56 protein-coding genes and 2 riboswitches (1 of these 58 only partly in view) are annotated in these 55,076 nt (G+C 71.4%); of the genes, 29 read left to right on the top strand and 27 right to left on the bottom strand.

The features are described 5' to 3' along the window. The 6 genes from ACIRSS_RS17535 to ACIRSS_RS17510 all read left to right on the top strand — a co-directional run. Positions 1-1,944, top strand: the 3' portion of a protein-coding gene (locus tag ACIRSS_RS17535) for a patatin-like protein (RefSeq protein WP_400895936.1). Its footprint begins 1,200 nt before the window's first position; only the last 1,944 of its 3,144 coding nucleotides appear in the window; its start codon lies beyond the left edge, outside the window; it ends in the stop codon at positions 1,942-1,944. Between the two features lie 104 nt (positions 1,945-2,048). Next, positions 2,049-2,681, top strand: coding sequence for a diaminobutyrate acetyltransferase (ectA, locus tag ACIRSS_RS17530; protein WP_400895933.1), 633 nt, complete (start codon positions 2,049-2,051; stop codon positions 2,679-2,681). Between the two features lie 15 nt (positions 2,682-2,696). Next, on the top strand, positions 2,697-3,950 hold the full coding sequence (ectB, locus tag ACIRSS_RS17525) for a diaminobutyrate--2-oxoglutarate transaminase (RefSeq protein WP_400895931.1): 1,254 nt from the start codon (positions 2,697-2,699) through the stop codon (positions 3,948-3,950). A 12-nt stretch (positions 3,951-3,962) separates the two neighbouring features. Next, on the top strand, positions 3,963-4,355 hold the full coding sequence (locus tag ACIRSS_RS17520; RefSeq protein WP_372670134.1) for an ectoine synthase: 393 nt from the start codon (positions 3,963-3,965) through the stop codon (positions 4,353-4,355). A 30-nt stretch (positions 4,356-4,385) separates the two neighbouring features. Further along, on the top strand, positions 4,386-5,288 hold the full coding sequence (gene thpD / locus ACIRSS_RS17515) for an ectoine hydroxylase (RefSeq protein ID WP_400895928.1): 903 nt from the start codon (positions 4,386-4,388) through the stop codon (positions 5,286-5,288). Between the two features lie 407 nt (positions 5,289-5,695). Further along, a complete protein-coding gene (locus tag ACIRSS_RS17510; protein WP_400895926.1) occupies positions 5,696-8,440 on the top strand; it encodes a BTAD domain-containing putative transcriptional regulator in 2,745 nt (914 codons plus the stop codon). 287 nt (positions 8,441-8,727) lie between these two features. On the opposite strand, the gene ACIRSS_RS17505 is transcribed toward ACIRSS_RS17510, so the two are convergent. The 6 genes from ACIRSS_RS17505 to ACIRSS_RS17480 all read right to left on the bottom strand — a co-directional run bounded on the left by ACIRSS_RS17505 (position 8,728) and on the right by ACIRSS_RS17480 (position 13,520). After that, entirely contained in the window at positions 8,728-9,396 is a 669-nt protein-coding gene (locus ACIRSS_RS17505) for a DUF4190 domain-containing protein (protein WP_400895923.1), read from the bottom strand. Positions 9,397-9,702: 306 nt separating this feature from the next. Next, complete coding sequence (locus tag ACIRSS_RS17500; RefSeq protein ID WP_400895920.1) at positions 9,703-10,584, bottom strand: hypothetical protein; 882 nt, start codon at positions 10,582-10,584, stop codon at positions 9,703-9,705. Beyond that, positions 10,581-11,057, bottom strand: a complete 477-nt coding sequence (locus ACIRSS_RS17495; protein ID WP_400895917.1) for a DUF6932 family protein — start codon at positions 11,055-11,057, stop codon at positions 10,581-10,583. The genes ACIRSS_RS17500 and ACIRSS_RS17495 overlap by 4 nt, the downstream gene beginning before the upstream one ends. 57 nt (positions 11,058-11,114) lie before the next feature. Next, positions 11,115-11,516 (bottom strand): hypothetical protein, encoded by a 402-nt coding sequence (locus ACIRSS_RS17490; RefSeq protein ID WP_400895914.1) that lies wholly within the window; start codon positions 11,514-11,516, stop codon positions 11,115-11,117. Between the two features lie 4 nt (positions 11,517-11,520). Beyond that, positions 11,521-12,258, bottom strand: a complete 738-nt coding sequence (locus ACIRSS_RS17485) for an OmpA family protein (protein WP_400895911.1) — start codon at positions 12,256-12,258, stop codon at positions 11,521-11,523. A gap of 443 nt (positions 12,259-12,701) precedes the next feature. Continuing rightward, a complete protein-coding gene (locus ACIRSS_RS17480; RefSeq protein ID WP_400895908.1) occupies positions 12,702-13,520 on the bottom strand; it encodes an SGNH/GDSL hydrolase family protein in 819 nt (272 codons plus the stop codon). Positions 13,521-13,775: 255 nt separating this feature from the next. On the opposite strand from ACIRSS_RS17480, the gene ACIRSS_RS17475 reads away from it, so the two are divergent. Beyond that, the gene (locus ACIRSS_RS17475; RefSeq protein ID WP_400895906.1) at positions 13,776-14,438 is read left to right on the top strand and encodes a DUF3159 domain-containing protein; all 663 of its coding nucleotides are present in this window, start codon (positions 13,776-13,778) and stop codon (positions 14,436-14,438) included. Positions 14,439-14,483: 45 nt separating this feature from the next. On the opposite strand, the gene ACIRSS_RS17470 is transcribed toward ACIRSS_RS17475, so the two are convergent. After that, a complete protein-coding gene (locus ACIRSS_RS17470; protein WP_400895903.1) occupies positions 14,484-15,503 on the bottom strand; it encodes an N-acetylglucosamine kinase in 1,020 nt (339 codons plus the stop codon). Then, on the bottom strand, positions 15,500-16,546 hold the full coding sequence (locus tag ACIRSS_RS17465; protein ID WP_400895901.1) for an SIS domain-containing protein: 1,047 nt from the start codon (positions 16,544-16,546) through the stop codon (positions 15,500-15,502). Before ACIRSS_RS17465 ends, ACIRSS_RS17470 begins: the two co-directional genes overlap by 4 nt. A 148-nt stretch (positions 16,547-16,694) precedes the next feature. Between ACIRSS_RS17465 and ACIRSS_RS17460 the strand changes: the two genes are divergently transcribed. Further along, positions 16,695-17,450, top strand: a complete 756-nt coding sequence (locus tag ACIRSS_RS17460) for a GntR family transcriptional regulator (protein WP_086678867.1) — start codon at positions 16,695-16,697, stop codon at positions 17,448-17,450. Further along, positions 17,447-18,976, top strand: coding sequence for an MFS transporter (locus ACIRSS_RS17455; protein WP_400895898.1), 1,530 nt, complete (start codon positions 17,447-17,449; stop codon positions 18,974-18,976). The genes ACIRSS_RS17460 and ACIRSS_RS17455 overlap by 4 nt, the downstream gene beginning before the upstream one ends. Here the strand turns inward: ACIRSS_RS17455 and ACIRSS_RS17450 are convergent. Further along, positions 18,973-19,923 carry a threonine/serine dehydratase gene (locus ACIRSS_RS17450; RefSeq protein WP_400895895.1) on the bottom strand — a complete coding sequence of 317 codons (951 nt, stop codon included), beginning with the start codon at positions 19,921-19,923 and terminating at the stop codon, positions 18,973-18,975. The two genes, ACIRSS_RS17455 and ACIRSS_RS17450, sit on opposite strands and share 4 nt — an antisense overlap. A gap of 147 nt (positions 19,924-20,070) precedes the next feature. Here ACIRSS_RS17450 and ACIRSS_RS17445 point away from each other — a divergent pair, with 147 nt between their 5' ends. Further along, on the top strand, positions 20,071-20,808 hold the full coding sequence (locus ACIRSS_RS17445) for a hypothetical protein (protein ID WP_400895892.1): 738 nt from the start codon (positions 20,071-20,073) through the stop codon (positions 20,806-20,808). A 58-nt stretch (positions 20,809-20,866) separates the two neighbouring features. On the opposite strand, the gene ACIRSS_RS17440 is transcribed toward ACIRSS_RS17445, so the two are convergent. The 3 genes from ACIRSS_RS17440 to thiE all read right to left on the bottom strand — a co-directional run bounded on the left by ACIRSS_RS17440 (position 20,867) and on the right by thiE (position 24,552). After that, entirely contained in the window at positions 20,867-22,618 is a 1,752-nt protein-coding gene (locus ACIRSS_RS17440; RefSeq protein ID WP_400895889.1) for a hypothetical protein, read from the bottom strand. Continuing rightward, on the bottom strand, positions 22,509-23,705 hold the full coding sequence (locus ACIRSS_RS17435) for an OmpA family protein (RefSeq protein ID WP_400895886.1): 1,197 nt from the start codon (positions 23,703-23,705) through the stop codon (positions 22,509-22,511). The genes ACIRSS_RS17440 and ACIRSS_RS17435 overlap by 110 nt, the downstream gene beginning before the upstream one ends. A gap of 187 nt (positions 23,706-23,892) precedes the next feature. After that, a complete protein-coding gene (thiE, locus tag ACIRSS_RS17430) occupies positions 23,893-24,552 on the bottom strand; it encodes a thiamine phosphate synthase (RefSeq protein WP_400895883.1) in 660 nt (219 codons plus the stop codon). 31 nt (positions 24,553-24,583) lie between these two features. After that, positions 24,584-24,689: riboswitch (TPP riboswitch) on the top strand. Between thiE and thiO the strand changes: the two genes are divergently transcribed. The 4 genes from thiO (at position 24,683) to ACIRSS_RS17410 (ending at position 27,242) form a co-directional block, all read left to right on the top strand. Next, entirely contained in the window at positions 24,683-25,756 is a 1,074-nt protein-coding gene (gene thiO / locus ACIRSS_RS17425; protein ID WP_400895880.1) for a glycine oxidase ThiO, read from the top strand. (Overlaps the previous riboswitch by 7 nt.) After that, on the top strand, positions 25,756-25,956 hold the full coding sequence (gene thiS, locus ACIRSS_RS17420) for a sulfur carrier protein ThiS (RefSeq protein ID WP_400895877.1): 201 nt from the start codon (positions 25,756-25,758) through the stop codon (positions 25,954-25,956). Before thiO ends, thiS begins: the two co-directional genes overlap by 1 nt. 1 nt (position 25,957) lies before the next feature. Next, the gene (locus tag ACIRSS_RS17415) at positions 25,958-26,716 is read left to right on the top strand and encodes a thiazole synthase (protein ID WP_400895874.1); all 759 of its coding nucleotides are present in this window, start codon (positions 25,958-25,960) and stop codon (positions 26,714-26,716) included. Positions 26,717-26,813: 97 nt separating this feature from the next. Next, the gene (locus ACIRSS_RS17410; RefSeq protein WP_364452288.1) at positions 26,814-27,242 is read left to right on the top strand and encodes a MarR family transcriptional regulator; all 429 of its coding nucleotides are present in this window, start codon (positions 26,814-26,816) and stop codon (positions 27,240-27,242) included. 1 nt (position 27,243) lies between these two features. Here the strand turns inward: ACIRSS_RS17410 and ACIRSS_RS17405 are convergent, their stop codons facing one another. Further along, positions 27,244-27,603, bottom strand: coding sequence for a winged helix-turn-helix transcriptional regulator (locus ACIRSS_RS17405; RefSeq protein WP_400895871.1), 360 nt, complete (start codon positions 27,601-27,603; stop codon positions 27,244-27,246). A 92-nt stretch (positions 27,604-27,695) separates the two neighbouring features. Between ACIRSS_RS17405 and ACIRSS_RS17400 the strand changes: the two genes are divergently transcribed. Further along, the gene (locus ACIRSS_RS17400; protein ID WP_400895868.1) at positions 27,696-28,535 is read left to right on the top strand and encodes an SDR family oxidoreductase; all 840 of its coding nucleotides are present in this window, start codon (positions 27,696-27,698) and stop codon (positions 28,533-28,535) included. Here ACIRSS_RS17400 and ACIRSS_RS17395 read toward each other — a convergent pair. Beyond that, positions 28,532-29,335 (bottom strand): ion transporter, encoded by an 804-nt coding sequence (locus tag ACIRSS_RS17395; RefSeq protein WP_400895866.1) that lies wholly within the window; start codon positions 29,333-29,335, stop codon positions 28,532-28,534. The genes ACIRSS_RS17400 and ACIRSS_RS17395 overlap by 4 nt on opposite strands. A gap of 59 nt (positions 29,336-29,394) precedes the next feature. Beyond that, on the bottom strand, positions 29,395-30,213 hold the full coding sequence (thiD, locus tag ACIRSS_RS17390) for a bifunctional hydroxymethylpyrimidine kinase/phosphomethylpyrimidine kinase (protein ID WP_400895864.1): 819 nt from the start codon (positions 30,211-30,213) through the stop codon (positions 29,395-29,397). Positions 30,214-30,316: 103 nt separating this feature from the next. On the opposite strand from thiD (ACIRSS_RS17390), the gene ACIRSS_RS17385 reads away from it, so the two are divergent. Next, positions 30,317-31,327 carry a phosphatidylinositol-specific phospholipase C domain-containing protein gene (locus tag ACIRSS_RS17385; protein ID WP_400895861.1) on the top strand — a complete coding sequence of 337 codons (1,011 nt, stop codon included), beginning with the start codon at positions 30,317-30,319 and terminating at the stop codon, positions 31,325-31,327. On the opposite strand, the gene thiD (ACIRSS_RS17380) is transcribed toward ACIRSS_RS17385, so the two are convergent. From thiD (ACIRSS_RS17380) to ACIRSS_RS17370, 3 genes are all read right to left on the bottom strand, one after another. Next, positions 31,290-32,117 (bottom strand): bifunctional hydroxymethylpyrimidine kinase/phosphomethylpyrimidine kinase, encoded by an 828-nt coding sequence (gene thiD / locus ACIRSS_RS17380; RefSeq protein ID WP_400895858.1) that lies wholly within the window; start codon positions 32,115-32,117, stop codon positions 31,290-31,292. The genes ACIRSS_RS17385 and thiD (ACIRSS_RS17380) overlap by 38 nt on opposite strands. After that, positions 32,114-33,748 (bottom strand): phosphomethylpyrimidine synthase ThiC, encoded by a 1,635-nt coding sequence (thiC, locus tag ACIRSS_RS17375; protein WP_400895855.1) that lies wholly within the window; start codon positions 33,746-33,748, stop codon positions 32,114-32,116. Before thiC ends, thiD (ACIRSS_RS17380) begins: the two co-directional genes overlap by 4 nt. Next, positions 33,742-33,863: riboswitch (TPP riboswitch) on the bottom strand. Its footprint overlaps the gene before it by 7 nt. Positions 33,864-33,901: 38 nt before the next feature. Next, positions 33,902-34,813: a S1C family serine protease gene (locus tag ACIRSS_RS17370; protein ID WP_400895852.1), complete on the bottom strand. Its 912-nt coding sequence runs from the start codon at positions 34,811-34,813 to the stop codon at positions 33,902-33,904. Positions 34,814-35,015: 202 nt separating this feature from the next. On the opposite strand from ACIRSS_RS17370, the gene ACIRSS_RS17365 reads away from it, so the two are divergent. Then, the gene (locus ACIRSS_RS17365; RefSeq protein ID WP_400895849.1) at positions 35,016-37,181 is read left to right on the top strand and encodes a glycoside hydrolase family 15 protein; all 2,166 of its coding nucleotides are present in this window, start codon (positions 35,016-35,018) and stop codon (positions 37,179-37,181) included. 59 nt (positions 37,182-37,240) lie between these two features. Here ACIRSS_RS17365 and ACIRSS_RS17360 read toward each other — a convergent pair whose 3' ends face one another. Further along, positions 37,241-37,819: a peptide deformylase gene (locus tag ACIRSS_RS17360; RefSeq protein WP_400895846.1), complete on the bottom strand. Its 579-nt coding sequence runs from the start codon at positions 37,817-37,819 to the stop codon at positions 37,241-37,243. 155 nt (positions 37,820-37,974) lie between these two features. On the opposite strand from ACIRSS_RS17360, the gene ACIRSS_RS17355 reads away from it, so the two are divergent. Together ACIRSS_RS17355 and ACIRSS_RS17350 are read left to right on the top strand one after the other, a co-directional pair. Then, complete coding sequence (locus tag ACIRSS_RS17355; RefSeq protein ID WP_003101701.1) at positions 37,975-38,283, top strand: DUF3263 domain-containing protein; 309 nt, start codon at positions 37,975-37,977, stop codon at positions 38,281-38,283. After that, the gene (locus ACIRSS_RS17350) at positions 38,280-38,909 is read left to right on the top strand and encodes a LytR C-terminal domain-containing protein (protein WP_400895843.1); all 630 of its coding nucleotides are present in this window, start codon (positions 38,280-38,282) and stop codon (positions 38,907-38,909) included. Before ACIRSS_RS17355 ends, ACIRSS_RS17350 begins: the two co-directional genes overlap by 4 nt. 25 nt (positions 38,910-38,934) lie before the next feature. Here ACIRSS_RS17350 and ACIRSS_RS17345 read toward each other — a convergent pair whose 3' ends face one another. Continuing rightward, positions 38,935-41,205, bottom strand: a complete 2,271-nt coding sequence (locus ACIRSS_RS17345; RefSeq protein ID WP_400895840.1) for an AAA family ATPase — start codon at positions 41,203-41,205, stop codon at positions 38,935-38,937. A 5-nt stretch (positions 41,206-41,210) separates the two neighbouring features. Further along, positions 41,211-41,834 carry a nitroreductase family protein gene (locus tag ACIRSS_RS17340; RefSeq protein WP_400895837.1) on the bottom strand — a complete coding sequence of 208 codons (624 nt, stop codon included), beginning with the start codon at positions 41,832-41,834 and terminating at the stop codon, positions 41,211-41,213. Between the two features lie 28 nt (positions 41,835-41,862). On the opposite strand from ACIRSS_RS17340, the gene ACIRSS_RS17335 reads away from it, so the two are divergent. Continuing rightward, the gene (locus ACIRSS_RS17335; protein WP_400895835.1) at positions 41,863-42,507 is read left to right on the top strand and encodes a TetR family transcriptional regulator; all 645 of its coding nucleotides are present in this window, start codon (positions 41,863-41,865) and stop codon (positions 42,505-42,507) included. On the opposite strand, the gene pssA is transcribed toward ACIRSS_RS17335, so the two are convergent. Both pssA and ACIRSS_RS17325 read right to left on the bottom strand, forming a co-directional pair. Beyond that, positions 42,475-43,431, bottom strand: a complete 957-nt coding sequence (gene pssA, locus ACIRSS_RS17330) for a CDP-diacylglycerol--serine O-phosphatidyltransferase (protein ID WP_400895834.1) — start codon at positions 43,429-43,431, stop codon at positions 42,475-42,477. The two genes, ACIRSS_RS17335 and pssA, sit on opposite strands and share 33 nt — an antisense overlap. 3 nt (positions 43,432-43,434) lie before the next feature. Further along, on the bottom strand, positions 43,435-44,160 hold the full coding sequence (locus tag ACIRSS_RS17325; protein ID WP_400895832.1) for a phosphatidylserine decarboxylase: 726 nt from the start codon (positions 44,158-44,160) through the stop codon (positions 43,435-43,437). A 259-nt stretch (positions 44,161-44,419) separates the two neighbouring features. On the opposite strand from ACIRSS_RS17325, the gene ACIRSS_RS17320 reads away from it, so the two are divergent. After that, complete coding sequence (locus ACIRSS_RS17320; RefSeq protein WP_400895830.1) at positions 44,420-44,638, top strand: hypothetical protein; 219 nt, start codon at positions 44,420-44,422, stop codon at positions 44,636-44,638. Positions 44,639-44,678: 40 nt separating this feature from the next. On the opposite strand, the gene ACIRSS_RS17315 is transcribed toward ACIRSS_RS17320, so the two are convergent. Next, positions 44,679-44,963, bottom strand: coding sequence for a GlsB/YeaQ/YmgE family stress response membrane protein (locus ACIRSS_RS17315; protein WP_400895828.1), 285 nt, complete (start codon positions 44,961-44,963; stop codon positions 44,679-44,681). 72 nt (positions 44,964-45,035) lie between these two features. Here ACIRSS_RS17315 and ACIRSS_RS17310 point away from each other — a divergent pair, with 72 nt between their 5' ends. Both ACIRSS_RS17310 and ACIRSS_RS17305 read left to right on the top strand, forming a co-directional pair. Continuing rightward, complete coding sequence (locus ACIRSS_RS17310) at positions 45,036-45,602, top strand: helix-turn-helix domain-containing protein (RefSeq protein ID WP_400895826.1); 567 nt, start codon at positions 45,036-45,038, stop codon at positions 45,600-45,602. Beyond that, positions 45,599-46,852 carry an MFS transporter gene (locus tag ACIRSS_RS17305; protein ID WP_400895823.1) on the top strand — a complete coding sequence of 418 codons (1,254 nt, stop codon included), beginning with the start codon at positions 45,599-45,601 and terminating at the stop codon, positions 46,850-46,852. The genes ACIRSS_RS17310 and ACIRSS_RS17305 overlap by 4 nt, the downstream gene beginning before the upstream one ends. Here ACIRSS_RS17305 and glp read toward each other — a convergent pair. Continuing rightward, entirely contained in the window at positions 46,806-47,999 is a 1,194-nt protein-coding gene (gene glp, locus ACIRSS_RS17300; protein ID WP_400895820.1) for a gephyrin-like molybdotransferase Glp, read from the bottom strand. The two genes, ACIRSS_RS17305 and glp, sit on opposite strands and share 47 nt — an antisense overlap. 73 nt (positions 48,000-48,072) lie before the next feature. Here glp and ACIRSS_RS17295 point away from each other — a divergent pair, with 73 nt between their 5' ends. The 5 genes from ACIRSS_RS17295 (at position 48,073) to groL (ending at position 53,264) form a co-directional block, all read left to right on the top strand. Next, positions 48,073-48,750, top strand: a complete 678-nt coding sequence (locus ACIRSS_RS17295) for a TIGR00266 family protein (RefSeq protein WP_400895818.1) — start codon at positions 48,073-48,075, stop codon at positions 48,748-48,750. Beyond that, a complete protein-coding gene (locus ACIRSS_RS17290) occupies positions 48,750-49,373 on the top strand; it encodes an AIM24 family protein (RefSeq protein ID WP_400895815.1) in 624 nt (207 codons plus the stop codon). The genes ACIRSS_RS17295 and ACIRSS_RS17290 overlap by 1 nt, the downstream gene beginning before the upstream one ends. Positions 49,374-49,485: 112 nt before the next feature. Then, positions 49,486-49,692 carry a cold-shock protein gene (locus ACIRSS_RS17285; protein ID WP_086678989.1) on the top strand — a complete coding sequence of 69 codons (207 nt, stop codon included), beginning with the start codon at positions 49,486-49,488 and terminating at the stop codon, positions 49,690-49,692. Between the two features lie 66 nt (positions 49,693-49,758). Beyond that, entirely contained in the window at positions 49,759-51,222 is a 1,464-nt protein-coding gene (locus tag ACIRSS_RS17280; RefSeq protein WP_400895812.1) for a serine/threonine-protein kinase, read from the top strand. A gap of 413 nt (positions 51,223-51,635) precedes the next feature. Beyond that, positions 51,636-53,264: a chaperonin GroEL gene (gene groL, locus ACIRSS_RS17275; protein ID WP_003085442.1), complete on the top strand. Its 1,629-nt coding sequence runs from the start codon at positions 51,636-51,638 to the stop codon at positions 53,262-53,264. 67 nt (positions 53,265-53,331) lie between these two features. Here the strand turns inward: groL and ACIRSS_RS17270 are convergent, their stop codons facing one another. Continuing rightward, a complete protein-coding gene (locus tag ACIRSS_RS17270; protein WP_400895809.1) occupies positions 53,332-53,649 on the bottom strand; it encodes a hypothetical protein in 318 nt (105 codons plus the stop codon). Between the two features lie 207 nt (positions 53,650-53,856). Next, complete coding sequence (locus ACIRSS_RS17265) at positions 53,857-54,075, bottom strand: PspC domain-containing protein (protein WP_329054623.1); 219 nt, start codon at positions 54,073-54,075, stop codon at positions 53,857-53,859. A gap of 353 nt (positions 54,076-54,428) precedes the next feature. On the opposite strand from ACIRSS_RS17265, the gene ACIRSS_RS17260 reads away from it, so the two are divergent. After that, the gene (locus ACIRSS_RS17260) at positions 54,429-54,971 is read left to right on the top strand and encodes a DNA polymerase beta superfamily protein (RefSeq protein ID WP_400897514.1); all 543 of its coding nucleotides are present in this window, start codon (positions 54,429-54,431) and stop codon (positions 54,969-54,971) included. The last annotated feature ends 105 nt before the right edge of the window (positions 54,972-55,076 follow it).

Genomic DNA, 55,076 nt, shown 5'->3' with positions numbered 1-55,076 from the left:
TCGGAGTCCCTGCGCCAGACGGCGGCGGACGGGCTCGCGCGGGACGTCCCGCCGGACCCGCCGTCGACCCGGATGTCCTCGGCGGCGCTCGTCCCGTACCGCACCTCGGCGCTCGCCGACGCCGTCGCCACCGGGCTGCAGCTGATCAACGCGGGCTTCCGCCTCGGCCCGGAAGCGGCCGACGCGGAGGTCCTCAACCAGGCCAGGGCCGGGCTGCACGACGCGCGGGTGGCCTCCGCGCGCGAGGAGAAGCTGGACCAGTGGGTCCTGGCGCACGCGGCGCCGGACCCGGACGAGACCCTCGCCACGTGGGTCGGCGGGCTGGCCGCGGAATGGGCGGCGCTCGGCCGGACGGCGGGCCTCGCCGAAGCCTGGTCGGCCGTCGTCGCGGCGCTGCGCACCACGGCACCCTCCTTGCGGCGCCTGATCGCGGCCCGACCGGACGAAAGCGACGTCGTGGTGACGCTGCTGGACTGGCTCGCGCTCGACAGCGAACCCGACGACGACGTCGTGCGAGCGCGGCTGCTCGCGCTCCACGTCGCCGGCCGCGGGCTGCTGGCGGAGGCGCCGTCGGTCGACCAGCGGGCCGATCTCGTGCAGGTGAGCGCCGACTCGCGGACGTTGCTCGACATGGACCGCCGGCGTTCGTGGGACAAGCTGACCGGCATGCAAGCGGGCTACTTCGGCGCCTTCTACAAGGCGTCCTGGCGCGCGAACGACTGGATGTGGGGCCGGATCGACGGAGCGGGCTGGCTCATGCAGGTGCTGCTCGACCCCGTCCGGCTGCGGAACCTCCGGGACCTCGCCGGGCGCGACGCGTTCCGCGAGGAGGTCCGGGCCACCTTCCTGGAGATCGGCTGGTGCCCGCCGCGGGAGGCCGACAACCTCGGAAAAGCGGACGTCGACCTGCTGATCTGCCAGCTCGACCAGGAGCTGGCCTTCCTGGGCCTCGATTCCGGGCTGGAGCCGATCGAGGAAAAAGCCGGTGTCGTGCCGCCGCCGAGCATGCCGGTGACGGCGCTCGTGCTCGCCCGGGCGCGGCAGCTGGAGATCGCCCGGGCCGAGCTGCCGGTCGTGCGCCGCCACGCGGACAACGACGTCGTCAAGGAGAAGGGCAGCGACAAGAGGTCGAAGGTCTTCCGCGGGCTGGCCAAGCCCGACCCGGCGACGGGTGCGCCCGAGCTGCCCCTCGACGGTGCCGACCAGACGCAGCAGACCTTCCAGGCGTGCACCGTCTCCGCCGAACGGATTTCCGACGAGCGGGGCACGCCCCTGCTGGTCAAGACCATGATCAAGCTGGCGGCGGCCGGGGTCAACGCGGCGGCGGCGACGGTGCCGCCGTCGACGCCGAAGGCCGCGAAGTCGATGGTCACCGCCGTCCGGGCCACCGCCCGCAGCACCTGGCGGATCACCAGGGGCTCGATGGCGCTCAAGACGCCGGGAACCATCGTCGCCGCGGCGCTGGCCATGATCGCGGGCCTGCTGATGGGGGGCAACGGCAGCGCGATCGTGGGGCTCATCGGCCTGCCCGTGCTGGCCGGCGGGGTGGTCTTCGTCGTCGTCAACGTGCTGCTGATGTCGAAGAAGTCGCCGCTGATCGGCGCCTACCTGCTCGGCTTGCTGGTGGTGCTCGGCCTGGTGCTGGCGCCCTTCCTGCCGGTGCTCGCGCGGCCGTTCTTCGGCTGGCTGGGCTCGGTCGTCGCCGGCTGGGCCCGCGGTGACGCGCCGGTCTGGTGGGTCGTCTTCGTGGTCGTCCTGCTGCTGCCGTGGGTCACGCCGCCGCTGGGCGCGCTGTGGCGGCGGGTCCGCCGTGCCGGCGCTCAGGCGGGAGCGCGGCCGGCGGTGCCGTCGGCGAAGGCCGAGACGGTCGTCCTGGCGGCCCCGGCCACCGTGCCCGCTCCGGACGCGGCGGCACCGGAACCGGTCCCCGAACGCTCGTCGTGAGCGGCCGGCCCGGCCCGTCGCCTTGCGATCACAGGCCTGAGGGTTCATCGTGCGGGTAGGTGGCTGGCCACGCGCGAGCGGCCTAGCCGCGCGTGTGCCCAAGCATGGTCCACTTCAAACATGTTTGTGGGACTGCTCACCGGGTACTCCGCGTCGTCGCAGGTCATCACGGGGGTCGTGAGCTGCGTCGCTGGCGAGCGGAAAATTCTCTGTTACGTTTCCTGAGTATGTCCGTAACGCACTTGATCGAATCCCCGACCAAGGCGGACGGCGCGGAGCTGTGGAGAATCGCGCGCGATTCCGCCAAGCTCGATCTCAACTCGCCGTACGCATACATGCTGTGGTGCCGCGATTTCGCCGAGTCCTCGGTGGTCGCGCGTGAAGACGGCAAGGCGGTCGGATTCGTCATCGCCTACCGCAGGCCGGGCGACCCGGAGGCAGCCCTCGTGTGGCAGGTCGCGGTCGACGCGTCGCAACGCGGAAAGGGCCTGGCCGGAGCGCTGCTCGACGCGCTCTACACGCGCCTGGTCGACGACGGGGTGCGTTACCTCGAGACCACCATCACCCCGGACAACGAAGCGTCCATCCGGCTGTTCACGTCGTTCGCGAAGCGCTGGAACACCGCGATGGAAACCAGTGTGCTGTTCGCCGGGGAGGAATTCCCCGAAGCCGGGCACCTCCCCGAAGAGCTTTACCGCATCGGGCCGCTGAAGCCGCGCAATGAGCCGGGCGAGTAGGAGAAAAGAAACGTCATGAGCATCTTCGAAGAGCTCGAATCCGAGGTCCGCAGCTACAGCCGCGGCTGGCCGGTCGTGTTCGACCGCGCCCAGGGCAGCTGGCTGTACGACGAGAACGGCAAGGGGTACCTCGACTTCTTCGCCGGGGCCGGCGCGCTGAACTACGGGCACAACAACCCGAAGCTGAAGCAGGCCCTGGTCGACTACATCCAGCGCGACGGCGTCACCCACGCCCTGGACATGTTCACCGTGGCCAAGCGCGACTTCCTGCAGACCTTCCGCGACAAGATCCTCGACCCGCGCGGCCTGAACTACAAGGTCGTCTTCCCCGGGCCGGGCGGCGCGAACGCCGTCGAAGCCGCGCTGAAGCTGGCGCGCAAGGTGACCGGCAAGGAGTCGGTCATCAACTTCACCAACGCGTTCCACGGCATGACGCTGGGCGCGTTGTCGGTCACCGGCAACTCGATGAAGCGCGGCGGCGCCGGCGTCCCGCTGGTGCACGCCACCCCGATGCCGTACGACGCGTACTTCGACGGCGCGATGCCGGACTTCCTGTACTTCGAGAAGCTGCTCGAAGACTCCGGCAGCGGGCTCAACGAGCCGGCCGCGGTGATCGTCGAGGGCGTGCAGGGCGAGGGCGGCATCAACGCCGCCCGCCTGGAGTGGCTGAAGGGGCTCGACGACCTCTGCAAGCGCCACAACATCCTGCTGATCCTCGACGACGTCCAGATGGGCTGCGGCCGCACCGGGCCGTTCTTCAGCTTCGAGGACGCCGGGATCAAGCCGGACATCGTCTGCCTGTCGAAGTCCATCGGCGGCTACGGCATCCCGATGGCGCTGACGCTGATCAAGCCGGAGCTCGACGTCTGGGAGCCGGGCGAGCACAACGGCACCTTCCGCGGCATCAGCCCCGCGTTCGTCACCGCGACCGAGGCGATCAACGCCTACTGGAGCGACGACGAGCTCGAGAAGTCGACCAAGGCGAAGGGCGAGCGCATCGCCGCCGCGTTCTCCGGCATCGTCGAGGCCTACCCGGAGGCGAACCTGGTCGCCAAGGGCCGCGGCCTCGCGCGCGGCCTGGAGTTCGAGAACGGCGAGCTGGCCGGCCGCGTCTGCGCGGAAGCGTTCGCGCGCGGCCTGCTGATGGAAACCTCCGGTCCCGACGGCGAAGTCATGAAGCTGCTGCCGCCGCTGACCCTCACCGACGACGAGCTGACGCAGGGCTTGTCGATCATCGACGAGTCGATCAAGGCCGTCCTGAAGAAGTAAAGGAGATTGCCCGTGCTCGTCCGCACACTCGACGAGATCACCGACACCGACGCCGACATCAAGACCCCGAACTGGCGCAGCAAGAGAATCATCCTCGCCAAGGAGGGCGTCGGCTTCTCGGTGCACGAGACCACGCTGTACGCGGGGACGGTCAACGACTTCTGGTACGCCAACCACATCGAGGCGGTGTTCATCACCTCCGGCGAGGGCGAGATCGAAGACCTCGCGACCGGTGAGGTGCACCAGCTCAAGCCCGGCACCCTCTACCTGCTCAACGACCACGACAAGCACCAGGTCCGCCCGAAGACCGAGATCAAGTGCGTGTGCGTGTTCAACCCGCCGGTGACCGGTCGCGAGGTCCACGACGAGAACGGCGTGTACCCGCTGATCACCGAGGACTCGTAAACACCGGAGAGGAAACAGGAGGCGAAGCCCGTGACGCTGACGGACACCCGGGTCGACGACACTTACCCGACCCGGATCACCGGTACGCCGGAGCACCTGCCGCGCGTGCACCCCACGGTGTGGGGTACCGAAGCCGACGGTCCGATCGACGCGGCCACCCTGGCGAACCACGAGGCACGCGGCTACACCGTGGTCGACGACCTGCTCTCCGTCGGGGAGGTGCAGACGTACTGGCAGGAACTGGTGCGGATGTCCTCCGACGAGGAGCTCGCCCGGGACGAGCGCGTGATCACCGAGGCGAAGACCGGTGAGGTCCGGTCGATCTTCGACGTCCACGAGATCTCGGCCCTGATCGCCGAACTGGTGCGCGACCCGCGCGTGCTGGACCGGGCCCGGCAACTGCTCGGCTCCGAGGTGTACATCCACCAGAGCCGCGTCAACTACATGCCCGGGTTCAAGGGCACCGGGTTCTACTGGCACTCGGACTTCGAAACCTGGCACGCGGAGGACGGCATGCCGTCCCCGCGGGCGGTCAGCTGCTCCATCGCGCTGACCGACAACTACCCGTTCAACGGCGGCCTGATGATCATGCCGGGCTCGCACCGGACGTTCGTCCAGTGCGCCGGCGAGACGCCGGAGGCGAACTACAAGAGCTCGCTCAAGGACCAGCGGGTGGGCGTGCCCAGCGAGGACGACATCACGAAGATGGCGGCCGAGCACGGCATCGACCAGTTCACCGGCCAGGCGGGCTCGGCGCTGTGGTTCGACTCGAACATCATGCACGGCTCCGGCAACAACATCACCCCGTACCCGCGCTCGAACATCTTCCTGGTGTTCAACAGCGTGGAGAACGCGTTGCGGGAGCCGTTCGCGGCGAGCGCGCCGCGGCCCGCGTTCATCGCCGGCCGCGACTCGACCCCGATCTCGCGGTAATCACAGCCCGCCGGTGACCGACCAGGTGCGCTTTGTTACCGTGTCGCCACCGCGCGGGCGTGTGGTCCGCGCAACTGACGTCTTCGCGGACGATCGGCGGGTGCTTCGCTCGGGGTGAGCTCACCCGCCTGGTCGCCTGCGGTGACGGGCAGGCGGACCGCGCCCCCTGGCGGCCCGGCTGTTTGCTCCACCACGACCCCCTGCCCGCGGATCGGGACCGACGGCAGGGGGTCGTGCCATGTCCGCCCGTGGATGTCGCACCGCTTCCCGCTGACCGCTACGGAATTCGCAGAAGCCCCAAAACTCCTGGTACCGGCCCCGCTCGACAACCGGTGACCACGGTAGGTTGATTTTCGGCGAGGGAGACGCCGAACCGACCGTGAACCCCCGGGGAGGTGGGCGCGAGCATGGCCGAATGCCGGTTCCAGCTGCTCGGGCCCGTCCAGCTCTTCGCCGGTGACGTCGCCGTCCCGATCGGCGGTCCCGGGGTCCGCGGCCTGCTCGCCCTGCTCGCGCTGAAGCCCGGCAAGGTCGTCGGGCTCGACGAGATCATCGACGCCCTCTGGGGTCACGACCCGCCCGCCACCGCGCGCACCATCGTCCACGGCAACGTGTCCCACCTGCGGCGGGTGCTGCGCGACATCGACGGCCCGAGCATCCTGACCACGCCGCCGGGCTACCTGCTGGCGGTCGACCCCGAGCGCGTCGACGTCCACCGTGCGCGCGCCCTGCTGGACCGCGCGTCCCTCGCCGCCCCGGAGACCGCCGCCGCGCTGCTGGCCGAGGCGCTCGCGCTCTGGCAGGGCCCGGCGCTGGGCGGCGTGCCGGACTCCTTGCGGGCTCCCGAACTGGAGGACCTGCGCCTCGCCGTGCACGGCGCCCGCGTCGACGCCGATCTCGACCTCGGCCGGCACGCCGAGCTGATCGTCGAGCTGAGCCCGATCGTCCGCGCCGACCCGCTCGCCGAACGGACCGCGGGCCAGCTCATGCGGGCGCTCTACCACGCCGGGCGGCGCGGGGACGCGCTCGAGCTGTACCGGACCGTCTCGCGCGCCACGCTGCGCACCCTGGGCGTCGAGCCCGGCGCCGAGCTGCGGTGGCTGCACGAGCGCGTCCTGAACGACGACCTGCCGGTGCGGGACGTCGTCGCCCCGGCCGCCGCGGAGCCGGAGAAGGCGATCTCGCAGCTGCCCGCCGCGGTGCCGAGCCTGGCCGGACGCGCCGACGAGCTCGCCTGGCTCGACGGCCTGGTGACCCGCGCCGAAGCGGGCGAGACGACGATCGCCGTCGTCACCGGGACCGCGGGGGTCGGCAAGAGCACGCTGGTCGTGTGGTGGGCGCACCGCGTCGCGTCGCGGTTCCCGGACGGCGTGCTGTTCGCGTCGCTGCGCGGCTTCGACCCGCACCACCCGCCGCTGGAGCCGGCCGAACTGCTCACGCAGTTCCTGCTCGGGCTCGGCGTCGAGACCGCGAAGATCCCCGAGCTGCTGCACGAGCGCGTCGCGCTGTACCGGTCGCTGATCGCCGGGCGCCGGATGCTCGTGCTGCTGGACGACGCCCGCAGCGCCGAGCACGTGCGCCCGCTGCTGCCGCCGAGCGCGCGGACGATGACCGTGGTGACCAGCCGGTCGCGCCTGGACGGGCTCGCCGTGTCGAACGCGGCCAAGCAGCGCGTCCTCGGCACGCTCGCGCCCGACGACGCCGTGCGGCTGATCGAGGAGCTCGCCGGGCCGGCCGAGCTCAACCACGCGCTGGCGCGCCTGTGCGGCTACCTCCCGCTCGCCCTGCGGATCGCGGGCGCGCGGCTGTCGGCGAGCGCGCAACGGACCGCGGAGGAGCTGGTCGACGAGCTGGGCAACGAACGCACCCGGCTGGCCGGGCTGCAGGTCGAGGGTGCCGACGACGGCGTGCGCGCCGCGTTCGACGTCTCCTTCCGCGGCCTGCCCGGCGAGATCGCCGAGACGTTCCTGCAGCTGGGCGCGGTACCCGGAGTGGTGGTCGGGCCGCACCTGATGGCCGCGGTCGCGCAGATCCCGGTCGCCGAGGCCCGGCGCCGGCTGCGCGCGCTGGCCGCGCACAACCTCCTCGAGGAGACCGCCCGGGACGTCTTCGTGCCGCACGACCTCGTCTGGCTCTACCTGCGCGAGCTCGCGGAACAGGAGCTGGGCGAGAAGGAGCGCGACGAGGCGCTCGGCTGGACGGTCCGCTACTACCAGGCGGTCGCCGACCGGGCGCGGCGCCGGCTGGGGTACGTCGCCGACCCGCTGGACTTCACCGGGGTGCTCGCCGAGGAGGCGATGCCGCCGTTGACCGGCTTCGCCGAGGCGCAGGAGTGGTTCGCGGCCGAGTGGCCGAACCTCCTCGCCGCCCTCGATGCCGCGTACGCGGCGGGCCGCCACGACGACGTCTGGCGGCTGGCGCGGCTGGGGCACAGCTACCGCGTGGTGTGCCCGCTGCCGGACGAGTGGACGCGGCTGGCCGACCTGGGCGTCGCGGCGGCGGAGGCCGCGGGCGACGTCGAGGGCCAGTGCTGGCTGCGGCTCGCGCGGTGCGAGATCGCGCTGGCGTTCGAGCTGCCGGGCTCGGGGTTCGGGGACGCCGAGCGGGCGGCGGCGCTGGCGGCCGGGTCCGCCGACGCGCGGCTGGTCACGTCGGCCGACCTGCACCTGGGCCGCGCGCTGAGCCGGCGCGGCGAGCACCAGAAGGCGATCGACCGGCTGGCGAAGGCGATCACCGAGGCCCCGGACGTCACGCTGCGCGGCCAGGCGCTCAGCAGCTGCGCGCAGGCGGAGAAGCGCGCGGGCCGGCTGGCCGAGGCGATCGCCCACCAGCTCGCGGGGCTGGCGATCGACCGCTCGCTCGGCGACGACGACCGGGTCGTGGTGGCGCTGGACAAGCTGGCCGACCTCAGCCTCCGCGCGGGCGACCTGGAGGCGGCCGAGCGGTACGTCTGGGAGGCGATCGACCTCGCGATCAGCCGGGAGTTCGTGGCCCGCGAGGGCGCGTTGCGGCTGACGCTGGGGCGGGTGCTGCGGGCGCGGGGTGATCTCGACGGCGCGCGGGAGCAGCTGGCGTTGTCGGTGCGCATTTACGAGAGGGTGCACCCGAAGCTCGTCGGCGAGGTGCGGGCCGAGCTCGCCGAACTGCAGTGACGATTTCGCGTGACAACTCCGCGCCGGTGATCGACATTCGTGAAGAGAGTTGCGAATGGATCACGACGGCGGAGACCAGCGTGAATCCTTAGTGGATTCTTAGTGCCCGCAGCCGCCGTCCGCGTAGGTTCGGCAGGGCCGGCTGAGCCCTAGGGGAGGGGCAGGCTGAGACGCCGGCGCCGGGCCCCGTGCGGGAAAACCCCGCCGGGGCCGGGAGCCGCCAGGAGCGGCTCGTGGCGGCCCGGCCGGCCGACGTGGGGGTAGGCCGGCCGGTCGCCAGGCTCGGCTCAGCTCACGTTCGCCGTGCAGAGCGCGATCGTCGTCCCGCTGTTTTCCGCGACCTTCTTGCCGTCGACGAGAATGGCGCAGCTGATTTCGTTGGTCATGTTGGAATTGCGGGTGTCGGCGGTCAGCGTCAACAGGTACGAACCATTGTTGTAGGACGCCCCGCCTTCCCACGCGTCGGTGCTCGCCGGCGCGTTTTCCGTGCGCTGGTCCGAAAGGCTGCCGTAGCGCACGGTCGCGCCGCCGGCGGAGGTCACCTGGAACGTCACGGTGTGCTTGTCCCCGCCCACCGCGGGCATGTGCAGCCCGGCTTCGCCGCCGCCGAGGAAGGTCGAGTACAGCAGCATCCCGGCCGTCGTCAGCAGCGCGGCGACGGTGGCAACCGTCGCGGTGATCGCGATCCCGCGATCGCCCACGGTGCCCTTTTTGGCCTGGACCAGCCCGGTGATCGCCAGCACGAGCCCGATCCCGCCCAGCGGCCACGCGACGAATCCGACGTCCGGGACGAACGTGACGACCAGGGCGGCCACGCCGAGCAGCAGGCCGACGATGGCGAGGATGTTCCGCCCGGGTTTGGCGTTGGCCTGACGACGCTCCGTGGCCGTCACCGGTGGCGCGGGCCGTCCGTGGCGCGCGGCGGTCGGCGGCGGGTACTGCGGGTCGGTCATCATGCGGGCCCCTTCGGGTGGGAGTGCGACGACGTTAACCCATAAGAGTGCCCGAGAACGAAATTGTTACATTCTGGAAAAAGTCATTGTCCCACCATTTTGCGCTGAGTACCGGTATTTCCTGACATCGCGCGCAGGGTGTGGCCCGGTGATCAATGGGAAGAATATCGGAGTTCCCACTGTTCGACGCGAGGTTTGCCGACCTCGCAGCGGGTAGCGTAAATACCGTACGGGCGTCCGGACACCGCCGGCGAGCCTACGACGAGCGTCGGTATCGCTGTTCAAGACGAAAGTCGCACATCGGACTTCTCAGTCGAAAAGGCTCACTTCGGGGGTGATTTCGAGGAGCTCGAAAACGGGCCGGCCGCGGCGGCCGTCGATCGTCGTCGTGCGCACGACGCGCAGCCGGGCGGTCACCGGGCGGTCGAGGTTCTCCTTGATCTCGTCGAGCAGGTCCGGCGCCACCGCGCCCTGGATCGTCCCGCCGGACTCGCGGTCGAGGTAGAAGATCCGGCGCCGCGTGCGGACGCCGTCGAGCCGCCCGCGCACGGTCTCGTAGCCGACGGCCTCCCGCGACTCCCGGAGGCTGCCCTGCAGGATCCGCGCCTGGTCGGTGGTCATGCTGCGGGTGACCTGCTCGCCCGCAGTCGGCGTCAGCGCCATCCCGATGCCGGCGTTCTTCGCGACGGCGTTCACGATGTCGCTCACGGCGTTGCGGACGGTGTCGCGCTGCAGCAGCACGGCGTCGAGCGCACCGTCGTCCGAGCCGTTGGCGGGCAGGAAGTCGCACAGCTCCTTGACGGCGCGCTCGGACAGCGTCTCGATGCCGTCGACGATCAGCGCGTCGTCGGCCACCGGTTCCGGGAAGCCGAAGAAGATCGCATTGCCCGCCTGGCCGCGCTGGATCAGCGGCGCCTTGTCGCGGTCGGCCTGCTGGACCTGGGTGACCTCGCCGGACGGGTTCCGGATGATGTGCCCGATCTTCGCCGTCGCGTCCTGCAGCGCGCGGCTGATGTCGGAGAAGGTGTAGGCGTCGATGGTCTGCTCACCGATCACCGAGACGTGCAGCAGCGGCGAGCGGGACGTCCGCTCGAACTTGGCGTTCGCGGCCATCGCCGACGCGCGCGCCAGGTCGTCGAGCCACGTGCCGCCCGGGATCTCGTCGGCGATGCGCCGGAACTCGTTCCTCACCAGACCATCTCCGGGTAGCCCCTGCCGCCTTCGGCCCAGACCTCGGCCCAGACGTCCTCGTCGCCGGGACGGCAGAGGAAGCCGTCCAGCATGCCGCCGACCGGCTGGACCTGGTCGAGGTACATCGCGGGCTGCCCGACGATCACCCCGCGCAGCGTGAGCAGGCCGTACAGCGCCGACCGGCCGGCGTCGTCGAGCCGCTTCAGCGCGCCCCACTCGTCCGGGATCAGGACGACGTCGAGGCCGCGCGGCGGGTGCGCGGTGCGGGTGATCAGCTCGCCGCCGATCCAGGCCCGCCCGGACGGCATGATCCGCCGGGCGACGCCGAGGTAGCTGTTGAGGGCGCTGAAGAGGATCTCGCGCTCGTTCTGGTGCGGGGCGTCGAAGACCAGGCGTTCGTAGACGTCGGCGAGGTCGCAGGCGTGGCGGCCCGGCGGCAGAACCTGCTGGGGCGTCCAATGGGGGAGCGCCACGCCACCCCCTCCTCGGGCCTCGCTCACAGTGCGTAGCCGAACTTACCAGGATGGGTGTCAGCCACCGCGCCCAGGCTGGTGCGGCCACTGCGGGGCGGCCTCTTCGGACTCGGGCCAGGCGGGTTCTTCCTCGGTGGGCCAGTCTTCGGCCTGGACCCCGCGCTGGGGCGGCAGCGGCAGGTGCCCTTCGCGGTGGCCGGCGGGCTCGGGTCCGTCGTCGTCGTGGACGTCCTCGGGCCGCTCGGTGCCGGGCTGCATCCAGGCGGCGGGGATGAACTGCGTCTGCTCGGTGGCCGAGGGCTCTTCGTAGCGAACCTCGGGCTCGGGTTCGGGCTGGGGTTCGGGCTTGGGGCGCTGGGCGGTGCGCAGGACGAGCCACGAGGTGAGCGCGCCGAGGGCGAAGGCGACGACCAGCCACAGCCAGATCTGCCCGAACAGCCACACCATCTGCTCACTCACCCCTTCAAACGACTGTGATCTCGACGCGCCGGTCTTCGTCGCCGCCGGTGGACGGGCGCGTGTCGCCCAGCCCGCGGTAGGTCACGCGCTTGGTCGTGAGCCCGTTGGTGGTGAGGATCCGCGTGACGGCCTTGGCGCGGTCCCGGGAGAGCTTGAGCGCGCCGCTCGCGCTGCCGGTCCCGCGGGCGGCGTGGCCGGTGACGCGGTACCGGAAGGTGTCCGGCGACTTGGCGAGCGCGACGGCGACGGCGACGGCGGCCTGCTCGCCTTCGGGCGTGAGCCGGGCGCTGTCGGGCACGAAGGTGATCGGCGACTCGGCGAGCATCCGGTCGATCTCGGCCTGCACACCGGCCTTGTCGGTGGGAGGCGGCGGAGCGGTGGCACTGGTGGTGGGAGGCGGCTCGCTAGTACTGGGCGGCGGCGCGCTCGTGGTGGGTGGCGCGCTCGGGGCGACGGGAACGACGTCGCCTTGCAGCTGCGCGGCCCGCACGCCGTCGACGTTCTGGACGACGTCGAGGGCCTGGAGAGCTTGGTCGGGCGCGAAGCCGCTGAGGGTGGCGTCCCGGCCGTCGAAGGTGACGGTGCCTTTGCCGAGGCCGGCTTTCGCCAGGGCGGCCTGGGCATCGGCGGTCAGGTCACGCTGGATGTTCCCGGCTTGCGCCCAGGTGACAACCCCCGCGAGCAAGGCGGTGACCAGCACCGCGATCGGGACCACGAGGATCCAGCGACGACCACCGGACATAAGGGGACTGTAAGCCGGGCGGGGCGGGTTGGCGAGCTGGGGAAGGGTGGTCTTCCACAAGTTGTCCCCAGGCGAGTCGACATGTGGACAACTGGAGGGGCGGTGATCGGTTGGGCACGTTCTGTCGGAGGGGGCCGATAGAATGGACTCGGGGACGCCCCCCTGGGGAGTGGCGGGGGATGTCTGTGGGTCTCGGGGGTGGGGTCGGCTGCTGCGCAGTGAGTCGGCGCGGCGTTCAGGAAGCGCGGCCGCGCGGCCGCGCTTCGGCTTTGGCGGTCAAGACACGCGAGGGAGCCGCCCGCGAACCCGGCCATGCCCTCGCCGACCGCTCACGTTGCTGGCCACCCACGCCGCCGGCCGCGACGCTGCTGGCCCACCACGCCGTCGGCCGCCGCCCAACCCGCGCCGCCGGCAAACCCGCGCCGCGAGGTCCGAACGACTCCTCAGCTGGCCTGCTGCCGCGGCTGGGCGCTGTCCGGCACCTCGAGCACCTCCAACGGCAGCAACGGCGCCAGCTGCGGCCGCTTAGGCGACAACCCGTCCCCCATCGACTGACCACGCAGCTGCCGCCGGATCCACGGCAGCAAGTGCACCTTCGTCCACGTCAAATCGGACCGCCGGGAGTCGATCCAGCGCGACGGCGTCGCCTCCGACGGCCACGGCTCGCGCCAGTCGCCCTCGACCGGGATTCCCAGGACCTCCGCCGACTTCAACGCGATCCGGCGGTGCGCCTCCGGCGAAAAGTGCAGCCGGTCGTCGCTCCACGCCCTTCGGTCGTGCAGGGGTGCCATCGCCCACAGGTCGACCATGCGGGCTCCGTGGCGTTCGGCGATCGCCCACAGGTGGGTGTTGTAGATCGCCACCTTGCCGCGCAGCACCGACATCACCGACAGGACCTTCGTGTCCGGGCCGTTGAAGATCAGCACCGGGATGCCCGCTGAGCGCAGCTTCGCCACGCCCTCCTCCAAGCGGGCCGCCACCGCGTCCACGTCCGCCCCCGGGACGATGATGTCGTTGCCGCCCGCGCACAGCGTGACCAGGTCGGGCTTCAGCTCCAGCGCGATCGGGAGCTGCTCGTCCAGGATCTCGTCGATCATCTTGCCGCGCAGGGCGAGGTTCGCGTACTGGAAGCCGGACCGCCCCGCCGCCAGGATCTCCGCGAGCCGGTCCGCCCAGCCGCGGAACGAGCCGTCCGGCAGCCCGTCGTTGAGCCCTTCGGTGAAGCTGTCCCCGATCGCCACATAGCTGTCGAATCCGTACACGTTGGGTCCCCTTCCCGTCCTGCAACCGACACCCCGACATGTAGTTGTACACCACAACTAACCATCCGGGGTTCGCCCCCGCGTTCAGCCTGCGGTAACAGTCTCTTATCTTGTCGGCCTTCTCCGCTCCCCTATTACGCAGTCTTCACCTTCCGCATGCCGTGAGACAGCACACTCGAAGGCCATTACCACATGCGGTGTGGCGAAAATCTCCCTGCTTGGAGCCTCCGTGACGTGATCCGGCACGCTGGAGGGGTGTCCGCAGAACCCCGTGAGCCGCTCACGCAGATCCTCGGTGGCCGTCGCGGCGCGCTCGACGCCAGCATCCCACCCGTCGGCTTCGTCGTGGGCTGGCTCGCGGCCGGGCAGTCCATCGCCTGGGGTGCCGGCGCCGCCATCCTGGTCGCCGTCGCGCTCGGCGCCTACCGGCTCGCGCGCGGCGGGAAGGTGCGCGCGGTGGTCGTCAGCCTGGCCGCCGTCATCGCGGCCGCGCTGATCGCCCTGCACACCGGCCGCGCGCAGGACTTCTTCCTGCTGCAGCTGATGTCCAATGTGGCCAGCGCGCTGCTCTGGGCGGCCAGCATCGTGGTCCGCTGGCCGCTGCTCGGCGTCGTCGTCGGCCTGGTGCTCGGCCAGAAGACGCGCTGGCGCCGCGACCCCGTGCTGCTGAAGGCGTACTCGCGCGCCAGCTGGGTGTGGGTGTTCGGCCAGTACGCGCTGCGCGTGGTCGTCTACGGCCTGCTGTGGTGGTCCGGCCAGGTGATCGCGCTCGGCGTGGCCCGCACGGTGCTGTCGTGGCCCCTGGTCGCGCTGACCGTCGCGGTGAGCGGCTGGGTGCTCTACCGGGCTCTGCCGCCGGAGCACCCGGGGCTGCGCTTGGCCCCCGAAACCGGCCCGGACGACGTACCCCGGACATAAGGCGGCCCCCGGCGAGGGGGGAGGGTCCGGGGGCCGCTGACTACGTTACCCGGAAAACCCGGGTTCAGTCGACGTTTTGACGTGTTCCTGGCAAGGGATTTGCCCAGTCTGGGGAAATACTGGTCTAACCACCCCTTCCCCGAACGCGTCCACGGCGGCGAGCCAGGCGGCCCCCAGCACCCCGTCGGAGCTGGTCAGCACCTCGAGCCCGGACAGACCGCGGCGGACGAGCTCTCCGATCGGGCTTTGTCCGGTGAGCACCGAACCCACGAGCACGACCGGCGTCGACTCGCCGGGCTCGCGCGCGGCGAGCGCGTTGGCGACCAGTAGTTCGGCCGCTCGGGTGACGATCGCGCGCGCGGCGGGCTCGCCCGCGTCGTGCGCCGCGCTCACCAACGGGGCGAACCGGGCGAGCCGGACCGGCGCCTCGGCGTTGGCCGCCGTGATCAACGCGCGCGACGCCGCGAGCCGGCCGGTGTCCGTCCGGACGTCCAAACCGGACGGTCCGAGCGCGGCGGCGAGCACCGCCGAGGGCAGCCCGTCGAGGGGGAGCCCGCGCCCGAGAGCCTCCAAAGTGGATCGGACGGCTTCGCGGCCGAGCCAGAACGCCGAGCCTTCGTCGCCGAGCAGCCAGCCGTAGCCGCCCGCCGTGCCGGCCAGCCGCCGCTTGCGGATCCGGCCGGCGATGGAACCGGTGCCGGCGACGAGCACGGTCCCGTCCGGCGCCGACGTCGCGGACGCGTACGCCACTTCGGCGTCGGCGACCACCCGTACGTTCGTCAGCCCGATTCGCGTCCAGGCCGCGTCGAACACCGCCGCCACGCGCACGTCGCTGAGCTTGCTGACGCCCGCCATGCCGATCACGCAGGCGCGCACGTCGCCGGGGTCGCGGGCGCCCAGCGCCGCGGTGATCGCGTCGGCGATCCGGCCCGCGGCGACTTCGGGCGCGTGCGAGTTGGGGTTGGCGCCGTCGCCGCGCCCGGTGCCGAGCACCACGCCGGTGGCGTCGACCAGTGCGGCCCTGGTCGACGTTCCGCCGGCGTCGACGCCGATCGCGAAGCTCACCTCGTCTTGGTCACCTTCAGCAGGCCGCGCGGGCTGTCCGGGTCGCCGCCGCGGGCGAGCGACAAGCCGAGCGCGATCCGCTGGATCGGCAGGATCTCCAGGATCGGCGCCAGCTCTTCGACCGTCGGCGCGACGTCGATGCGCAGCGCCGCGGGCACCTCCGAGGCGGCCGAGCCGACCGCGAGCACGTCCGCGCCGCGCTTGCCGACGGCGTCGAGGACCTCGTGCATCGCCTGCCCGCCCTGGCCCCGGCTGGTCACCGCGAGGACGGCGGTCTCGCCGTCGACCGCCGCGACCGGGCCGTGCAGCAGGTCCGCGCCGCTGTACGCGCGGGCAGCGAGGTAGCTGGTCTCGGCGAGCTTGAGCGAACCTTCGAGCGCCGTGGCGTAGGAGTAGCCGCGGCCGGTGGTGAGGACCCGGTCCACGAAGCGGTACCGGTCGACCGCGCGCTGGACGCCCTCGGCGGCGCCGTCCAGGGTCTGCTGCGCCAGCTCGCCGATCTTCTCGGCGTCGGCCGCCTTGCCGCCGCGGACGGCGTCGATGAGCAGGTAGAGCGCCATCAGCGTCGCCGAGTACGTCTTGGTCGCGGCGACGGCCTTCTCGACGCCGGCGCCGATGTCGACGCCGAGCTCGGACGCCGCGCGCAGCGGCGAGTCCGGCGTGTTGGTGACGGACACGGTCAGCGCGCCCTGGCGCCGCGCCGACTCGGTGACCTCGATCAGGTCGGGCGAACCACCGCTCTGGCTGACCGTGACGAACAGCACGTCCCGCAGATCGGGCCGCGCGCCGTAGAGGGTCGCCGTGGACGGGGAGACAAGACCAGCCGGAAGGCCGAGAAGTACCTCGATCAGGTACTTCGCATACAACGCTGCGTGGTCGCTCGATCCACGCGCGGCGAGCAAAGCGAAGCGCGGAGGCCTCTGTGAGATCTTTTCCGCCACCTCCGCGATTTCCGCCTGACGCTCCACCAGTCCCGCCAGTACCTCCGGCTGCTGGGCGATCTCCGCGGCCATGTGCTCGCCGGGCCGTTGTTCGGTCATCATTTTCCTCTCCACCTCCGGCATTATGTACCGGACTCAGGCGGCGTCGGTCAGGTCTAGACCAATGTTAGTGGGGCGGCGCGTTTGGGGAAAAGGGTACGTTTCTTACGGGGACGTGGCGTGCGATGAGGGAAGACATAGGGAGTCGGGCATGTTGGAGACCACCACCACGGGCGAGGCGAGCGCCGTCGCCGGGATGCGCGGGCAGCGCGAGCCCAAGTACTGGGCGCTGAAACAGCACCTCCTCGACCTCCTGGACGTGCTGCCGCCCGGGTCGCCGATCCCGACCGAACGCGCGCTCGCCGGGGAGTTCACGGTCTCCCGCACCACCGTGCGCCAGGCGCTGGCCGACCTCACCGCCGAAGGCCGGCTGCACCGCGTGCAGGGCAAGGGCACCTTCGCGGCCGAGCCGAAGCTGGCGCAGCGGCTGCAGTTGTCGTCCTACACCGAGGACATGCGCCGGCAGGGCCTGAAGCCGTCGTCGAAGCTGCTCGAACTCGAGGAGCTGCCCGCCGAGGGCGACCTCGCGAAACTGCTCGGAATCCGTACTGGTGCGAAAATTCTTCGCCTTCGACGGCTTCGACTGGCGGACTCGCAGCCGATGGCGCTGGAGACCTCGCACCTGCCGGCCGGCCGATTCCGCGGGCTGCGCAAGCACGTCTCGGCGGGCGGTTCGTTGTACGCCGTTCTACGCGAGCACTACGGCGTCGAACTGGAACGCGCCGAGGAATCGATCGAGACGTCGCTCGCCGGCCCGGAAGAGGCGGAGATGCTCGGCGCCGACGTCGGCATGCCGGTGCTGCGGCTGACCCGGCACTCGTTCGCCACGGACGGCAAGCCCGTCGAGTACGCCCGCTCGGTCTACCGCGGCGACCGGTACAAGTTCGTCACGACGCTGATGCCGTGACCGCCACGGAAGACACCGGGATCCGCTGGGGGACGCACGCCGCCCGGGGCGTGCTCGCCACCACCATCCTCGGCTCGGGCATGGCGATGCTCGACGGCACCATCGTCAACGTCGCCCTGCCCCGCATCGGCACCGAGCTGAACGCCTCCGTCGCGGGGCTGCAATGGATCCTCGACGGCTACATGCTGGCGCTCGCCGCGCTCATCCTGGTCGCCGGCTCCCTCGGCGACCGGTACGGCCGGCGCCGCATGTACCTCATCGGCGTCGTCTGGTTCGGCGTCGCCTCCGGGCTGTGCGCCGCCGCCGTGTCCACCGAGATGCTGGTCGCGATGCGGATCCTGCAGGGCATCGGCGGCGCGCTGCTGACGCCGGGGTCGCTCGCGATCCTCCAGTCCTCCTTCGCGCACGACGCGCGCGCCCGCGCGATCGGCGCCTGGTCCGGCCTCGGCGGCATCGCCGCGGCCGCCGGCCCGCTGCTGGGCGGCTTCCTCGTCCAGGTCTGGTCGTGGCGGCTCGCGTTCCTGATCAACGTCCCGATCGCGCTGGTCGTCGTGCTGATGGCCCGCAAGTTCGTGCCCGAGTCGCGCGACCCGCAGGCGACCGGGCACCCCGACTTCGGCGCCGCGGCTTTGGGCGCGATCGGCTTGGCCGGCGTCACCGGCGCGCTGGTGGAGGCGCCCGGCCGCGGCATCGGCGACCCGATCGTGCTGGTCGCGGGCCTGCTGGGGATCGCGGGACTGACCGCGTTCGTCGTCGTCCAGCGCCGCGCGCGCGAGCCGCTGGTGCCGCCGTCGCTGTTCCGCGACCGGACGTTCACCCTGGCCAACGCGCTGACCTTCGCCATGTACGCGGCGCTCGGCGGCGTGATGATGCTGCTGGTCATGCAGCTGCAGGTGTCGCTGCACTACTCGCCGACCGCGGCCGGCCTGGCCGGGCTGCCGCTCACGGTGATCATGCTGCTGCTGTCCGGCCGGTCGGGGGCGCTGGCCCAGCGCATCGGGCCGCGGACGCAGCTGGTCGTCGGCCCGATCGTCGTCGGCGTGGGGATGCTGCTGATGCTGCGCATCGCGCCCGGCGCGTCCTACCTCGGCGCGGTGCTGCCCGCGGTGGTCGTGTTCGGCTTGGGCTTGGCGACCGTCGTGGCCCCGGTGACCGCGACGGTGCTCGCGGCGGCGCCGGACCGCTACGCCGGTGTCGCGTCCGGCGTCAACAACGCGATCGCGCGGTCGGGCGGCCTCTTGGCGGTCGCGGTCCTGCCGGCGGCGGCCGGCCTGACGGGCGAGGCGTACGCGGACCCGGTGGCGCTCACCGCGGGCTGGCGGATGGCGCTGGTCATCTGCGCGGCGCTGGCGGTCGTGGGCGGGCTGATCGCGCTGGGCATCCACAACGGCGTCCTGGCGCCGCCGTCGACGCCGGCCGCCGGGAAACCGGACGACGAGTCCCCCCACCTGGGCGAGTGCTACCACTGCGGCGTCGAGGGGCCGCCGACGCACGTCCGCGGCGGGGCCCCGGTCGCCGGCTCCTAGCCCGCGAGGATCTCCGCGAGCAGCGCCGGGTCGGCGTTGCCGCCGGAGACGATCGCGACCGTCTTCCCGGCCGGCAGCTCGGCCGCGTGGAACAGGTACGCCGCCGTCGCCACCGCGCCGCTGGGCTCGGCCACCAGCCGGGCCTTGCGGGCGACGGTGCGCACCGCCTCGCGGATCTCGTCCTCGGAGACCGTGACCATGGCGTCCACGACCGCCCGCAGGTGCGCGAACGTCAGCTCGGACGGCTGCGCGCGCAGGCCGTCGGCGATCGTGCGGGCGCGGTCGGCCTGCGGCCAGTCGACCCGGCGGCCCAGCCGGTGCCCCTCGGTCGCGTCGCCGGCCAGCGCCGGCTCGACACCGATGACCGTCGCGTGCGGGGCGCGCGCCTTGATCGCGGTGCCGACGCCGGCGGCCAGCCCACCGCCGCTGACCGGCACCAGCACGACGTCGACCTCGGGGAGGTCCTCGGCGATCTCGAGGCCCACCGTGCCCTGCCCGGCGATGACGGCCGCGTCGTCGAAGGGCGGGACGAGGGTCAGCCCGCGTTCGGCGGCCAGTTCGTGCGCTTTCCCCTCGTGCTCGCCGATCGGCACCTCGACCACCTCGGCGCCGTACCCGCGGGTGGCCTCGACCTTGATCCGCGGCGCGATGTCCGGCACGACGATCACCGCGGGCACGCCGAACCGCTGCGCGGCGTACGCGACCGCTTGCGCGTGGTTGCCGCTGGAGTAGGCGATGACACCCCGGGTACGCCGTTCTTCGCCGAGGGTGGCGATCGCGTTGAACGCGCCGCGCACCTTGAACGCGCCGACCGGCTGGAGGTTTTCGGGTTTGAGCCACAGGGTTTCGCGGGGATCCCACGTTTGGAGCAACAGGGGCGTGCGCACGGCGACATCCCGGACGCGCTTCGCCGCGGCCTCGATGTCGGAGATCGTCACCAGTTCCATGTGCCGAGTATGTCAAGAAAGTGTTCGACGTGGAGTGTCTATTGTGGACAGTCGGAGTGGTCCTCCTCACGCTCCGGCAACGCGGGGAGTTCCTCGCGCGCCTTACACGTTGGGAACGGGGAGAAGACTTTCTAGCGGATCGGGATCATGAGCAAGGAGAACGCAGCGGCTTCCGAGGTTGACACGGCGAAGGAAGAAAAGTCCGGCCTGCGGATCGCGCAGGTGATGGCGGCGGCGCTCGCGGCGGTGACCGCGGCGCTGCTGGGATCGACCCTGGGCGTGGCGGGCACGGTCGTCGGCGCGGGCGTGGCGAGCGTGGTGTCGACGGTCGGCAGCGAGCTGTACCTGCGCTCGCTGCAGCGCACCCGCGAGGCGGCGCTCAAGGCGCGGCAGCTGGCGACGTCGGGGATCCGGCGGCGGGAAGCCGTCGAAATCCCGATCACCGACCAGCCCACGGTGCAGCTGGCCAAACCGGAGCCTTCGGGCCTGTCGTCGCGGCTGCGGAAGCTGCGCTGGCCGTTGATCATCGGCACCAGCGTGGCGGCGTTCGCGGTGGCGATCCTGGCGATAGTCGGGTTCGAGTCGGCGACGGGCACCCAGATCGGCGGCGGCACGGGTACGGGCATCGGCAAGATCTTCGGCAACGGCGGTGGCGGCCACACGGACACCACGCCGTCGACGACGCCGTCGACCTCGAGGGACACCCAGGTGTCCCCGACGGACACGACCACGACGCCGTCGGACACGTCGACGGCCCCGACGACCTCGTCGGAGACGCCGACGACCACGCCGAGCACGACGACGCAGCAGCAGCCGTCGACGTCGGCCCCGGCGACGACGACCCCGCCGACCAGCAAGGGCGCGGCGACCACCCCGACCCCGTAGGGTTGCTGAATGGCACATTGAAGGACCTCGAGATCCCTCAATGTGCCATTCACGGCGCTCAGTCGGTCGGCGCGACCCAGTCGAATCGAGCCTGCGCCGTTTCCGTCGAACCGGCGGTCACAGCGGGTGCGAGCCACGCGGTACTGACCGTCGCAACCATCGTCAGCGCTGCTCCGATCAGCATCAGCCGGTGAGGTGGTTTGGGCCGCTCGGGGATCTCGACGAGGGAGCGCCCGACGATGACCACGCGGTTGCCCTCCGGCCGACGGACCGGATCCGCGGGGTCGCGCTGCTCACCGGCCCTGTCGGCGGTGATCTCGGGAGGTCGGACGCCAGTCGAAGGCGACCCCGATCCCCGGTCGGCGAGCCACTGGTTCACGATGTCCAGCCGCCTCAGCAGGGCATCGCGCTTCGTGGCCGGGTCGCGGAAGACCGGTTGTGCCCGTCGAGCGAACTCGTCTTGGTCGAGGTCGCTCGGGGGCAGGCCGAACCAAGTCCAAGCCAACTCGACCGCGCGTCGGTAGTCCGCCAAGGTCTGCTGACGGATCGTCTCGGCGTGGTTGGCCAGCACCTCCGCGGCCGCCAGCGCGTTGTGGGCGGCCTCCCGCTCGCTCGACACCCGGCCGCGGGCGCGTTTGATCCGCGCGTTGAGCCCGTCGATCGCCTCCGCTTCGATGCGCAAGCGGTCTCCCAGGAGATTGCCGCGGCAGTACAGGCGCGCCATTTGGACCACGACGCAACCGAGGACCAAGCCGATCACGATGCCGAAGAGGGTCGCCTCGTAGATGGGCAGGTCGGCTTGCCGCCCGAGCCACGCGACCCGGACGCCACCCACCAGCGCGACAGCGGCCGCTACTGCGACGAGAGCGTGGTAGGCGTGCGAGTACTGCCGATCCGCCTCGGCGATGTCGTCGGTGCTGGGGGCGGCTTCGTCACCGATGAGCCGCCTGCTCGTGAGCGGCCGGTTGTGGTCGCCGGCGGCCCCGCGGCGGTCCACGCTGAGCCGTTCGGCATTGACGAACGTGCGAGCCGCCCATTCGATGGCCAGCACTTGGAGGCTCACCATGCCAACGCCGATCGCCCAGCGGAACGTGTTGTCGGCGCTACCCTCGAACGACAGGTTCAGCAGAGGCTTCCAGAGCAGTAGCGCGTCCATCACGCCCAGCAGCGTCGCCGCGATCAGCCGCCAGCTCTTCTCCCAACCGCGCTGCGTGTGCCGGGCGTCGCCTTCGGAGCTGCGCTGGCGAGCCAGCGCCTCGTCGCGCTGGTGGATCGCCTGGAGCCGCGAGCCGTCGAGCTTCTCGCCGTCCGGCCCGGTCACCTGCTCGTGCATGATCCCGCCGGCGTACTCGATGGTGTCGACGGCTTCGGCGATGTGCTTCGCGGCTTCGACCTCCTGCGCCGCGGCGCGGTCGTCGGTAGGAGCCGAGTACTCGAGCGCCACCGCCTGGCATGCGGCCGCGGTGTTGTGGACGGCGTTCGCGGCCGCGATTTCCAGCGGGTGGTCGTGGTCCGGCTTGCCGGTCTCAGGGTCGATCGCGTTGAGGTAGGTCTCGACCGCCGCCGACCAGACTCCTTCGTCGGCGATTCCCAGCGCCATGCGCGCCTGGCGTGGCAGGTCTTCTTTGCGGAACCCCCCTTTCGGGAGGCCCGGGTAGGGGTCCAGGGGGAGCTCGGGTGTCTCGGTCACGGTTCTCCGTTCAAGGGCGAGCGATGAGCTTGATGACGACGACGCGTTGCGCGGCCGACGTGGCGTCCTGGCCGGGCGTCGCCAGCTGGTCGAAACCGACGCCGGCGGCGTCGATGTCACCGGGTGGGATGCCTTGTTCGCGAAGCAAAGCGGCGATCGCTTCCGCCCGGTCGGCTGATGTTTTCCGGGCGCCGGCGGCATCGCCGTATTTCGCGCAGTAGCCGGTGACGCTGATTCGGCTGTGCCCGTTGTTCGCGCGGTATTGCTGCGTGACCTGGACGGCGGCGGCGGTTGCGGCCGGCCGGTCGATCAATTCCGCACTGTCGGGTGCGAATGCGGCATTGTCGATTCGGGGTTGCAGCGAAGGTGACGGCGGTGGCGAAGAGAAAGGAGTGATCGGGGGCACTCGCGCACTGTTCGGCCACGCGTCGGAAGTACTGTTGTCGTGTACCGGGTCCGCGACGGTCGCGCCAAGGCGCGACCCGAGGCTTTGAATGAACTTGGCTCGCCAGGATTCCGATCTCGGGTCGAGCGGAAGTTGGTCTTCTCCCACTGGCGTGAGCAGGACGACGTGCAGGTCGACGTTGCTGAGGTTGAGGTCTCTCAACGGTGTCTTCATCAGTTCGTCCACCGCCTGGGCGGGCTCGGCGCCTGCGCTGAGCTTGGAGATCGTAAGCGGCTCGGTAGACCCGGTCAGCACGGTCGTGGTCAGCCAGACCTCGGCGTTCCCGGCGCGTTCAGCTTCATCCGCCGCGGCTTGCAGTGCGGCGTACAAGGAGAAACCGGTCTTGCTCACGGGGACCTTTTCGAGCTTGCCGGCCACGTCCTTGAGAACGTGATCCACATTGGACGCCTGCTGTCGGGTGTCGGCGACCTTGCCGTTCCCGCGGTCGAGATCGAGGCCCACGGCGTCCGCTACGGAAATCGCCCGCTCACCGACGGCGTACGCGCTGAGACGTCCGCCGCCCTCGGCCCCGATCGTCCGGATGCGATCGCGGACTGCCCGGGGAATGGCGCCGGGAGCATGGTCGGTCTTTTCTGCGAGCCACACGATGTTCGTGCTTTTGGTCGGTGTCTGGCACTGGACGAGCACGATGAGAAGGGCGACAAAGGCCGCTACCGCACCCGCGAAGAAAAGCATGATCCGGGCGCTCTTGGTGAGCGACCGTCTCTGCCGGAGCACATTTTCTTCTTCGTCTGCGTACATCGTCGCGAATCCTCCATGCGGAACCCGGGGCTGAGGTCTCGGGGTTCGCACGAGGGTCGCTGTTCGGCCGAACGCTGTTACTCCGTGCAGTATGCAGTTGGCCCGTTCGGGTAGGTTAGGTGTGGTTCAGGTGGCGATCTCATCTCGAGCGGTAACAATTCGTCAGTCGACGCGACCGTCGCCCGGATCAGGGGAGGCGGGCGCGCAACTCCCGCGCTGCGGCTTCCGGGTCCTCGGCCTCCGTGATCGCCCGGACCACCACGATCCGAGAGGCTCCGGCCTCCAGCACCGAGGGGAGCCGGTCGCCGTCGATGCCGCCGATCGCGAACCACGGGCGGTCCGGGGTCCAGGCCGCCACCGAGCGCACCAGGTCCAGGCCCGGCGCGGACCGGCCCGGCTTCGTCGGCGTCGGCCAGCACGGGCCCGTGCAGAAGTAGTCCACGCCCGGCTCCGCGGCCGCCGCGAGGGCCTGGTCCAGCGAGTGCGTCGACCGGCCGATCACCACCTCGTCGCCGAGGATCCGGCGGGCCAGCGGCACCGGGATGTCGTCCTGACCCAGGTGCAGCACGTCCGCGCCGACCGCCAGCGCCACGTCGGCCCGGTCGTTCACCGACAGCAACGCTCCGTGCCGCGCGCACGCCTCGGCCAGCACCTCCAGCGCCGCGATCTCGCCGGCGGCTTCCAACGCGCCGGTCTTGTCGCGCAGCTGGATGATGTCGACGCCGCCGGCCAGCGCCGCGTCGGCGAAGGACGCCAGGTCGCCGCGGGATGTGCGGGCGTCCGTGCAGAGGTACAGGCGCGCCGCGTCGAGGCGGGCGCGGATCTTGTCACCGGAAAGGGCGGGCATAGCGGCGACCGTACCTCGCCAGCTAGGGTGGACTGGTCCGCACGGGAGCCCGAGGGACGGGCTGAGAGGGAGCTGCCGCTCCGACCGTGGAACCTGATCCGGGTCATGCCGGCGCAGGGAGCGTGATTCCATGACGAACCTGGCAGTGGTGGGCGGCGGCGTGATCGGCCTGTCCACGGCGTGGCGCGCGGCCGCGAACGGCCACGAGGTCACCCTCTACGACCCCGCGCCCGTCCGCGGCGGTGCGTCCTGGCTGGCTGGCGGCATGCTCGCCCCGGTCACCGAGGCCTGGCCGGGCGAGGAAGACGTCCTGCGCCTCGGCGAAGAATCGCTGAAGCGCTGGCCCGGCTTCGCGAGCGACCTCGCTCAGGAGGGTCTCGACCCCGGCCTGGCCGAACACGGCACGCTCGTCGTCGCCTTCGACAGCGCCGACGCCGGCTACCTGGACATCCTGGCCGGCCACCTGCACCGGATCGGCCGCGCGGCCGACCGGCTCACCGGCCGGGAGACCAAGCGCCTCGAACCGGGGGTCGGCTCTGTCCGAAGTGGACTCCACATGCCCGGCGACCTGGCCGTGGACAACCGGAAACTCCTCCAAGCCCTGTACGCCGCCTGCCAGAAGCGAGAAGTCCGGTTCGTCCGCGAACGCGTGGAACGGATCCCGGACGCCGAAGCCGTCGTGCTCGCCGCCGGCGCCTGGACCGGGCGGCTGCACCCGCAGCTGGCCGACGCCGTCCGCCCGCTCAAGGGCGAAATCCTCCGGCTCCGGCCCCGCCGCGGCTGCCTGCCGCCGCCCACGCACACGGTCCGCGCGGTCGTCGAAGGGAAGCCGATCTACCTCGTCCCGCGCGGCGACCAGGAGCTCGTCCTCGGCGCGACGCAGTACGAAGCGGGCTTCGACCAGGCCGTCACCGCGCGCGGCGTGCGCGAGCTGATCGAAGGCGCCGAACGCGTCTTCCCCGCGATCACCGAGTACGAGCTGGCCGAGACCGCCGCGGGCCTGCGGGCCGGCAGCCGGGACGTGCTGCCGTACGTCGGCGTCCTGGACGACGGCGTCTTCGCCGCCACCGGGCACCACCGCAACGGCCTGCTGATGGCCCCCGTGACCGCGGACGCCGCGGTCGCCTGGCTCGGGGGTGAGAAGCCGCCCGAAGGCGTCGAAGCGGCTTCACCCGCCCGCCTGCACCAGAAGGAGCACGTGTGATGGAGATCAAGCTCAACGGGAAGTGGACGGAGTTCCCGGACGGCGCCACCGTCGCCGACGTCCTCGACGCGGCCGGCGGGCAGCGGCCCGGCATCGCCGTCGCGGTCGACGGCGTCGTCGTCCGCCGGGGCGACTGGGCGGCCACCACCGTGCCCAAGGGCGCGGGCGTCGACGTGCTCACCGCGGTCCAGGGAGGCTGAAGTGGACGAAGAACCGCTGGTCATCGGCACCGCCAAGCTGACGTCCCGGCTGATCATCGGCACCGGCGGCGCGGCCAACCTCGCCGTGCTGGAACGGGCGCTGGTGGCGTCCGGCACCGAGCTGACCACCGTCGCCATGCGCCGCGCCGACGCCGAGGGCGGCTCCGGCGTCCTCGAGCTCCTGAGAAGGCTCGGCATCGAGCTGCTGCCGAACACGGCGGGCTGCCGCACGGCCGCCGAAGCCGTGCTCACCGCGCAGCTCGCGCGGGAGGCGCTCGGTACCGATTTGATCAAGCTCGAGGTGCACGCCGACGACCGGACGCTGCTGCCGGACCCGTTCGAGACCCTCGACGCCGCCGAACGGCTGGCCGCCGACGGGTTCACCGTGTTCGCCTACACGAACGACGACCCGGTGCTCGCGCTGCGCCTGGAGGAGGCCGGCTGCGCCGCGGTGATGCCGCTGGGCGCGCCGATCGGCACCGGCCTCGGCATCCGGAATCCGCACAACATCGAGCTGATCGTTTCGCGCGCGGGCGTGCCGGTGATCCTGGACGCCGGAATCGGTACCGCGTCGGACGCGACGCTGGCGATGGAGCTCGGCTGCGACGCCGTCCTGCTGTCGACGGCCGTCACCCGGGCGGCGGACCCGGAGCGGATGGCCGCCGCCATGCGCTCGGCCGTCGTCGCCGGTCACCTGGCCAGGAGCGCGGGGCGCGTGCCGCAGCGGTTCTGGGCGCAGGCGTCGAGTCCACCCAAGTGAACCGGGGTGGCTTCACGTCGAGTGTGCACCTGCAGCCCGTAAGGTGGACGGCACTTTCCGGCGCACCCGCGGCGGGGCAGGGCAGAAGGAGCCAGCCGTGACGAGCACATCGGTCCAGGACGTCTCGGGCAGGTTGTACCTGGCCGTCGGCAGGCTGTCCCGGTCGCTGCGGCAGGCCGGCGTCCCCGGCCCCGGCCACGGCGCCATCTCGGCCCTCGCGACGCTGGTGATCTCCGGGCAGCTGCGCTTGGGCGACCTCGCCGCGAAGGAGGGCGTCGCCGCGGCGACGATGTCGCGGATCATCGCGTCCCTGGTCGAGGCGGGGTACGTCAGCCGCGAGTCCGACCCGGTCGACCGCCGGGCGTGGCTGGCGAAGGCGACCGAAGAGGGCGAGCGGCTGGTGTCCGGCGTCCGGTCGACGCGCGTGCAGGAGCTGAACCGCCGTCTCGACCGCTTGACGCCCGAGCACCGCGAAGCCCTCACGGCGGCGCTCCCGGCGCTCGAGGCCCTGATCGCGGACGACTGAGCTAGTCCGCGAGCCGCCGGGTGATCCGGTCGAACAGGTCCATCAGCGGTTCGCCGACGTCCCGGCCGAACTCGGTCAGCCCGTAGGTGACCTGCGGCGGTGTCGTCGGCTCGACCCGGCGCCAGACCAGGCCGTCCGCCACCAGCGCGCGCAGGGACTGCGCGAGCATCTTCTCGCTGATGCCCTGGATGCTCTCCCGCAGCTCGAAGAACCTGAGGTCGTTGCGCTGCAAGGAGATCAGCACCCAGACGCCCCACCGGCTGGTGACGTGGCCGACGACGTCCCGCGCGACGCAGTCGGTGTGAAACACCTCATACCGGCCCTCGGTGCCGGCCGGGGTGAGCTGCGAGCCTCCGGTCATGTCCGGAGCTTACCCAGAGGTATGTACTTACCAAGAGTTAGCCCGGCTCCCTACCGTCCCGATCACCAAGGAACCGGACGAAGGAGCTGTTCATGATCGTGGTGACCGGGGCGACCGGGAACGTGGGCCGGCCGCTGACGCGGGCGCTGGCCGAGGCCGGACAGCAGGTGACGGCGGTGTCGCGGCACGCGGCGGCGGTGCCGGAGGGCGTCCGGCACGTGGTGGCGGACTTGGCGGAGCCCGCCGGGCTCGAGCCCGTGCTGGCCGGTGCGAAGGCGCTGTTCCTGCTGCTGTCCGGCGACCTGCACGCCGTCGGGGCCGACCCGGCCGACCTCATCGCCCGCGCCGCGGCCGCCGGGGTCCGCAGGGTGGTGCTGCTGTCGACCTTGGGCGTGGTGACCAGGCCCTTCGGCACGACGCGGATCGCGATGCGCGCACTGGAGGACGAGCTGCGCGGGTCCGGCCTGGACTGGGCGATCCTGCGGCCGGGCGGGTTCGCCTCCAACGCCTTGTGGTGGGCCGGGTCCGTCCGCACGCGGCGGGTCGTCGCCGCGCCCTTCGGGGACACCGGCGTGCCCGTCGTCGACCCCGCGGACATCGCCGAGGTCGCCGCGGCCTGCCTGCTGGACGACCGCCACACCGGCGGCACCTACGAGCTGACCGGACCGGCGGTGATCACCCCACGCGGGCAGGCGGCGGCCATCGAAGCCGCCCTCGGCACGCCCGTGCGGTTCCAGGAGCTCACCCGCGAAGAGGCCAAGGCCGGGATGACGCGGAGCATGCCGGGTGAGCTCGCCGACGACACCCTGGACATCCTCGGCGCCCCCAGCGCGGCCGAACAGCGCGTCAGCCCGGACGTCGAGCGGGTGCTCGGCCGGGCCCCGCGCTCGTTCGCCGACTGGGTCGCCCGCAACGTCGCCGCGTTCCGCTAGGCGGCCGTCCGGCGCAGCTCGGCGAGCTCCGCGCGCAGGGCCCGGAGCTCGTCGAGGATCTCCTGGTTCGCCGCGGCCTGGGTTTCGGCCTGCTTCGCCTCTTCCTCGCGGATGTCCTGGCGCAGCTCGTCTTCCATGCCGCTGACCACCACGGCGATGAACAGGTTCAGCACCGCGAAGCTCGACACCAGGATGTAGACGACGAAGAAGATCCAGGCCATCGGCGCCTGTTCCATGATCGTCTTCGCGATGTCCGGCCACGCCTCGCCGGTCATCACCTGGAACAGGGTGAACAGCGACGTGCCGAGATCGCCGAAGTTCTCCGGGGAGATGGCGCCGAACAGCTTCGTCGCCATCACCCCGGCCACGAAGATGATCAGCGCCAGCAGGGCGGCGATCGAGGCCATGCCGGGGATCGCGGCGAGCAGGCCCGAGACGACCTTGCGCATCGACGGCACGACCGAGATCAGCCGCAGCACCCGGAGCACGCGCAGCGACCGCAGGACGGCGAACGGCCCGGTCGCCGGGATCACCGCGATGCCGACGACGAGCAGGTCGAAGACGTTCCAGTTGTCGGGGAAGAAGCCGCCGCGGTAGGCGTAGAACTTCGCCAGCAGCTCGGCGACGAAGATGCCGAGCGCCACGTGGTCGAGGACGTGCAGGAGGTCGCCGTAGCCGGCCATCAGCGACGTCGACGTCTCCATGCCCAGGGTGACCGCGTTGAAGACGATCACGGCGATGATGAAGTTCTGGAAGCGGCGGTCTTCGATGACCTTCGCCACGCGCTCGCGTCCGGTCAAGGCCGCCCCCTGCTTGGTTCAAGAATCAGTAAACGCAGGGATGGTAACCGGGCTTGTGCTCAGCGCTCCTCGGGTGCCAGCCGCCAGAAGGCCGAGACCGGGCCGACCTTCGCCCCCATCGGGTAGGCGTGCTCGACCGCGTGGGAGACGAACCACTTGCCGTACCGCGCGGCCTCGACCACCGGCATGCCCTTCGCCAGCCCCGCCGTCAGCGCCGACGCCATCGTGTCGCCCGCGCCGTGCGTGTGCGGCGTCGCGTAGCGCTTGCCCGGGAGCTCCACGAACGTCGAGCCGTCGAACAGCAGGTCCACGCACTCCGGGTCGGCCTGCAGGTGGCCGCTCTTGACCAGGACGTACCGCGGGCCCATCCGGTGCAGGACCACTGCCGCCGCGTGCATGCCCTCGCGGTCTTTGACGGTCATCCCGGTGAGCAGGCGGACCTCGTCGAGGTTGGGCGTGAGCACCGTCGCGCGCGGGAGCAGCTCGTCGCGCAGGGCGTGCAGGCCCGCTTCGTCGAACAGCGGGTGGCCGTGCATCGACGCCGCGACCGGGTCGACGACGAACGGGATCTTCTCGTCGCGCCCGATCTCCGCGCGGTCGCACGCGGCCGCGACCGCGTGGATGATCTCGGCCGACGCCAGCATGCCCGTCTTGGCCGCGCCGACGCCCATGTCCGCCGCGACCGCCTCGATCTGCCCGGCCACGATGTGCGGCGGCAGGTCGGCGCGGTCGTGCACGCCGAGCGTGTTCTGGACGGTGACGGCGGTGACCGCGACCAGCCCGTGCACGCCGCACGTCAGGAACGTGCGCAGGTCCGCCTGGAGCCCGGCGGCGCCGCCGGAGTCCGACCCCGCGATGGTCAACGCCGAAGGAATCATGGTTTTCCCGACTTCTGGTCTAGGCCAATCAGCCTCTTTTGCTTCATCAACAGTCAACCACGGTGAGACATTGTGAACGTTACTCACGTTCGAAGGAGCCTGGATGAAGCTCTTCTCGGTGGCAATCCTCACGGCGGCGCTCGCGCTCTCGGGGGCGACGGCGGCGCACGCGGACAGCCCGAAGCTTTCCCACGTCACCACGGTCGGCGTGCACAACACGTACGACCCGGCGGCCTACGACTACCTGGCCCGGGCGCTCGACGCCGGCTCGTCGCTGATCGAGCTGGACGTCTGGCCGGACTTCTTCACCCACGAGTGGAAGGTCAGCCACTCGAACCCGTTGGGGAACAACAACAACTGCGTCGCGGCCACGTCGGCGGCGCAGCTGTACACCGGCGGCAAGAACAAGAACCTCGAGTACTGCCTCGACGACATCCGGATCTGGCTGGCCGCCCACCCCGGGCACACGCCGATCACGCTCAAGCTGGAGATGAAGACGGGCTTCTCGGACAACACGGGCCTGGGCCCGGACGAGCTGGACGCGACGTTCCGCGCGCACCTCGGCAGCGTCGCGTTCCGCCCGGCCGAGCTGCTCGGGAGCTACGCCACGCTCGACGACGCGTCCAAAGCGGACAACTGGCCGTCGGTCGACGCGTTGCGGGGCCGGGTGATCACCGAGATCATCCCGGGCACGGTCGAAGAGGGGAACCCGACCGACACGCTGCACACCGACGTCGAGTACGCGCAGTACCTGGTCGGGCTCAAGAACGCGGGCAAGCTCGGCGACGCGAACATCTTCCCGACCGTGCACGGCGCGGCCGGCGGTGACCCGCGGGACAAGTACACCGCCGACCTCAAGCCGTGGTTCGTGGTGTTCGACGGCGACGCGAACGCGTGGGTGACGCAGACCGGGCCGTGGTGGTACGACGCCAACCACTACTACCTGGTGATGACCGACGGGCAGAACGTCGCGCCGGCCATCGACGCCCACAACCCGACGGTCGAGCAGGCCAACCAGCGCGTCGCCGACCTGGCGAAGCAGCACGCGTCGGTGATCACGTCGGACTGGACCGGGCTCACGACCGTGCTGCCCCAGGTCCTGCCGAGGGGCTGAGCACCCAGAACGGCGAGACGGGGCCGACACCCGCACCCAGCGGGTAGGCCTCCGCCACGCACCTCTCGATGAACTTCTTCCCCGCGGCGACGGCGTCCGGCACCGAAGCGCCCTTGGCCAGCGATGCTGTGATGGCCGACGCCAAGGTGTCGCCGCCGCCGTGGGTGTTCTCCGTCTCGTACCGCGGCCCGCTGAGGGAGATGTACTCGCGGCCGTCCGAAAGCAGGTCCACGCAGTCCGTCGTCCCCTGCATGTGGCCGCCCTTGACGAGGACCCAGCGGGAGCCGAACTCCAGGAGCGCGTCGGCCGCCGCGCGCTGGGATGCCGTGTCGGACACCGAAATGCCCGTCAGCAGGCCGACCTCGTCCAGGTTCGGCGTGATCAGCGTCGCGCGGGGGAACAGCTCCGTGCGGATCGCCTCCAGGGCGTCCTCGCGCAGCAGCGAATGCCCGGTCATCGAGGCCGCCACCGGGTCGACCACCAGCGGGAAGTCGAAGCCGGTCTCGTCGAGGGTCTTCGCGACCGCGCGGATGATCTCGGCCGTCGCGAGCATGCCCGTCTTGGCCGCGTCGACGCCCATGTCCGACGCCACCGCCTTGATCTGCGCGGTGACGACGTCGGCCGGGATCTCCGTGAAACCCTGCACGCCCAAGGAGTTCTGCACGGTGACCGCCGTCAGCGCCACCAGCCCGTGGACGCCGTGGGCGAAGAACGTCCGCAGGTCCGCCTGGATGCCCGCACCACCGCCGGAGTCCGATCCGGCGATGGTGAGGGCGGTCGGCGGTGTCACGGTTGCACCACCGGCAGGTACACCTGGCCGCCGGACTCGGTGAACTCCGCGGACTTCGAAGCCATGCCGGCCTCGATGGCCTCCACAGTGGACAGTCCGTGCTCCTCGGCGTACTTGCGGACGTCCTGCGTGATCCGCATCGAGCAGAACTTCGGGCCGCACATCGAGCAGAAGTGCGCCGTCTTGGCCGGCTCGGCGGGCAGCGTCTCGTCGTGGAACGAGCGCGCGGTGTCCGGGTCGAGCGACAGGTTGAACTGGTCGTTCCAGCGGAACTCGAAACGCGCCTTCGACAGCTCGTCGTCCCACTCCTGCGCGTACTTGTGCCCCTTGGCCAGGTCCGCGGCGTGGGCGGCGATCTTGTACGTGATCACGCCCGTCTTGACGTCGTCGCGGTTCGGCAGGCCGAGGTGCTCCTTCGGCGTGACGTAGCACAGCATCGCCGTGCCGTACCAGCCGATCTGGGCCGCGCCGATGGCCGACGTGATGTGGTCGTACGCGGGCGCGATGTCCGTCGCGAGTGGACCGAGGGTGTAGAACGGCGCCTCGCCGCAGAGCTTCTCCTCGAGCTCGACGTTCTCCTTGATCTTGTGCATCGGCACGTGGCCGGGGCCCTCGATCATCACCTGGACGTCGTGCGAACGCGCGATGTGCGTCAGCTCACCGAGGGTTTCCAGCTCGGCGAACTGCGCGCGGTCGTTGGCGTCGGCGATCGAACCCGGACGCAGGCCGTCGCCGAGCGAGAACGTGACGTCGTACTGTCGCAGGATCTCGCAGAGCTCTTCGAAGTGCGTGTACAAAAAGGACTCTTGGTGGTGCGCGAGGCACCACGCGGCCATGATCGACCCGCCGCGGCTGACGATGCCGGTGACGCGCCGGGCGGTCAGCGGGATGTAGCGCAGCAGCACGCCGGCGTGCACGGTGACGTAGTCGACGCCCTGCTCGCACTGCTCGATGATGGTGTCGCGGTAGATCTCCCACGACAGCTTTTCCGGTTCGCCGTCGACCTTTTCCAGCGCCTGGTAGATCGGCACGGTGCCGACCGGGACCGGCGAGTTGCGGATGATCCACTCGCGCGTCTCGTGGATCCGCTTGCCGGTGGAGAGGTCCATGATCGTGTCGGCGCCCCAGCGGGTCGCCCAGACCATCTTGTCGACCTCTTCCTCGACCGACGACCAGACGGCCGAGTTGCCCATGTTGGCGTTGATCTTCACGAGGAAGTTCTTGCCGATGATCATCGGCTCGGACTCGGGGTGCTTGCGGTTGACCGGGATCACGGCGCGGCCGCGGGCCACCTCGTCCCGCACGAACTCCGCGGAAACCCGTTCGCGCGCGGCGATGTACTCCATTTCGCGGGTGATGACGCCCTGCTTGGCCCAGCCGAGCTGGGTGTTGTGCTCGCGGCCGTCGGCCCAGCCGGCGCGCAGCCGGTGCAGTCCACTGTGGACGTCGATCGAGGCTTCGGGATCCGTGTACGGCCCCGAAGTGTCGTAGACGTCGAAGTGCTCACCGTTCGACAGATCGATCCGGCGCGCGGGAACCCGCAGTCCGGATTCGGTCTGGTGGTAAACCTTGTGCGAGCCGGTGATCGGACCCGTGGTGACGGAGACGTGCTTGTTTTCCAAAGTCGTCAACGACTTTCACTCCCTACGCCGGCATTACCCGGTCAGGTTCATGCGGTCGGTGACGCCTGCGAAACGCAAGTCACCCTCTCAGCCCGCCATGGCGCGAGCTCCCGCGTTGGTGTTGTGCCACCGACCATGCCACGCCGGAGCGCGATACTCAAGTCACCCGACCAACTCGGCCGGAGTGGCGTACACGTCGACCATGGCGCCGTTGCGCAGCACGGTGATCGGCAGTGCGGTGCCGATCACCTCCGCGAACAGCTGGCGCTGGATGCCCTGGGCGTCCGAGACGCGGGTGCGGCCGACGGTCAGCACGAGGTCGCCCGCCTTGAGGCCCGCCCGGTCGGCGGGGCCGCCGGAGACGACTTCGTGCACCCGCAGCCCGGCGCTCTGCCCGGTGCGCTCGGCGATGTCGTCGGGCAGCGGCGCGGGCACGCCGACGACGCCGAGGTACGCGCGCCGCACCCGGCCTTCGACGACGAGCGTGTCGATGATCCGCCGGGTCGTCGCGTTGATCGGCACCGCGAGGCCGAGCCCGAACCCGGCGACCGCGGTGTTGATCCCGACGACGCGGCCGGCGGAGTCGGCGAGCGCGCCGCCGGAGTTGCCGGGGTTGAGGGCAGCGTCGGTCTGGATGACGTCCTCGATCACGCGCCCGGCGCGGCCGTGGCGCACCGGCAGTGCCCGGCCGAGCGCGCTGACGACGCCGGCGGTGACGGTGCCGGAGAACCCGAGCGGGCTCCCGATGGCGACGACGAGCTGCCCGACGACGAGCCGGTCGGCATCGCCGAGCTGCGCTGCCGACGGCGTCTCGCCGCGCGCCCGCAACACGGCGAGATCGGACAGGGGGTCGGCACCGACGACGTCGAAGGGCACTTCGCTGCCGTCGGCGAAGGTCGCGACGCCGCGGCGGTGGTCGGCGACGACGTGGGCGTTGGTGAGCAGGTGGCCGTCGTCGGCGAAGACGACGGCCGACCCGCTCCCGCGCGCGAGCTGAACCCCGGCGACGTGCGGGGTGACGGTCTTGGCGACCGTGCTGACCGCGCGTGAGTAGGCGTCCATCGCGTCTTCCATGAGGGCACCTCGATTACACCGTTGCAGGTACTTCAAGTGTGCGCCGGGAAATCGGGGAAGTCCGTTCGCTGTTCGTGAACCGCCGACCGGACCAGTGACGGTCAGTGGTTCACCGGATCGGACCATGCGCCGGTGAAGATTCGGCGGCAGACTCCCAAAGCGCTTCTGTAACGGTGCAGAAGCGATCTTCTGTGGGGTTGATATGCGCAAACTCATGTTCGGCGCCCTCGCCGGGCTGCTGGTCACCGGCCTGATCCCGGGGATCGCGGCGGCCCAGGGCGAGGCTCCCGGCGCCCCGGGCGCCCATCCCAGCTGGCTGCCCGCGAACAAGACCGGCTTCGGCACGGCGCACGACCGCTCGTCCAACGTCTGGTTCACCCTCCAGGGCGGCCAGATGTCCGAGGTCTACTACCCGGACCTGTCGACGCCGAGCGTCCGCTCGATGAACTTCGTCGTCACGGACGGCCGGAGCTTCGCCGTCGCCGACTACACCGCGAAGTCCCAGCAGGTCCGGCGGACCGACGACGACAGCCTGACCTACGAGCAGACCGTCACCGACGACCAGCACCGCTGGCGCCTGCGCAAGACGTACGTCACCGACCCGGCCGCCACGACCGTGCTGGTGGACGTCGACTTCCAGTCGCTCACCGGGCGGCCGTACCAGCTCTACGCGGTCGCCGACCCGGACCTGACCAACGACGGCTCGGACGACTCCGCCGCGCGGAAGGGCGACGCCGTCACCGCGCAGGACGCGGCCAACGCCGCCGCGCTCACCGCCAAGCCCGCCTTCACGAAGACGAGCGTCGGCTACGCGGGCACGTCCGACGGGAACACGCAGCTCACGAAGACCTTCAAGCTGACCTCCTACGACACCGCCGCCAAGGGCAACGTCGTGCTGACCGGGCAGACGAACGCCGACGGCCTCCGCAACCGGCACGTCACCCTCGCGCTCGGCATGGGCGCCAAGGCCGCCGACGCGCTCGGCAGCGCGCAGGCGTCGCAACGCCGCGGCGTCCGCGACATCACGCGCGCCTACGACCGCGGGTGGGAGCAGTACCTGCGGGGTGTCAGCAAGCCGCCGTCGTCGCTGAAGACCGACGCCGAGCGCGACCTCTACAAGGCGTCGATGCTGACGCTCGCCGCGAGCGAGGACAAGCACCACCCCGGCGCCTTCATCGCGTCGCCGAGCATGCCGTGGCGCTTCGGCAACAACGACCCGGAGTGGTCGCCGTCCGGCACCTACCACCTGGTCTGGCCGCGCGACCTCTACCAGATCGCGACCGGCCTGGCCGCCGGCGGCGACACGTCCGCCGCGAACCGCGCGGTGTCCTACATGTTCGGCACGCAGCAGCAGCCCGACGGGCACCTGCCGCAGAACAGCCGCGTCGACGGCGTGCCGTACTGGACGTCGGTCCAGCTCGACGAAACCGCTTTCCCGATCGTGCTGGCCCAGCAGCTCGGCCGCACCGACCTCTGGCCCGGCGTCAAGAAGGCCGCCGACTTCATCCTCGGCTACCGGGGCCCGAACGGGCAGGCTTCGCCGTACACCCAGCAGGAGCGCTGGGAAGAGCAGGACGGCTGGTCCCCGTCGACCATCGCGTCGGTGATCGCCGGGCTGGTCTGCGCGGCGGACCTCGCCTCGCACAGCGGTGCGGCCGCCGACGCCGCCCGGTACCTCGCCGCGGCCGACAAGATGAAGGCCGACCTGCCCAAGCAGACGATCACCACGAACGGGCCGCTGTCGAAGGACCCGTACTTCGTCCGCTTGACCAAGGACGCCAACGCGAACGCGGGGACGACGTACAACCTCGGCAACTCGAGCGTGACGATGGACCAGCGCGCGGTCACCGACGCCGGCTTCCTCGACCTCGTCCGGCTCGGCGTCTACCGCGCGGACGACCCGGTGATCCGCAACAGCGTGCGCGTCACCGACAAGGAGATCGCCTTCACGACGCCGACCGGCCAGTTCTGGCACCGGTACACGAAGGACGGCTACGGCGAGCAGGCCGACGGTTCGCCGTGGGACTACACGTTCCCGGCCGGAAGCCGCACGACGTTCGGCCGGCTGTGGCCGCTGCTGGCCGGCGAGCGCGGGGAGTACGAGCTGACGCTCGGCGACCCGGCCTCGGCCGCGCGGCGGCTGCGGGACCTCGGCCGGGTGAGCAGCTCGGCGGAGACCATGCCGGAGCAGGTGTGGGACGAGAACCCGCCGTCCGGCCAGACGGGCTTCCCGACCGGCACGCCGAACACGTCGGCGACCCCGCTGGCCTGGACGCACGCCCAGTACGTCCGGCTCGCCCGGGACGTCGAGGCGGGTTCGGTGCTGGAGACGCCGAAGGTGGTCCGCTGCCACTTCCTCGGCTGCTGACCCCTCGTGAGTGAGAAACAGTGTTCTAACGCTGTTTCTCACTCACGACCGGCGGGCGGTCAGATGACGGCGCCGTCGTCCTCGGGGGTCTTGGGCGGCAGCCACGAGTTGCCCGGGACGCCCCACTTGTTGTGCTTCAGCATCTTCTTCGCCGCGCGCGCGTGGCGGCCGACCAGGCGGTCGAGGTAGATGTACCCGTCCAGGTGGTCGGTCTCGTGCTGCAGGCAGCGCGCGAAGTAGCCGGTGCCCTCGACCTCGATCGGGTTGCCCTCGACGTCCGAGCCGGTCACCTTCGCCCACTTCGCGCGGCCCGTCGGGTACGACTCGCCGGGCGCCGAGAGGCAGCCCTCCCAGTCGTCGTCCGGGTCCGGCATGGTCTCCGGGATCTCCGACGTCTCCAGCTTCGGGTTGACCACGACGCCCTTGTGCCGCACGCCTTCGTCGTCCGGGCAGTCGTAGACGAACACCCGCAGGTCGAGGCCGATCTGGTTGGCCGCGAGGCCGACGCCCTCGGCGGCGTACATCGTCTCGAACATGTCCTCGACGAGCGTGCCGAGCTTGTCGTCGAACTCGGTGATCTCCCGGGTCGGCTGGTGCAGCACGGGTTCGCCGGCGATCACGATGGGGTGGATGGTCACGGCGAGCCAGTTTAGTCGGACCCTTCTGGTAGACCTGCATCAGACCGTGACGCGCCGGGGTCGATGCCCACGTCGGCGGCCGCTTCCGTGGTTGAATGGCGCCCGCGGAAGAGCTAGGTCTGATTCGCCATGACGCCCGATTGAGAGGGACTCGGATGGACGCCGCGGAGTCGATGGCTGAGCCGCAGCCGTCGCCGCCGAAGCCCGTACCCGGCCTGACCGAACGCGAGGTCGAGATCCTCGCCTTCGAGCGCCAGTGGTGGCGACACGCCGGGGCGAAGGAGAACGCCATCCGCGAACGCTTCGACTTGTCCGCGACGCGCTACTACCAGCTGCTCAACAAGCTGCTGGAGAAGCCGGAGGCGATCGAAGCGGACCCGATGCTGGTGAAGCGGCTGCGCAAGACCCGCGCCGCCCGCCAGCGCAAACGAGGCGCCCGGCGACTGGGGATCGAGCTGAAATGAGCGTGTTTTCGGGAATGTCCCGGCCGATGAAGGCCGCGGGCGTCGCCCTGGTCGGCGTGGCGATCATCGCCGCGGTCATCGGCGGGATCTCCGCGTTGAGCGGGGACAACGGGTCCAACGAGGCCGGGCCGAGCGGCACGGCGACGCAGCCGGGCACGTCCGGCGGGACGTCGGCACCGCCGGCGACGTCGTCGACGGCCACGCCGCCCTCGTCCTCGACCTCGACGAACCCGTCGTCGCCCACCCCGCCGCCGACGTCCACCCCGGCGCCCGGCCAGCCCACGCAGGGGCAGCCCGGCCAGCCCGGTGACCAGCAGGCGTCCAACAAGTGGGTGACCGTCCGGGTGTTCAACAACTCGACGATCAAGGGCCTGGCGGACCGGGCGGCGGAGGACTTCCGCGGTTCCGGGTGGAACGTCAACGAGGTCAGCAACTACTCCCAGGGCGTCATCCCGACGACGACGGCGTTCTACCGCCCGGGCACCGACGAGGAAGCCGCCGCCAAGCAGCTCGCGCAGGAGTTCGGCATCAAGGCCGAGCCCCGCTTCCCGGGCATCGAGAGCGCGAGCCCCGGCGTGATAGTGATCGTGACGAAGGAATACCAGTCCGGCCACAAGGGCAGCTGATGTGAAGGGGCCGTGGCCCCTTCACTCACTCCCCGGCCTGCGTCTTCGCGTACGCCTCCAGCGTCGCGAGCTGCGCGGGGTCGAGGCTCGGGCGGACCGTCTTGCGGGCCTTCTCCAGGTGCGCCGCGGTGACCTCACGGGCCTCCAGCGACTCGCGCATCGCCGTCAGCGCCGCCTCGCGGATCAGCGCCGCGCAGTCGGCCGCCGAGTAGCCGTCCAGAGTGGACGCCACCGCGGTGAGGTCCACATCGGACGCCAGCGGCGTGTTCTTCGAGCTGGCCACGAGGATCGCGGCGCGGGCCTCGGCGTCCGGCGGCGGCACGTAGACGCGGCGCTCCAGCCGGCCCGGCCGCAGCAGCGCCGGGTCGACCAGCTCCGGCCGGTTCGTCGCGCCCAGCACGACGACCTCGCGCATCGGCTCGACGCCGTCGAGCTCGGTGAGCAGCGCCGCGACCACGCGGTCGGCGACGCCGGAGTCCGACGACTGCCCCCGGCGCGGGGCCAGCGCGTCGATCTCGTCCAGGAAGATCAGCGACGGCGCGGCCTCGGCGGCCCGGCGGAACAGCTCCCGCACCGCGCGCTCGGACTCGCCGACCCACTTGTCCATCAGCTCGGCGCCCTTGACCGCGAAGACGTTCAGCGCGCCGGTGCCGGCCAGCGCCCGCACGAGGAACGTCTTGCCGCCGCCGGGCGGCCCGTACAGCAGCACCCCGCGCGGCGGTTCGACGCCGAGCCGCGCGAACGAGTCCGGGTACCGCAGCGGCCACAGCACGGCCTCGGTGAGCGACTGCTTGACGTCGACCATGTTGCCGACGTCGTCCAGGGTCAGGCCGCCGGTGGCCAGGTTGTCCGAAGTGGACATCGACACCGGCCGGACGGTGGCCAGCGCGTCCAGCAGGTCCTGCTGCGAGATGCGCGGCTCCTCGGCCTCGCGCTGACGCAGCGCGGCCCGCAACGCGGCGTCGCGCCGCAGGGCGATGAGGTCGGCGGCGACGAACCCCGGCGTCCGCTCGGCGAGGACGCCGCAGTCGATGCCGGTGTCGAGCGGGACGTCGCGGAGCAGGACGTTCAGCAGTTCGCGGCGCGTCTTCGCGTCCGGCAGCGCGAGGCTGAGCTCGCGGTCCAGCAGGTCGGCGGCGCGCAGGCGCGGGTCGGCGGACTCCGCGCGGGCCGTCGTCGCGACGACGGCGAAGCGTTCGCGGCGCAACGCCGTCCGCAGCTCCTCCAGCACGACGGTCGCGACCGGCGGCGGCGTGGCCGCGGGCAGCAGCGCGTCGACGTCGGTGAGCAGCAGCACCGTGGGCCCGTCGGCGGCGCGGACGGCCTCGCGCAGGCGCGCGACCGCGACGTTCGGGTCCAGCACGGCGAGGTTCGGCGCGGCCACCGGCACGACGCGGATGCCGGCCTCCTTCGCCACCGACCGCACGAGCGTCGCCTTGCCGACGCCCTCGGGGCCGGACAGCAGGACGCCGAGGTGGGCGGGCGCGCCCAGCCGGGCCAGCAGCTCCGGGCGGTGGAACGCCAGGTCGAACCACTCGTCGAGCTTGCGCGCGGCGGCTTCGGCGCCGATCAGGTCGGCCAGCGGGACGGCCGGTTCGGCGGCCTCCTCGACGACGGCGACTTCGTCTTCGACGATCTCGGCGTCGATCCACTCCTCGGCCGCGGTGACGGCGGAGGTGCGGACGAGCGCGGTCGCCGTGCGGGGCGCGGCGGGCTCGGGGGCGGGCCGGGCGCCGTCGCGCCAGACGACCACTGTGGACGGTCCGACCGCGACGGTGCCCGCCGGCTCGGTCGCGGTGACGGTGAGCAGCTCGTTGGTCCAGGTCGCGCCGATCGCCCGCGACAGCTGACCGCGCAGGCCCGCCGGGTCGGACCCCGGCTGCGGCGCGAGGTCTTGCGGCAGCAGGGAAACGGCGTCCCCGACGGTGAGCACCTTGCCGATGAGGGCGAGCCGCAGCATGTGCGGGCTGACCGAGACGCTGGCCAGCCGCGACCCGGCGACGGTGACCGTCTTCGCCGCGGAGACGTCCGCGGGCGCGACCACGACCTCGGCTCCCTCGGTGACCCCGAGGTTCGACATGGTGACGTCGTCGGTGAGGACGATCCCGGGCACGTCGGCCTCATCGGTCGGCGCGGCCAGGGCGGCGCTGACCCGGGCGCCGGTGAGGTGCACGGCGTCCCAGGCCCGCAGGCCGAGCGCGTCGAGGACTTCGGGGTGCAGCCGGACGACGCCGCGGCGGGTGTCCAGCGCGGACGGCGTGTGCCGGACGGTCAGCGTGATCTGCGGGTGGCTCACGCCGTTCACCCTAGCGATGCGGAGCGGCCCCAGGCGTCGAAGTAGGTGATGTCCTCCACCGCCGCGCGCGCCGCCGGGCGGAAGCCGGGCTGGGTCGTGTAGGCGACGGCGAGCAGGCTGATCTGCAGGACGTCGTCCGGGATGCCGAGCAGGGCGGCGACGCCGGCTTCGTGGTCCTGGAGGTGGTAGCCGCAGATCGAGCTGCCGAGGCCGCGGTCGCGCAAGGCCAGCTGGAAGCTCCAGATGGCGGGGTAGGCGGAGCCGAAGTACGCGGACTGCGTGAAGGCGTCCGCCGGCGGCCGGCCGATCATGCAGGGGATGGCCAGCACGGGCACGCGGTGGAGGTTGCGGACGAGGTGCCGGGCGGAGGCGAGGGCGCGTGCTTCGACGAGGTGGCCGTACTTCGCCCAGGACGCCTCGGCGGTCTCGCGGTTGTAGGCGGCGATCGCGGCTTTGGTGCCCGCGTCGCGCACGAGCAGCCAGCGGAACCGATCGGCCATGCTGCCCGCGGCGGGAGCCTGCTGGGCAATGCGGAGGCAGTCGTCGAGGACGTGCTGGGGCACGTCCCGGTCGAGGTCCAGCTTGCGGCGAACGGATCGAGTGGTGGTCAGTACGGTCTCGGCGTCCATACTTACAGTGTATGCGTACACTGTAAGTATGGTCTTGAACCGTGAGAAAGTCCTGGACGCGGCCCTCCGGCTGGCCGACGAACAGGGTCTGGCGGCGCTGTCGATGCGCAAGGTCGCGGCCGAGGCCGGTGTCGAGGCGATGTCGCTGTACAACCACGTCGAGAACAAGGGCGATCTGCTCGACGGGCTCACCGCCCGGGTCTTCGAAGAGGTGCCGCTGCCGGACCCCGCGTCACCGTGGGACGCCCGGCTGCGGTCGCTGGCCGCGGAGCTGCACGCGAGCTTCACGCGGCACCCGGTCGTGGTCCGGGCCCTGGCGGCGCAGGACGCGAACCCGCGCTCGGCGGGGGCGCTGAAGGTCATCGACGCGCTGCTGCACGCCTTGCTCGACGCCGGCCTGGACGAAGAAGCCGCGGCCCGGAGCTACCGGTCGCTGCTGGGGATGCTGTTCGGCTCGGTGCTCACCGGCACGGCCGGGACCGGCGACGCGAAGGCCGACCGCGCGGAGCCGGTGGTCGCGTACTTCCGGCGGATGGTCACGGCCGAGGAACTGCCGAGCCTGCGCCGCGTGCTGCCCGCGTTGGAGACCGGCGACTGCGTGCAGGACTTCGGCTACCAGCTGGACCTGCTGATCGGCGGGCTACTTGCGGCGCAGGCCGATCTGGCGCCATGAGCGGCGGCGCGGCCCCTGGCCGTTCTCCGAGGCGCCGCGCGGGGTGCGGACCGTCTCGCCGGTGCGGGGGAGGCGGACCGCGCGCATCGCCGCTCCCGCCACCCGGCGGCGCAGCGGGGGACGCAGCCCCAGCCGGCGCGGGGAGCGGGCCCGGCGGATCGCGCGGCGCTCGCGCGGCGGGACCGTCCAGGCCTCCGGGTGCGCCGCCAGCCAGCGGTGCCGGTAGACCGAGTACGGGATGTGCGCCAGGTACAGGATCATCGCCGCGATCAGCGCGACCAGCGGGAACTGGATGATCGCCGCGGCCAGCAGGGCGACGCCGATCAGCAGCGGCGCGATCGCCTTGGCCGGTGCCTTGACCGTCTTCAGCGACAGCGTCGGGATGCGGCTGATCAGCAGCGCCGCGATCGCGATCGTCCACGCCCACACGACGTACTGCGAGGACCACCAGCCGGAACCCCACTGCAAGTACGCCACCAGCGGCAGCATCGCCAGCAGGCCGCCGGCCGGCGCCGGGACGCCGACGAAGAACTCGCTCGCGTACGGCGGCTGCTCCGTGTCGTCCAGCAGCGTGTTGAAGCGCGCCAGCCGCAGGATCATGCAGACGGCGAAGATCAGCGACGCCACCCAGCCGATCCGGTCCGCGCCCGTCTGCCACACGTAGATGACCAGCGCCGGCGCGACGCCGAACGAAATGCCGTCGGACAGCGAGTCCAGCTCCGCGCCCATCTTCGACGTCGCGTCGAGGAGGCGGGCGATCCGGCCGTCCAGGCTGTCGAGCACCGCGGCGATGCCGATCGAGGCGATCGCCATCGCGTAGTTCTTCGTCAGCGCGAACTGCACGGCCGACAGCCCCGCGCACAGCGCGAGCACGGTGATGGCGTTGGGCAGCAGCCGGACGCCCGGGGTGGTCACGCGGACCATCGATCAGCCTTTCGCAGGCGCGGCAGGGAGTTCGGCGATCACGGTCTCGCCGCCGATCGTGCGCTGGCCCTTGCTGACCAGCACGGTCGAGCCCGGCGGAAGGTAGAGGTCGACCCGCGAGCCGAAGCGGATGATGCCGTAGGTCGCGGCGGCGCCGACCTTGTCGCCCTCGCGGATCTCGCAGAGGATGCGGCGCGCGACCAGCCCGGCGATCTGCACGACGACGAGCTCGTGGCCGTCTTCGGTGCGCATCAGCACGGAGTTGCGTTCGTTGTCGTCGCTGGCCTTGTCCAGGTCGGCGGAGAGGAACTTGCCGGGCCGGTAGGCGACGCGCTCGATCACGCCGTTGGCCGGCACGCGCTGGACGTGCACGTCGAACACCGAGAGGAACACCGACACGCGCATCCGCGGCTCGGCCGGCAGGCCCAGCTCGGCGGGCGGGACGGCTTCCTCGATCAGCGACACGAGCCCGTCGGCCGACGCGAGCGCGACGCCGTCACGCGGCGGCGGGACCCGCTTCGGCTCGCGGAAGAACGCGGCCATCGCCACGGTCGTGAGCGCGCCGAGGACGCCCAGGCGCTTGGAGAACCGGCGGGCGAGCAGCGTCGCGGCGACCCCGCCCGCCACGAACGGGCGGCCGGCCGGGTGCATCGGCGGCAGCGTCTCGCGGGCGAGCTGGACGGCGTGCGCGACGGGATTGCCGGCGGGCTCCGGCCGGGTGCCGCTCATGGTCGGGTCCCCTGGTTTCGTGTCGGAAGAACGGTCGGCGCCGGGGTCCGGCGGCCGCGTACGGGCGCCACCACGCTACCGCTGCCCCAGGTGGGACTCGCCGCGTGCCCCTGGTCGGCTCCCTCGCGAGGGTGTCCCCGCAGTGGGTGGGAGGCACCACATCCCGGTAACGCTTGGTCGAATTCAGCGACAACTCTCAGTAGTTGACGCCGTTCGGGGCGCTGCCGCGCGCACCCGCCAGAGCCTTTGTGAGGGGACGATGACCGATCACCTCGATCCAGCCGACGCCCGCCTCGACGAGTTGCTGGGCGCGTGGCGAGCGGAGATCGACGAGGTACCGCTGCCGTCCCTGGTGGACCCGCTGCGCGCCGTCGACGTGGTGATCGAGGCGAAGAAGGGAAACCGGGGCCGGGTGCATCCGCCCCCCGACGGCGCATGCACCCGGCCACCGGGAGACGCGCGTGAGGAAGCAGTTTAGCGGCCGATCGCCGGTTGATCACCGTTCGTCCGGCAAATAGTTACGAACGGTCACCCGAGCGGCGGCCGACACCGGTCACGAGCCGCAGGATCGCCAGCAGCACGACGGCGCCGAGGATGGCCACGCCGAAGCTCGGGAAGTCGAAGTCGAACGTCTTCGCCTGGCCGGTGGCGAGCCGGTAGAGCAGCCCGCCCAGTGCCGCGCCGACCACGCCGACGAGCACGCTGACCAGGCAGCCCTGCCGGCGCCGGTCCCGGCCGCCGACGACCAGGTTGGCGGCCCAGCCGACGATCGCCCCGAAGATCACCCATGCGACGAAACCCATGGCGGGAGCTTACGCGAGCGGTTGCACAAGAGTCATTGCACAAGAGCTGTTGTACAACTACTCTTGTGCGTCATGGTGAGGGAAGAGAACGTCCGGGAGATCCGGGACTCGAAGGCACTGGCCGCGATCGCGCACCCGCTGCGCCACCGGCTGCTGGACCTGCTGCACCTCGACGGCCCGGCGACGGCGTCGCTGCTGGCCGAGAAGACGGACCAGGCGGTGGGGAACATCAGCCACCACCTCAAGGTGCTGGCGGCCAGCGAACTCATCGAGGAGGCGCCCGAGCTGGCCCGGGACCGCCGGGAACGGTGGTGGCGGCGGACCTCCAGCGCGATCAAGTGGGGCGCGCAGGACTTCCCCGACGACCCGATCGCCGAAGCGGCCGAGGTGCTGACCCTCGACCACCAGCACGCGATCGCCCGCGAGTGGCTGGCCAAGCGCGACAGCTATCCCGAGGAGTGGCGCGGGGCGCTGTTCAGCGCCGACGGCTGGACCCGGCTGTCCATCGCCGAACTGGCCGAGCTGAACGACCGGATCGTCGCCATGCTCGCCGAGTACCGGGACCGCACCCCGCCGGACGACGGCGTCGAACGCCGTCCGGTCTTCTTCGCCGCGCGGGCTTCGCTGGGCAAGCCGTGAAGGGGCTCTGGGGGAACAGGGACTTCCGGCTGCTCTGGACCGGCGAGACCACGAGCATGCTCGGCAGCATGGTCGCGAGCACGGCGTTGCCGCTGGTCGCGGTGGTCACGCTGCGGGCGAGCACCTTCGAGGTCGCGCTGCTGACCGCGGTCGCCTGGCTGCCGTGGCTGGTCGTCGGCCTGCCCGCCGGCGCCTGGGTCGACCGGCTGCCGAAGCGCCCGGTCATGCTGCTCTGCAACACGGTGTCGATGGCGGTGTTCGGCAGCGTCCCGCTCGCCGCCGCCTTCGGCGTGCTGACCATGCCGTACCTGCTGGCCGCGGCCCTGCTCGGCGGCTTCGCGAAGGTGTTCTTCACCCTCGCCTACCGCGCGTACCTCCCGGCTCTTGTCGGGGACGAAGAACTTCTGGAAGGGAACGCGAAGCTGCACGGCAGCGAATCCGCGACGCAGGTCGCCGGGCCGGGGCTGGCCGGGCTGCTGGCCCAGCTGTTCGGCCCGGTCAGCGGCATCCTCGCGGACGCGGTCAGCTTCGGCGTCTCCGTGCTCTGCGTGCGCGCGATCCGGGCGCGGGAGACCGTGGCTCCGGCCGCGCGCACGCCGCTGCGCACGCAGATCGCCGAGGGCCTGCGGTTCGTCGCCGGGGACCGCTACCTGCGGTCGCTGATGACGTTCTCCGCCGTCTCGAACCTCGCGCTCAGCGGGTACAGCTCCATCCAGATCGTCTTCCTGTCCCGCACCCTCGGCGCCGGCCCCGGTCTGGTGGGCCTGGTCCTGGCCCTCGCCGCCGTCGGCGGGGTCCTCGGTGCGGCGCTGGCCGGGCGGCTCGGCGCCCGCTTCGGCACCGCGCGGGCGTTCCTGCTCTGCGAGATCTTCGCGGCCCCGATGATGCTGCTCGGCCCGCTGAGCGGCCCCGGCTGGGGCCTGGTGCTGTTCGTGCTCGCGGTCTTCGGCGTCTGCGCCGGTGTCGTCGCCTCGAACGTGCTGACCACGACGTTCCGGCAGCAGTACTGCCCGCCCGAGCTGTTCGGCCGGATCACCTCGAGTGCCTCGCTCGTCGCGTACGGAACGATCCCGCTGGCCGGGGTGCTCGGTGGCGCGCTGGGCGAAGCGATCGGCGTCCGGGAGACGTTGTGGGTGGCGTCCGGCGTGCTCATCCTCGCCGTGCCGCTGCTGGCGCCCTACCGGAAGCTGCGGGAGTTCCCGGTCAGAGCAGCAGGACGTCCACCTCGTCGCCAACCGCTGCCGACGTGACGTCCTCCGGCAGCACGATCAGGCAGTTGGCCTGCGTGAACGCGGCCAGCAGGTGGGAACCCGGCCCGCCGCGCGGCCCGACGACCCCGGTGACCTCGCGGTCGGACGGCGTGAACACGCCCCGGCGGTACTGGCGGCGGCCGCCCGGCGAGGACATCGCCTCGGTAAGCCGGGCCCGCACGCGCCGGCGCGAGACGTCCGTGTGGCCCATGGCCGTCAGCAGCGCCGGGCGCAGGAACGCCTCGAACGACACGAGCACGCTGACGGGGTTGCCGGGCAGGGTCACGACCGGCACGCCCTGCCAGCGCCCGCAGCCCTGCGGCCCGCCCGGCTGCATCGCGATCTTCGCGAACTCGACGCCCTGGCCGGACAACGCGTCCTTCACCACTTCATAGGCGCCCGCGCTGACGCCGCCGGAGGTGACCAGCAGGTCGGCGTCGGCGAGCTTCGGCTCGATGACCTTGCGGAACTCCTCGACGTCGTCGACGACGCTGCGGACCACCTCGACCTCGCAGCCGAGGCCGCGGATCGCCGCCGCGAGCATCACGCTGTTGGACTCGTAGATCTGGCCGTGCCGCAGCGGCGCGGGCGCGTCGATCAGCTCGGTGCCGGTGGAGGCGACCAGCACCCGCAGCGGCCGGTGCACCCGCACCTCGGCGAGCCCGACCGCGGCGGCCAGGCCGAGCTGGGAGTGGCCGAGGACGGTCCCGGCGTGCAGCGCGACGCTGTCGGCGACGACGTCTTCGCCGGTCCGCCGGATGTGCGCGCCCTCCTGGGCGGCGGCGGAGATGGTCACGGTCCCGGTCCCGCCGTCGGTGTCCTCGACCATCACGACGGCGTCCGCGCCGGGCGGCAGCGGGGCGCCGGTCATGATCCGGTGCGCGGTGCCCGGTTCGAGCGGCCGGACGTCGACCCGGCCCGCCGGGATGTCGTCGGCGACGGGCAGGGTCACCGGTGCGGCGGTGACGTCGGCGGCGCGGACCGCGTAGCCGTCCATCGCGGAGTTGTCGAAGGGCGGGAGGGAGACGCCGGCCCGGACGTCCTCGGCGAGCACGAGGCCGGCCGCGGCGGCGAGGGGCAGGGCGGTCGCGGGGGAGGTGCCCAGGAGCGCGGCCACCTCGTCGCGGTAGTCGTCGACGGAGATCACCGGACCATCCTCCCCGGCTTTCCCGGGCGTGCAAGACTCTGCCCCGTCGAGAGCACGCAGTAGGGGAGCACGCATGCAGGTCGGAGTCCGTCAACAGCCTTCGTTCGCCGTGGCCCGGCTGATGCTGGCGCCGGGGGAGCCGTGCCAGGTCGAGTCCGGCGCCATGATGGCCACCAGCTACGGCGTGCAGGTCCAGTCGCAGGCCCAGGGCGGGATCATGAAGGGCCTCGGGCGCGCGTTCCTCTCCGGCGAGTCCTTCTTCATCTCCACCTTCACCGCGCCGCAGAACGGCGGCTGGGTCGACGTAGCGGCCAACCTGCCCGGCGACATCCAGGTGATCACCCTCGACGGCCGCACCGGCTGGGCCGTCACCCGCGGCTGCTGGCTCGCGTCGTCGCACGGCGTGCAGACGGAAACCAAGTGGGGCGGCATGAAGAACCTGATGGGTGGCGAGGGCGGGTTCCTGACCCACGCCACCGGCCAGGGCCAGCTGCTCGTCGCCTGCTACGGCGCCGTCGAGACGATCACGTTGCAGCAGGGCGAGATGGTGACGATCGACACCGGGCACGTCGTCGCGTACGCCGACACCGTGCAGTACCAGATCCGGAAGGTCGCGACGGGCATCATCCAGTCCATGAAGAGCGGCGAAGGGCTCGTCTTCGACTTCGTCGGTCCCGGCCAGATCATGACGCAGACGCGCAACCCGTCCGCGCTGGTCAGCTGGATCGTCTCGCACGTCCCGTCCCGCTGATGCGCGTCCAGACCCGGCACACGCCGGGCTTCGGCGTCGCCCGCGTCCTGCTGGATCCGGGCGAGTCGGTGCAGGCCGCGCCGGACACGTTGCTCGCCAGCCGGTTCGGCGTCACCGAGGCGCCGGCGGGCCGCGGCGGCGTCCGCGCGGGCAAGGCCACGGCGACCGTCTACACCGCTCCCGCCGACGGCGGCTGGCTCGACTTCGCGCCGCTGCGCCCCGGCGACGTCTACCCGCTCGACCTCGGTGGCGGCACGGGCTGGTCGGTGCACCGCGACGCCGTGCTGGTCCGGCCGTCGTCGGTCCGGCACGACGCGGGCTGGGCGCCGCTGCAGCAGCTCTTCGGCGCCGACTCCGGGTTCCTCGAGCACTACAGCGGAACCGGGCCGCTCGTGCTGGCCGCGCCCGGCCCGGTGGACGCGTTCGAACTCGGCCAGGGCGAGCTGGTCACCGTCCGGCCGGACTACCTGCTGGCCTACCCGGACACCGTCCAGTGCCGGCTGCGGGCGCTCGATCCCGGCGGGCCGCAGTCGCTGCGCACGGGCGAGGGGCTCGCGGTCGACTTCGCGGGGCCCGGGACGGTGCTCGTGCAAGCGCGGAACAGACGCCTTTCTTCGCTGTGATCTTCAAACGAATTGCCCATTGCCGAGGGCGGTAATTCCGGTAGCGTGATTGGCACTTCCGCCGCTGGCATCCGCTCGGGCCAGCGGATCCTTTGTGCTGAGGGAGGGCGCCGTGGCTGTCGGCACCGTCAAATGGTTCAACTCGGAAAAGGGCTACGGGTTCATCGAATCCACCGAAGGTCCGGACGTGTTCGTCCACTATTCGGCCATCCAGGCCGAAGGATTCCGCACTTTGGACGAAGGCGACCGCGTCGAGTTCGAAGTCCAGTCCGGGCGTGACGGGCGGAGTCAGGCGGCAGACGTCCGCAAGGTCTCCTGAGGACCTTCATCACCCGATTGGCGAACCCCCGGCAGCCCGTGAACCTGGGACGTTAGGCTGCCGGGCGTGACAGGCGATGTGTCGGGGGACCTCACCGGTCGCCGGCTGGGCAACTACCGCATCGACGGGGTGCTCGGCAAAGGCGGCATGAGCGTGACCTACAAGGCCACGGACGTGCGTCTCGGCCGCAAGGTGGCGCTGAAGGTCATCGGTGACCACCTCGGGGCCGACGCCGAGTTCCGCGAGCGGTTCGTCGACGAGGCGCGCAACACGTCCGCGATCGACCACGCCAACGTCGTGCCCCTGTACGACTTCGGCGAGCTCGACGGCATGCTCTACATCGCCATGCGGATGGTCGACGGCGGCGATCTCGCCGGGTTGATCTCGGGTGGCCCGATCGCCCCGGCGCGCGCGTTGACGATGCTCGACCAGGTCGCGGACGCCCTCGACACGCTGCACAACCGTGGTCTGGTCCACCTCGACGTCAAGCCGGCCAACGTGCTCGTGACCAAGAAGGAGACTTCGCGCGAGCACGTGTACGTCGCCGACTTCGGGCTGACGCGCCGCGGCGCGACGGGGCACCGCACGCGCGGCGGCGACTTCCTCGGCTCCCCGACGTACGCGGCGCCCGAGCACCTGCGCGGCGAGCCGCTGGACGGGCGCACCGACCAGTACGCGCTGACGTGCGTCCTCTACGCGTGCCTCACCGGCAGCCCACCGTTCAAGGGCGATGTCCCGACGGTGATCAAGGGGCACCTCAACGGCGAGCCGCCGTCGATCTCCCGGGTGGTCGCACTGCCGCCGGCGATCGACGAGGTGGTCCGCCGCGGCATGGCCAAGAACCCGGCCGACCGCTACCCCAGCTGCGTCGAGATGATCGCGGCCGCCCGCCGCGCGCTCGGCGCCCAGGCGGCGTCGGACACCCCACCGGGCCCACCCGGGTCCAATTCGGGTGGAATCCCCGCGCCGCAGCGCCATGGTCAGGTACAACAGGGACCGCACCAGAACAGCGCGCCGCAGGGAGAGGGGACCCCCGTGCACCCGTACGGAGGACAGCAGCAGCCCGGCTACGGCCAGGGGCCCGGTCCCGGTGGTCCGCCGCCCCAGGGGATGCCCCCGCAGGGAATGCCGCCGCAGGGCCCGCCGCCCGGGTACGGCTACCCGCAGCAGGGCCCGCCCCCCGGTTACGGCTACCCGCAGCAGCCGGGGATGCCGCCCCAGGGCATGCCCCCGCAGGGCTACGGCCAGGACCCGATGCGGCTGCGCCCCCCGATGCCCGCGGGCGGCGCGGGCGCGTTCCACCAGCCGAAGAGCAGCGGCGGCAAGAAGTGGGTCTTCATCGCCCTCGGCGTGCTGGTCCTGGCCGGCCTGGTCGTGGGCGCGATCTTCCTGTTCAGCGACGGCGGTGGTGGCGGTGGCGGCACGACGACGGCCCCGAACATCCCGGTCGGCCCGGGTGGCTCGCAGGGCAACCCGACTTCGTCGCTGAAGGCGCCCCCGTCGTCGATCCCCATCAAGCCGAGCAGCTGAGGGGCTCGCGGCGAGCGCGGTCGGTGGTGATCTGCTCGGGAGCCAGGTCGCCGCGGACCGATTTGAGCACGCCCAACGGCTCTTCGGGGCTGTCCCCAGCGCTTCCCGGGCGACCGGCCCGGGCCGCGGGCCGCCTCGACGGTGATCTCCGTTGCCGAACCGGGCCACTGTCGGGCTCGCGAGATCGTGCGGCGCTGAGCAGGTCTTCTTGCACTCTCCATCCGAGAGTGCTAAACACGGTGTTGGCACTCGACGCCGTCGAGTGCCAAAGGTCGGGACGGTGAGGCTGACCCCCACCCGGGTGCAGTCGTCCGTCGCGGGCACCGAGCCTGGCCGAGGAAAGAGTCCTGCTGCCGCCGCTGCAAAGCACTACAGCGCGGCGGTGGCGCCCAATACCGGAGGACCACACCGCAATGGCCAAACTGATCGCGTTCGACGAGGACGCCCGCCGCGGTCTTGAGCGCGGCTTGAACACCCTCGCCGAAGCCGTCAAGGTGACCCTCGGCCCGCGGGGCCGGAACGTCGTGCTCGAGAAGAAGTGGGGCGCGCCGACCATCACCAACGACGGTGTCTCCATCGCCAAGGAGATCGAGCTCGAGGACCCGTGGGAGAAGATCGGGGCCGAGCTCGTCAAGGAGGTCGCCAAGAAGACCGACGACGTCGCGGGTGACGGCACCACCACCGCCACCGTGCTCGCCCAGGCCCTCGTCCGCGAGGGGCTGCGCAACGTCGCCGCCGGCGCCGACCCCATCTCCCTCAAGCGTGGCATCGAGGCGGCCGTCGAGGCCGTCACCGAGCAGCTGCACAAGGCCGCCGTCCAGATCGAGACCAAGGAGCAGATCGCTGCTACCGCCTCGATCTCGGCCGCTGACCGCACCATCGGCGAGCTGATCGCCGAGGCGCTGGACAAGGTCGGCAAGGAAGGCGTCGTCACCGTCGAGGAGAGCAACACCTTCGGCCTCGAGCTCGAGCTCACCGAGGGCATGCGCTTCGACAAGGGCTACATCTCCGGTTACTTCGTGACCGACCCGGAGCGTCAGGAAGCCGAGCTCGAGGACCCGTACATCCTCCTCTTCGGCTCCAAGATCTCCACCGTCAAGGACGTCCTGCCGCTGCTGGAGAAGGTCATCCAGTCCGGCAAGCCGCTGCTGATCATCGCCGAGGACGTCGAGGGCGAGGCCCTGGCCACCCTCATCGTCAACAAGATGCGCGGCACCTTCAAGTCCGTCGCCGTCAAGGCCCCGGGCTTCGGTGACCGCCGCAAGGCGATCCTGCAGGACATCGCGATCCTGACCGGTGGCCAGGTCATCTCCGAGGACGTCGGCCTCAAGCTGGAGAACGCGGACCTGTCCCTGCTGGGCAAGGCCCGCAAGGCCGTCATCACCAAGGACGAGACGACCATCGTCGAGGGTGCGGGCGACGCCGACCAGATCCAGGGTCGCGTCAACCAGATCCGCGCCGAGATCGACAACTCGGACTCGGACTACGACCGCGAGAAGCTGCAGGAGCGGCTCGCGAAGCTGGCCGGCGGCGTGGCCGTCATCAAGGCCGGCGCCGCGACCGAGGTCGAGCTCAAGGAGCGCAAGCACCGCATCGAGGACGCGGTGCGCAACGCGAAGGCCGCCGTGGAAGAGGGCATCGTCGCCGGTGGTGGCGTGGCCCTGATCCAGGCCGCCGAGGCCGCGTTCGCGGGCCTGAAGCTCGAGGGCGACGAGGCCACTGGCGCCAACATCGTCAAGGTGGCCGTCGAGGCCCCGCTCAAGCAGATCGCGATCAACGCCGGCCTCGAGGGCGGCGTCGTGGTGGAGAAGGTCAAGGGCCTGCCGCAGGGTCACGGCCTCAACGCCGCCACGGGTGTCTACGAGGACCTGCTCGCCGCCGGCGTGCCGGACCCGACGAAGGTCACCCGGTCCGCGCTGCAGAACGCCGCGTCCATCGCGGCGCTGTTCCTGACCACCGAGGCCGTCGTGGCGGACAAGCCGGAGAAGGCTTCGGCCGCTCCCGCCGACCCGTCCGGTGGCATGGGTGGCATGGACTTCTGAGTCCGGCTTCTTGATCGGAAAGCCCGGTCCGCTTCGGCGGGCCGGGCTTTCTCTTTATGAACACAGCTCATGGCTTCGTGAAGAACCACACGGCGAAGGCGCCCGCGACCACGACGCCGAGCGCGAGCACGAAGAGACCCCCGAGCCAGGCCGTGCTCGTTTCTTCGGCTTCCATTGCGAGGACGACCGCGCCGATGCCGGTGAGCAGCACCCAGATCGCGAGCGCGGCGGCGCTGTAGAGCACGACCTTCGTCGCGGACCGGCTGCCGGGGTCGTCGAGCGCGAGGAACGCGGCGTAGGCGGTCAGCCCCAGCCCGGCGATCAGGTAAAGCCCACCCAGAATCCCGACGACGATCTTCGCCGCCGTTCTGCTGCCTTGATCCACGACCGCGAACCCTAACCCCTCGAACGGGGTTCACGTCGGGCTTTTGGGCTGGTCGGAGTAGGGATCTACGCCGAACGGCCCGGACGCTCCCCTGGGCGTCCGGGCCGTGGCTCGCCGCGTCCCCCGACGGCGGCGTCCCCCGTTTTCAGTGCCACCCCGGCATCCGGCGGGCACCGGCTCCCCCTGCGAGCCGGCGCCCGCCCGGCGTCAGGAGTCCTCTTCCGGCGTCAGGATCGCGGCGGCGACGTAGACGGGAATGGCGATGCCGACGGAGAGGAAGACGGCGGCGACCATGCCGATGCGCAGGACGCTGGCGTCGATGCCGAGGTAGGTGGCCCAGCCACCGCAGACACCGGTGAGCATCTTGTCGCTCGTGCTGCGGCGGAGCTTCTTGGTGGTTTCCGGGGTGTACACGCTGTTGGTCATGGCTCAATGGTGTCTGCGGGCGGGGTGCCGCCACATCGGGAACGGCCCGGACCCCGACCCTGAACTTGGCCTCGGGGAAAACCAGGTGCTCCCGGTCCGGGGTGCCCGGTACAACTTCGGACCATGAAGCACGACACCCCGGAGTTCGCCGCTCTCGTGGGTTTGTCCACAGGGCGGCCGTGATGTGGACGGTCGGCGCAGCCGACCCGGCTTTTCCGGCTTTTGTCGGTGGCCGCCGATAAGATGGACACGGGGCAGCCCCCTGGGAGCGGCGGGGGACGTTTGGTCCCGGGCGGTCGGCCTGCCGCACCCAGCCCGAAGGCGTCCGGTCCGGGCCCGGCGATCTCGACCTCATCGTCTACTCGCTGCGCAAGTGGATGCGGCTCGCGCTCACCGGGAACCCGACCGTCCTGCTGCCGCTCTTCGTGCCCGACCACGAAATCGTGCGGATCACCGAGCTCGGCCACGAGCTGCGCGCGAACGCGGCGAAGGTCGTGTCGCGGCAGGCGGGCCTGCGGTTCGCCGGCTACCTGCGGACCCAGCGGCAGCGGATGCTCGACGGCGCCATCAAGGTCAACCGGCCGGAGCTCATCGAGAAGTACGGCTTCGACACCAAGTACGCCATGCACATGGTGCGCCTCGGCGTGCAGGGCGTCGAGCTGCTCGAGACCGGTCGGATGACGCTGCCGATCGCCGAACCCTGGCTGACCTGGCTGCGCGATCTGCGACGCGGGAAGCACACGCAGGACGAAGCCCTCGCGGCCGCCGCCGAGCTGGAAGACCGGCTCGAGCGGCTGGTCCGGGGTGGTTCACCGCTGCCGGAGGAGCCGGACCGCGACTGGGCCGACCGCTGGCTCGTGCGCGCCTACGGCTTGGCCTGGCAAGCGGCAGCGTGACGTCGTGAGTGGGAAACCGGTTTACCCCACACCACAAACCCCGCCCCCGCTCGACCCGAGCCCCCCACGCCGCCTCCACCACGGGCGACGCCCGGTACGCGTCCG

The organism is Amycolatopsis sp. NPDC101161 (assembly GCF_044768185.1).
In the GTDB taxonomy this organism is placed as follows: domain Bacteria; phylum Actinomycetota; class Actinomycetes; order Mycobacteriales; family Pseudonocardiaceae; genus Amycolatopsis.
The sequence above is the reverse complement of the archived record's forward strand: the minus strand, read 5'-3'. Positions and strand labels throughout refer to the sequence as shown.

What these genes read in the sequence shown, in the direction of transcription:
- ACIRSS_RS17335 (WP_400895835.1), top strand. Translation starts at nt 41,863, where the DNA reads ATGGTCTTGAACCGTGAGAAAGTCCTGGACGCGGCCCTCCGGCTGGCC.
- ACIRSS_RS17485 (WP_400895911.1), bottom strand. Translation starts at nt 12,258, where the DNA reads ATGTCCGGTGGTCGTCGCTGGATCCTCGTGGTCCCGATCGCGGTGCTG.
- ACIRSS_RS17265 (WP_329054623.1), bottom strand. Translation starts at nt 54,075, where the DNA reads ATGACCAACAGCGTGTACACCCCGGAAACCACCAAGAAGCTCCGCCGC.
- ACIRSS_RS17365 (WP_400895849.1), top strand. Translation starts at nt 35,016, where the DNA reads ATGCGCAAACTCATGTTCGGCGCCCTCGCCGGGCTGCTGGTCACCGGC.
- ACIRSS_RS17450 (WP_400895895.1), bottom strand. Translation starts at nt 19,923, where the DNA reads ATGGAACTGGTGACGATCTCCGACATCGAGGCCGCGGCGAAGCGCGTC.
- ACIRSS_RS17445 (WP_400895892.1), top strand. Translation starts at nt 20,071, where the DNA reads ATGAGCAAGGAGAACGCAGCGGCTTCCGAGGTTGACACGGCGAAGGAA.
- thiE (WP_400895883.1), bottom strand. Translation starts at nt 24,552, where the DNA reads ATGCCCGCCCTTTCCGGTGACAAGATCCGCGCCCGCCTCGACGCGGCG.
- ACIRSS_RS17315 (WP_400895828.1), bottom strand. Translation starts at nt 44,963, where the DNA reads ATGGGTTTCGTCGCATGGGTGATCTTCGGGGCGATCGTCGGCTGGGCC.
- ACIRSS_RS17355 (WP_003101701.1), top strand. Translation starts at nt 37,975, where the DNA reads ATGGACGCCGCGGAGTCGATGGCTGAGCCGCAGCCGTCGCCGCCGAAG.
- ACIRSS_RS17405 (WP_400895871.1), bottom strand. Translation starts at nt 27,603, where the DNA reads ATGACCGGAGGCTCGCAGCTCACCCCGGCCGGCACCGAGGGCCGGTAT.
- ACIRSS_RS17320 (WP_400895830.1), top strand. Translation starts at nt 44,420, where the DNA reads ATGACCGATCACCTCGATCCAGCCGACGCCCGCCTCGACGAGTTGCTG.
- pssA (WP_400895834.1), bottom strand. Translation starts at nt 43,431, where the DNA reads ATGGTCCGCGTGACCACCCCGGGCGTCCGGCTGCTGCCCAACGCCATC.
- ACIRSS_RS17435 (WP_400895886.1), bottom strand. Translation starts at nt 23,705, where the DNA reads ATGTACGCAGACGAAGAAGAAAATGTGCTCCGGCAGAGACGGTCGCTC.
- ACIRSS_RS17505 (WP_400895923.1), bottom strand. Translation starts at nt 9,396, where the DNA reads ATGATGACCGACCCGCAGTACCCGCCGCCGACCGCCGCGCGCCACGGA.
- thiS (WP_400895877.1), top strand. Translation starts at nt 25,756, where the DNA reads ATGGAGATCAAGCTCAACGGGAAGTGGACGGAGTTCCCGGACGGCGCC.
- ACIRSS_RS17385 (WP_400895861.1), top strand. Translation starts at nt 30,317, where the DNA reads ATGAAGCTCTTCTCGGTGGCAATCCTCACGGCGGCGCTCGCGCTCTCG.
- ACIRSS_RS17465 (WP_400895901.1), bottom strand. Translation starts at nt 16,546, where the DNA reads ATGATGACCGAACAACGGCCCGGCGAGCACATGGCCGCGGAGATCGCC.
- ACIRSS_RS17460 (WP_086678867.1), top strand. Translation starts at nt 16,695, where the DNA reads ATGTTGGAGACCACCACCACGGGCGAGGCGAGCGCCGTCGCCGGGATG.
- ACIRSS_RS17340 (WP_400895837.1), bottom strand. Translation starts at nt 41,834, where the DNA reads ATGGACGCCGAGACCGTACTGACCACCACTCGATCCGTTCGCCGCAAG.
- ACIRSS_RS17510 (WP_400895926.1), top strand. Translation starts at nt 5,696, where the DNA reads ATGGCCGAATGCCGGTTCCAGCTGCTCGGGCCCGTCCAGCTCTTCGCC.
- ectB (WP_400895931.1), top strand. Translation starts at nt 2,697, where the DNA reads ATGAGCATCTTCGAAGAGCTCGAATCCGAGGTCCGCAGCTACAGCCGC.
- ectA (WP_400895933.1), top strand. Translation starts at nt 2,049, where the DNA reads ATGGTCCACTTCAAACATGTTTGTGGGACTGCTCACCGGGTACTCCGC.
- ACIRSS_RS17400 (WP_400895868.1), top strand. Translation starts at nt 27,696, where the DNA reads ATGATCGTGGTGACCGGGGCGACCGGGAACGTGGGCCGGCCGCTGACG.
- groL (WP_003085442.1), top strand. Translation starts at nt 51,636, where the DNA reads ATGGCCAAACTGATCGCGTTCGACGAGGACGCCCGCCGCGGTCTTGAG.
- ACIRSS_RS17325 (WP_400895832.1), bottom strand. Translation starts at nt 44,160, where the DNA reads ATGAGCGGCACCCGGCCGGAGCCCGCCGGCAATCCCGTCGCGCACGCC.
- ACIRSS_RS17370 (WP_400895852.1), bottom strand. Translation starts at nt 34,813, where the DNA reads ATGGAAGACGCGATGGACGCCTACTCACGCGCGGTCAGCACGGTCGCC.
- thiO (WP_400895880.1), top strand. Translation starts at nt 24,683, where the DNA reads ATGACGAACCTGGCAGTGGTGGGCGGCGGCGTGATCGGCCTGTCCACG.
- thiD (WP_400895864.1), bottom strand. Translation starts at nt 30,213, where the DNA reads ATGATTCCTTCGGCGTTGACCATCGCGGGGTCGGACTCCGGCGGCGCC.
- ACIRSS_RS17350 (WP_400895843.1), top strand. Translation starts at nt 38,280, where the DNA reads ATGAGCGTGTTTTCGGGAATGTCCCGGCCGATGAAGGCCGCGGGCGTC.
- ACIRSS_RS17290 (WP_400895815.1), top strand. Translation starts at nt 48,750, where the DNA reads ATGCGCGTCCAGACCCGGCACACGCCGGGCTTCGGCGTCGCCCGCGTC.
- ACIRSS_RS17310 (WP_400895826.1), top strand. Translation starts at nt 45,036, where the DNA reads ATGGTGAGGGAAGAGAACGTCCGGGAGATCCGGGACTCGAAGGCACTG.
- ACIRSS_RS17295 (WP_400895818.1), top strand. Translation starts at nt 48,073, where the DNA reads ATGCAGGTCGGAGTCCGTCAACAGCCTTCGTTCGCCGTGGCCCGGCTG.